The organism is Paraconexibacter sp., from assembly GCF_059438195.1.
In genome coordinates this window covers 1-45436 of sequence record NZ_JBLKKY010000039.1, presented here as the reverse complement: position 1 = coordinate 45436, position 45436 = coordinate 1, and the positions used below count along the sequence as shown (strand labels likewise).

General features: G+C 73.6%; 36 protein-coding genes and 1 pseudogene. 16 read left to right on the top strand and 21 right to left on the bottom strand.

Annotated elements, in window-relative coordinates; translation table 11 throughout:
- From ACME2J_RS13995 to ACME2J_RS13975, 5 genes and pseudogenes are all read right to left on the bottom strand, one after another.
- Positions 1 to 416, bottom strand: a pseudogene (locus tag ACME2J_RS13995) (hypothetical protein); the annotation flags it as partial.
- The gene (locus ACME2J_RS13990) at positions 409 to 1248 is read right to left on the bottom strand and encodes an AAA family ATPase (RefSeq protein WP_495545543.1); all 840 of its coding nucleotides are present in this window, start codon (positions 1246 to 1248) and stop codon (positions 409 to 411) included. The gene ACME2J_RS13990 and the pseudogene ACME2J_RS13995, both read right to left, overlap by 8 nt.
- Positions 1245 to 2087, bottom strand: a complete 843-nt coding sequence (locus tag ACME2J_RS13985) for an FAD binding domain-containing protein (RefSeq protein ID WP_495545542.1) — start codon at positions 2085 to 2087, stop codon at positions 1245 to 1247. Before ACME2J_RS13985 ends, ACME2J_RS13990 begins: the two co-directional genes overlap by 4 nt.
- Positions 2084 to 4456, bottom strand: a complete 2373-nt coding sequence (locus tag ACME2J_RS13980) for a xanthine dehydrogenase family protein molybdopterin-binding subunit (RefSeq protein WP_495545541.1) — start codon at positions 4454 to 4456, stop codon at positions 2084 to 2086. Before ACME2J_RS13980 ends, ACME2J_RS13985 begins: the two co-directional genes overlap by 4 nt.
- Positions 4453 to 4941 carry a (2Fe-2S)-binding protein gene (locus ACME2J_RS13975; RefSeq protein WP_495545540.1) on the bottom strand — a complete coding sequence of 163 codons (489 nt, stop codon included), beginning with the start codon at positions 4939 to 4941 and terminating at the stop codon, positions 4453 to 4455. Before ACME2J_RS13975 ends, ACME2J_RS13980 begins: the two co-directional genes overlap by 4 nt.
- 291 nt (positions 4942 to 5232) lie before the next feature.
- On the opposite strand from ACME2J_RS13975, the gene ACME2J_RS13970 reads away from it, so the two are divergent.
- Positions 5233 to 6276: a hypothetical protein gene (locus ACME2J_RS13970; RefSeq protein ID WP_495545539.1), complete on the top strand. Its 1044-nt coding sequence runs from the start codon at positions 5233 to 5235 to the stop codon at positions 6274 to 6276.
- Here ACME2J_RS13970 and ACME2J_RS13965 read toward each other — a convergent pair.
- From ACME2J_RS13965 to ACME2J_RS13950, 4 genes are all read right to left on the bottom strand, one after another.
- A complete protein-coding gene (locus ACME2J_RS13965; protein WP_495545538.1) occupies positions 6266 to 7378 on the bottom strand; it encodes a 1-acyl-sn-glycerol-3-phosphate acyltransferase in 1113 nt (370 codons plus the stop codon). The genes ACME2J_RS13970 and ACME2J_RS13965 overlap by 11 nt on opposite strands.
- On the bottom strand, positions 7378 to 7980 hold the full coding sequence (locus tag ACME2J_RS13960; RefSeq protein WP_495545537.1) for a hypothetical protein: 603 nt from the start codon (positions 7978 to 7980) through the stop codon (positions 7378 to 7380). The genes ACME2J_RS13965 and ACME2J_RS13960 overlap by 1 nt, the downstream gene beginning before the upstream one ends.
- Positions 7981 to 8066: 86 nt before the next feature.
- On the bottom strand, positions 8067 to 10589 hold the full coding sequence (locus ACME2J_RS13955; RefSeq protein WP_495545536.1) for an amidohydrolase family protein: 2523 nt from the start codon (positions 10587 to 10589) through the stop codon (positions 8067 to 8069).
- 67 nt (positions 10590 to 10656) lie between these two features.
- Complete coding sequence (locus ACME2J_RS13950) at positions 10657 to 12276, bottom strand: anti-sigma factor (protein ID WP_495545535.1); 1620 nt, start codon at positions 12274 to 12276, stop codon at positions 10657 to 10659.
- A 117-nt stretch (positions 12277 to 12393) separates the two neighbouring features.
- Here ACME2J_RS13950 and ACME2J_RS13945 point away from each other — a divergent pair, with 117 nt between their 5' ends.
- From ACME2J_RS13945 to ACME2J_RS13935, 3 genes are all read left to right on the top strand, one after another.
- The gene (locus tag ACME2J_RS13945) at positions 12394 to 13149 is read left to right on the top strand and encodes an intradiol ring-cleavage dioxygenase (protein ID WP_495545534.1); all 756 of its coding nucleotides are present in this window, start codon (positions 12394 to 12396) and stop codon (positions 13147 to 13149) included.
- A 28-nt stretch (positions 13150 to 13177) separates the two neighbouring features.
- Positions 13178 to 13834: an NAD(P)H-binding protein gene (locus ACME2J_RS13940; protein ID WP_495545533.1), complete on the top strand. Its 657-nt coding sequence runs from the start codon at positions 13178 to 13180 to the stop codon at positions 13832 to 13834.
- A 130-nt stretch (positions 13835 to 13964) separates the two neighbouring features.
- Positions 13965 to 16205: a 6-bladed beta-propeller gene (locus ACME2J_RS13935; RefSeq protein WP_495545532.1), complete on the top strand. Its 2241-nt coding sequence runs from the start codon at positions 13965 to 13967 to the stop codon at positions 16203 to 16205.
- Positions 16206 to 16295: 90 nt separating this feature from the next.
- Here the strand turns inward: ACME2J_RS13935 and ACME2J_RS13930 are convergent, their stop codons facing one another.
- Together ACME2J_RS13930 and ACME2J_RS13925 are read right to left on the bottom strand one after the other, a co-directional pair.
- Positions 16296 to 18905: a penicillin acylase family protein gene (locus ACME2J_RS13930; protein WP_495545531.1), complete on the bottom strand. Its 2610-nt coding sequence runs from the start codon at positions 18903 to 18905 to the stop codon at positions 16296 to 16298.
- Positions 18906 to 19101: 196 nt separating this feature from the next.
- Positions 19102 to 19692: a hypothetical protein gene (locus tag ACME2J_RS13925; RefSeq protein WP_495545530.1), complete on the bottom strand. Its 591-nt coding sequence runs from the start codon at positions 19690 to 19692 to the stop codon at positions 19102 to 19104.
- 104 nt (positions 19693 to 19796) lie between these two features.
- Here ACME2J_RS13925 and ACME2J_RS13920 point away from each other — a divergent pair, with 104 nt between their 5' ends.
- A complete protein-coding gene (locus tag ACME2J_RS13920) occupies positions 19797 to 20720 on the top strand; it encodes a glucosaminidase domain-containing protein (protein ID WP_495545529.1) in 924 nt (307 codons plus the stop codon).
- A gap of 8 nt (positions 20721 to 20728) precedes the next feature.
- On the opposite strand, the gene ACME2J_RS13915 is transcribed toward ACME2J_RS13920, so the two are convergent.
- The 10 genes from ACME2J_RS13915 to ACME2J_RS13870 form a co-directional block, all read right to left on the bottom strand.
- Entirely contained in the window at positions 20729 to 20908 is a 180-nt protein-coding gene (locus tag ACME2J_RS13915; RefSeq protein ID WP_495545528.1) for a hypothetical protein, read from the bottom strand.
- Between the two features lie 44 nt (positions 20909 to 20952).
- Positions 20953 to 22539, bottom strand: a complete 1587-nt coding sequence (locus ACME2J_RS13910; protein ID WP_495545527.1) for a nitrite/sulfite reductase — start codon at positions 22537 to 22539, stop codon at positions 20953 to 20955.
- A 145-nt stretch (positions 22540 to 22684) separates the two neighbouring features.
- Positions 22685 to 22993, bottom strand: a complete 309-nt coding sequence (locus ACME2J_RS13905; RefSeq protein ID WP_495545526.1) for a DUF6916 family protein — start codon at positions 22991 to 22993, stop codon at positions 22685 to 22687.
- Positions 22993 to 23904: a DUF6916 family protein gene (locus tag ACME2J_RS13900; RefSeq protein ID WP_495545525.1), complete on the bottom strand. Its 912-nt coding sequence runs from the start codon at positions 23902 to 23904 to the stop codon at positions 22993 to 22995. Before ACME2J_RS13900 ends, ACME2J_RS13905 begins: the two co-directional genes overlap by 1 nt.
- Positions 23901 to 24425, bottom strand: a complete 525-nt coding sequence (locus ACME2J_RS13895; protein WP_495545524.1) for a GNAT family N-acetyltransferase — start codon at positions 24423 to 24425, stop codon at positions 23901 to 23903. The genes ACME2J_RS13900 and ACME2J_RS13895 overlap by 4 nt, the downstream gene beginning before the upstream one ends.
- The gene (locus ACME2J_RS13890; RefSeq protein ID WP_495545523.1) at positions 24403 to 24924 is read right to left on the bottom strand and encodes a phage tail protein; all 522 of its coding nucleotides are present in this window, start codon (positions 24922 to 24924) and stop codon (positions 24403 to 24405) included. The genes ACME2J_RS13895 and ACME2J_RS13890 overlap by 23 nt, the downstream gene beginning before the upstream one ends.
- Positions 24925 to 24932: 8 nt before the next feature.
- On the bottom strand, positions 24933 to 25436 hold the full coding sequence (locus ACME2J_RS13885; protein ID WP_495545522.1) for a phage tail protein: 504 nt from the start codon (positions 25434 to 25436) through the stop codon (positions 24933 to 24935).
- A gap of 12 nt (positions 25437 to 25448) precedes the next feature.
- Complete coding sequence (locus tag ACME2J_RS13880; RefSeq protein ID WP_495545521.1) at positions 25449 to 25949, bottom strand: phage tail protein; 501 nt, start codon at positions 25947 to 25949, stop codon at positions 25449 to 25451.
- A 36-nt stretch (positions 25950 to 25985) separates the two neighbouring features.
- Positions 25986 to 31739: a cadherin-like domain-containing protein gene (locus tag ACME2J_RS13875; protein ID WP_495545520.1), complete on the bottom strand. Its 5754-nt coding sequence runs from the start codon at positions 31737 to 31739 to the stop codon at positions 25986 to 25988.
- A 128-nt stretch (positions 31740 to 31867) separates the two neighbouring features.
- Positions 31868 to 33151: a diguanylate cyclase gene (locus ACME2J_RS13870; RefSeq protein WP_495545519.1), complete on the bottom strand. Its 1284-nt coding sequence runs from the start codon at positions 33149 to 33151 to the stop codon at positions 31868 to 31870.
- Positions 33152 to 33270: 119 nt separating this feature from the next.
- Here ACME2J_RS13870 and ACME2J_RS13865 point away from each other — a divergent pair, with 119 nt between their 5' ends.
- The 11 genes from ACME2J_RS13865 to ACME2J_RS13815 all read left to right on the top strand — a co-directional run.
- Positions 33271 to 33594 carry a hypothetical protein gene (locus ACME2J_RS13865; RefSeq protein ID WP_495545518.1) on the top strand — a complete coding sequence of 108 codons (324 nt, stop codon included), beginning with the start codon at positions 33271 to 33273 and terminating at the stop codon, positions 33592 to 33594.
- Positions 33595 to 33749: 155 nt separating this feature from the next.
- Positions 33750 to 35120: an APC family permease gene (locus ACME2J_RS13860; RefSeq protein WP_495545517.1), complete on the top strand. Its 1371-nt coding sequence runs from the start codon at positions 33750 to 33752 to the stop codon at positions 35118 to 35120.
- A 120-nt stretch (positions 35121 to 35240) separates the two neighbouring features.
- Entirely contained in the window at positions 35241 to 36962 is a 1722-nt protein-coding gene (locus ACME2J_RS13855) for a sensor histidine kinase (protein ID WP_495545516.1), read from the top strand.
- The gene (locus tag ACME2J_RS13850; protein ID WP_495545515.1) at positions 36949 to 37425 is read left to right on the top strand and encodes a response regulator; all 477 of its coding nucleotides are present in this window, start codon (positions 36949 to 36951) and stop codon (positions 37423 to 37425) included. The genes ACME2J_RS13855 and ACME2J_RS13850 overlap by 14 nt, the downstream gene beginning before the upstream one ends.
- Positions 37406 to 39538 carry a putative bifunctional diguanylate cyclase/phosphodiesterase gene (locus tag ACME2J_RS13845; RefSeq protein ID WP_495545514.1) on the top strand — a complete coding sequence of 711 codons (2133 nt, stop codon included), beginning with the start codon at positions 37406 to 37408 and terminating at the stop codon, positions 39536 to 39538. The genes ACME2J_RS13850 and ACME2J_RS13845 overlap by 20 nt, the downstream gene beginning before the upstream one ends.
- 27 nt (positions 39539 to 39565) lie before the next feature.
- Positions 39566 to 40339, top strand: coding sequence for a non-homologous end joining protein Ku (gene ku, locus ACME2J_RS13840; protein WP_495545513.1), 774 nt, complete (start codon positions 39566 to 39568; stop codon positions 40337 to 40339).
- A 3-nt stretch (positions 40340 to 40342) separates the two neighbouring features.
- Complete coding sequence (ku, locus tag ACME2J_RS13835; RefSeq protein WP_495545512.1) at positions 40343 to 41275, top strand: non-homologous end joining protein Ku; 933 nt, start codon at positions 40343 to 40345, stop codon at positions 41273 to 41275.
- A gap of 87 nt (positions 41276 to 41362) precedes the next feature.
- Positions 41363 to 43177 (top strand): acetate--CoA ligase, encoded by a 1815-nt coding sequence (gene acsA, locus ACME2J_RS13830; RefSeq protein ID WP_495545511.1) that lies wholly within the window; start codon positions 41363 to 41365, stop codon positions 43175 to 43177.
- Positions 43174 to 44157, top strand: coding sequence for a pyruvate dehydrogenase (acetyl-transferring) E1 component subunit alpha (gene pdhA / locus ACME2J_RS13825; protein WP_495545510.1), 984 nt, complete (start codon positions 43174 to 43176; stop codon positions 44155 to 44157). The genes acsA and pdhA overlap by 4 nt, the downstream gene beginning before the upstream one ends.
- Positions 44154 to 45164, top strand: a complete 1011-nt coding sequence (locus tag ACME2J_RS13820; RefSeq protein ID WP_495545509.1) for an alpha-ketoacid dehydrogenase subunit beta — start codon at positions 44154 to 44156, stop codon at positions 45162 to 45164. Before pdhA ends, ACME2J_RS13820 begins: the two co-directional genes overlap by 4 nt.
- Positions 45157 to 45436: biotin/lipoyl-containing protein (locus ACME2J_RS13815; RefSeq protein ID WP_495545508.1), on the top strand; the 280-nt coding region annotated here is incomplete at its 3' end. The genes ACME2J_RS13820 and ACME2J_RS13815, both read left to right, overlap by 8 nt.

Genomic DNA, 45436 nt, shown 5'->3' with positions numbered 1-45436 from the left:
CGCTCGGCGTCGGTGTAGTCGGCGAAGTCCTTCTCGCGCAGCAGCTCGACGTCGCTGTAGGCCGCCGGGACCGGGACGTCCTCGACGTGGACCTCGTCGGCCGGAGGCGCGTCGGGCACCGCGACGCGCGGGAGCGCGAGCGCCGCCGTGCCGTCGAGGTCGAGGGCCGCGCCGGCCTCCTCGAGCGCCGGCTCGCCGAAGACCTCCGCGAACGCGGCGTCGAACGCGACGATGTCCGCCGGGCGACGGCACATCACCGCCCGCAGCGCCGCCCGCGCCTCGTCGCGCCGCGCGGCGTCGACGGCGGCGAGGGCGCGGACGCCCGTGACGACCTCGCCGCTCCCGACCGCGACGCCGCGCTCGCGGAGCGCACCGGCGAGAGCGACGACGCGTGCCGCGGTCCGGTCCTCAGGCACCTTCGAGCACCCCCAGCGCGCGGACGCGCTCGACGTCCTCGCGGACCTTGAGGACGGCGCCGAGCGCGTCGAGCGGAGCCGCGTCCTCGCCCAGCGCCCCGAGCGCGCGCGCCCACGCGATCGTCTCCCCCACGCCGGGCTGCTTGTAGAGCTCCTCCTCGCGCAGCAGGGCGACCGCGTCGCACACGCGGCGCGCGACGCCCTCGGCGACGCCGGGAGCCTGGACGCGGACGATCGCGAGCTCGCGCTCCGGCGTCGGGTAGTCGATCCAGTGGTAGAGGCAGCGGCGCTTGAGCGCGTCGTGCAGCTCGCGCGTGCGGTTCGACGTGAGGATCACCGTGGGCCGGCGGACCGCGGCGACCGTGCCCAGCTCGGGGATCGTCACCTGGAAGTCCGAGAGCAGCTCGAGGAGGAACGCCTCGAAGGCGTCGTCGGCGCGGTCGACCTCGTCGATGAGGAGGACGACCTCGCCCTCGGCGCGCAGCGCGTGCAGGAGGGGGCGCTCGATGAGGAAGCGATCGCTCCAGATGTCGACGTCGCCGGCCGCCCCGGTCTCGGCGGCGCGCAGGGCGAGGAGCTGCCGCGCGTGGTCCCAGTCGTAGAGGGCGTGATGGACGTCGATCCCCTCGTGGCACTGCAGACGCACGAGCTCCGCGCCGGTGGCGGACGCGAGGGCGCGGGCGACCTCGGTCTTCCCGACCCCCGCCTCGCCTTCGAGGAGGAGGGGAAGACCGAGGGCCCGCGCGAGATGGACGGCCGTCGCGAGGTCGCGGTCCGCGAGGTAGCCCTCGCCCGCGAGCGCGGCGGCGACCCCGTCGACGGTCGTGGTCAGCGCGCCGCCTCCTCGAGCGCCTGCCGGGTGAGGACCCGGGCGAGGTGCCGCTTGTAGTCGCTCGAGGCGTTGCGGTCGGCCGGCGGGTCGGTGCCGTCCGCGGCCTGCTCGGCGGCGGTCGCGATCGCGTCCGCGTCGAGCGGCTTCCCGCGGAGCGCGTCCTCGGTCGCCGTCGCCCGCAGCGGCGTCGAGCCCATGTTCGTGAGCGCGACGCGGACGTCCTCGCAGGAGCCGTCCGCGCCCTTCTTCACGAGCGCGCAGACGCCGACCATCGCCCAGTCCTCGGCGCGCCGCGTGAACTTGCGGTACCCGTGGCCGAAGCCGTCGAGCGCCGGGACGCGCACCTCGGTGACGACCTCGAGCGGGTCGAGCGAGGTCGTGAGGTAGTCCTGGAAGAGGTCCGCCGCCGCGATCTCGCGCGGGCCGTCCGGCCCGGTCGCCGTCACGGTCCCGTCCGCGCAGAGAAGCGCGGTCGGGAGGTCGGAGGCCGGGTCGCCGTGGGCGAGCGAGCCGCCGATCGTCCCCCGGTTGCGGACCTGCTGGTCGGCGATGAGCGACGCCACCTCCTGGAAGAGCCCGATCGAGTCGTCGTCCTGGAGGACCGCGTGCCGGGTCATCGCGCCGATGCGGATGCTCCCGTTCTCCCGCTGCACCCCGACGAGCCCGGGGACCTTGCGGAGGTCGACGAGGAGCGTCGGCGCCGCGAGCCGGAGCTTCATGAGCGGGATGAGGGAGTGGCCGCCGGCGAGGAGCTTCGCGTCCTCGCCGCCGTCGCGCAGCGCGCCGATCGCCTCGTCGAGGCTCTCGGGCACCGCGTAGTCGAAGCCGGCGGGGATCATGCCGCCCCTCCCTTCGCGTCGTTCATGGCTCGCCACACGGCCTCCGGGCCGAGCGGCATGTTGAGGAACGTGACGCCCTTCGGCTTGAGCGCGTCGACGACCGCGTTGAGGACCGCGGGGGTCGCGGCGATCGTGCCCGCCTCGCCGATGCCCTTCACGCCGAGCGAGTTCACCGGCGACGGGGTCTCGGTGCGGTCGGTCTCGAACGACGGCAGCTCGGCCGCCGTCGGCAGGGCGTAGTCGACGAACGTGCCGGTGACGAGCTGGCCGTCCTCGTCGTAGCCGACCTCCTCGTAGAGGACCTGGCCGATCGCCTGCGCGATCCCGCCGTGCACCTGACCGTCGATGAGGAGCGGGTTGATCGCCGGGCCGCAGTCGTCGACCGCGACGTAGCGCACGACCTTCACCTTCCCCGTCGCCTCCTCGACGTCGACGACGCACGCGTGCGCGCCGAACGGGAAGACGAAGTTCGCGGGGTCGTAGAACGAGGACTCCTCGAGCGCGGGCTCCATGCCCTCGGGCAGGAGCTCCGGGCGGACGTGCGCCATCCCCGCGACCTCGGCGAGGGCCATGCCCTTGTCGGGCGAGCCCTGGACGATGAACCTGCCGTCCTCGACGACGATGTCCTCGGGCGCCGCCTCGAGGGCGTGCGCGACGATCTCCCGGATCTTCTTCGCGACCTTGTCCGTCGCGCGGGCGACGGACTCCGTGCCCACCGCCGTCGAGCGGGAGCCGTAGGTCCCGAGGCCCATCGCACCGGTCCCCGTGTCGCCGTGGAGGATCTCGACCTGCTGCGGGTCGACGCCGAGCTTGTCGGCGACGACCTGGGCCATCGTCGTCTCGTGGCCCTGGCCGTGCGGGGACGTGCCGGTGTAGACCGTGACGGCGCCCGTCACGGTGACACGCACGATCGCGGACTCCCAGAGGCCCGTCTGGAGGCCGAATCCCGCCGGGCCGGTGATCCGCGACGGGGCGAGGCCGCAGATCTCCGTGTAGGTCGAGAAGCCGATCCCGCGGAGGTGGCCGGTCTTCGCCGCCTCCTCCCGCTCGCGCTCGAACGCCGCGAGGTCGAGGTGGCCCATGAGCTTGTCGAGCGCCCCTGCGTAGTCGCCGGAGTCGTAGACGATCCCCAGCGACGTCTCGAACGGGAACTTCTCCTTCGGGATGAAGTTCTTGCGCCGCAGCTCGAGGCGATCCATGCCGAGCTCGTCGGCGACCTGGTCCATCATCACCTCGATCATGTGCGTCGCCTCGGGCCGCCCGGCGCCGCGGATCGCGTCCGTCGGGCAGGTGTTCGTGAAGACGCCGGTGATGTCCGTCTGGACCGCGGGGACGTCGTAGACGCCGCTCATGACGAAGGCGCCGAGGGCCGCGATCGTCGGCGTGAGCAGCATGTGGTAGGCGCCCATGTCGGCGACGATCTGCGAGTGGATCGCGGTGAGCTTGCCGTCGCTCGTCGCCCCGACCTTGATCGTCGCCACCTGGTCGCGGCCGTGGTGGCAGGCGGCCATGTGCTCGGATCGCGTCTCGATCCACTTCACGGGCTGCCCGAGCCGGCGGGACGCCCAGGCGCAGAGGACCTCCTCGCCGGTCATCTGCAGCTTCGCGCCGAAGCCGCCGCCGACCTCGGGGGCGATGACGCGGATGCGCTCCTCGCTCATGCCGAGCATGAGGCCGAGGAAGAGCCGCACGAAGTGCGGGACCTGGGTCGAGGAGTGGACGGTGAGATGACCGGCGCGGTGGTCGGCGAAGACGCCGCGCGGCTCGATCGGCGCGCCGCTGATGCGATGGTTGACGATGCGCCGCTCGACGACGACGTCGGCGGCCGCGAAGCCCGCGTCCAGGTCGCCGCCGCCGAGGGACCAGTCGTGGCTCTTGTTGGTGCCGAACTGCTCGTGCACGAGCGGCGCGCCCTCCGCGAGCGCCGCCTCGCAGCCGACGATGGCCGGGAGCGGGTCGTACTCGACGAACACGTCCTCCGCCGCGTCCACGGCCGAGTAGCGGTCGCGGCTGAGGACGATCGCCACCGGGTCGCCGACGTGCTTGACGACCTCCTTCGCGAGCGGCCAGTGCTCGGGCATGTTGACCTCGATGCCCTCGGGCGCCCACGCGCACGGGAGCCCCGACTGGAGGTCCGTCATGTCGGCGGCCGTGAAGACGCCGACGACGTCGTCGCGCTCGGCGGCGGCCGAGGTGTCGATCGAGACGATCTTGGCGTGGGCCTCCGGCGACCGGACGATCGCCGCGTGGAGCGTGCCCACCGCACCGAGGTCGTCGACGTAGGTGGCCCGCCCGGTGATGAGCCGCGGGTCCTCCTTGCGCTTGAGCGCCTGCCCGACGTGGCGCCCGGGCTTCTCCACCGTGCTCACGCCGTCACCCCCTTCTGCGCGCCCGCGGCCTGCTGCACCGCGCGCACGATGTTGTGGTAGCCGGTGCATCGGCAGAGGTTGCCCTCGAGCCCCTCGCGGATCTCCTCCTCGGAGGGGTCCGGGTTGCGGTCGAGGAGATCGGCCGCGGCCATGATCATCCCCGGCGTGCAGTACCCGCACTGGAGGCCGTGGCACTCCCAGAAGGCCTCCTGCAGCGGATGGAGGTTCCCCTCCTGCCCGAGGCCCTCGACGGTCGTCACCTCGCCGCCGTCCGCCTGGACCGCGAGCACCGTGCAGCTCTTGCACGACGCGCCGTCGAGGTGGATGGTGCAGGCTCCGCAGTTCCCGGTGTCGCAGCCGACGTGCGTGCCGGTCAGGCCGAGCTCGTCGCGCAGCATGTGGACGAGCAGGGTCCGTGGCTCCACGTCGACGGTGCGGCGCTGGCCGTTGACCGTGACGTCCACGGGGACGGTCGTCTCTCCCACGTCTCTCTCCTCGATTTGCGGATCGCTCGTGCGAACGTAATCTGCGAGGGAGCGCGCAATCAAGCCGTCCAGGCGTCCAGGCGCGCGGGATCGCGCTCTCGCAACCTCGGTGCAACCTTGGAGTAACCCCGCAACCTCTCCGGCTCTGCGGGGTTGACGCTCTGGGAGACCCGAAGGATCCGTGCAGGGGCGGCACTCAACCGATGCGCCGTTGCTGCCGAAGACCTTCATAGGGGACCCCTCGCTCCACGAGAGCCCGTAAATACACGACCACGGAGGCTTCACCCAGCCGTGCGCCGACTTCTGCCCCTCACCGTCCTGTTCGCCCTTCTCGGCGGACTCGCCCTCGCCTCGCCGGCGACGGCCGCCAAGAAACGCGTCAACGTCGGGATCGCCAACCAGAACGTCGACATGTTCCAGTCGCCGCTGTGGCAGGCGCTCGACATGAAGCGCACGCGCCACATCGTCCGCTGGAACGCGGCCGAGAGCGAGGAAGAGCTCGAGCGCATCGACTTCTTCATCCAGAACGCGCGTGCGAGGAAGATCGATGTCCTCTTCCACATCTCGACGAACAGCTTCAACCGCGATGACGCCAAGCTTCCCTCCCGCAAGGAGTACCGCCGCGCGGTGAAGAAGCTCGTCGACCGCTACTACCCGAAGGGCGTCCGCGAGTGGGGCGTCTGGAACGAGGCCAACGACCGCACGCAGCCGACGCAGAACAACCCGCGTCGCGCCGCCGAGTACTTCATCGAGATGTGGCGGCTCCTCGACGACAAGGACCGCTGTGGCCGTCCTCTCACCGAGAAGTGCCGGATCGTCGCCCTCGACCTCCTCGACGGCAAGGACAAGCGCCTCCGCGGTCGCACGCGCAGCTACATCCGCCGCTTCTACGACCGCCTCGGCCCGACGTACACGAAGCGCGCGCGCTTCGTCGGCCTCCACAACTACTCCGACACGAACCGCCGCACCCGCGGTGGCACGTCGAACGTCGTGAAGGAGGTCCGCCGCCAGACCAAGAACCCGCGGATCTGGCTCACGGAGACCGGCGGCATCGTGAAGCTCGGGACCTCGGGCGACTTCAAGTGCGACCCGAACGATCCCGACGACGTCCGCGACTCCGAGAACGACGCGAACCGCGCCGTGAAGTGGATGTTCAAGCTCGCGAAGGAGTACCGGAACTCCGTCGACCGGGTCTACGTCTACAAGTGGACCGGGACGAGCTGCATCGACGAGGTCCGCTTCGACTCGGGCCTCACCCGCCTCGACGGCACTCCGCGACCGAGCTACGGCACCGTCGCCGACCAGCTCAAGCGGTCGAAGATCGTCAAGCCGTAGGCGCCATCGGCTCCGCGGGCGCCCCGGCGTCCGCGGAGCCGACCGCCTTCGGGGGGAGCGTCCCGGCCGGATCGCGGCGGCGCTCCTCCTCGATCCAGTCGTCGAGCGCCTGCCAGCGCTCGTAGAGCCAGCGCACGAGGTCCTCGCGGTCAGCGGGGACCTCGCTGCTGTCGTGGCGCCAGATCTTGATGCGGATGGTGCGCCCGACGAGGCCACCCGTCCAGATGTCGCGGACCGTCTCGAAGCCGTCGAAGCCGACGTGCCCGACGACGAGGACGTCGGCGCCGCGCGCCTCCTCCAGGAGCCCGATCGGCCCGCCGAGACGCGGCGGCAGGACGTGGCGCAGACGCGCCGCGAGCGGCCCGACGAGCGGGTCGGCGGCGAGCTTCTCCTGGGCGCGGGCGAGCTTCGGGGCCGTGTAGCGCGTGCCCTCCGGGAAGACGAGGACGCCCTCGCGCTCGCCTGCGAGGCCCTCGGCGAGGGCCCGGACGCTCGCGACCTGAGCCGGCGCGTCGTCGGAGGCGCGCCGGACGAAGCAGGTCGGCACCCAGCGGCCGCCGATGTCGAGCGTCGGCAGCGCCTCGAGCTCGCGCTTGAGGACGTAGCGGAGGTGGAGGTCGTGCGGACGGCTGACGTACGCGGCGGGAAGGGCGTTGTCGATGATGCTCGCGTGGCGGACGAGCGCCACGAACGGGCCCGGCGTCACGTGCTCATCGCCCTCGATGTCGATCGTGAGGCCGAAGATCCGCGTCACGCCGTCCATGTGGCCACCGGCCCACATCGACTGCAGGCGCCACACCATCGCGCGGCGGCGCGGCGAGTCCTTCGAGAACGGGCCGCCGGTGAGGAGCCACACGCCGAGGAGGGCGACGAGGCCGCGCATCTCGCCGAAGAGGAACCACCACGCCATGGCGACGAGCCGGACGCCGACCCAGGGCGCGCCCGTGCGGGCCGCCCGCACCGCGTCGACGACGACGGCGACGACCAGGAGGAGCGGGAGGGTCGCCGTCACGACGAGGAAGAGGAGCGCCTCGACGGCGATCGTCCGCGCGTTGCGCAGCGCGCGGCGCAGATGGGGGTGCTCGGAGCCCTGGAGGTGCATCAGGCCGCCGAGGGGAGCACGGGGCTCGTGAGCCCCGTCGAGAGTCCCCGCGGCTCGGCGAGCAGCTCGAGGAGCAGCGCGGTGTCGGCGATCGCCACCCCGGTGAGGTGCTCGTCGCGGCCCTCGAAGTCGGAGACGATGGCGCCCACCGTCTCGCGGTATGCGTCGGGGTCGGCGTCGGCGATGGCGCGCAGGGCGCGGCCGGCGCGCTGCATCGGCTCGGAGCCCGCGGTCATCCGATCGGCCGCCGTCGCGGCGGCAGCGTCGTCCCCGGCCACGAGAGCCGCGACCGCCTCGGCGTAGGCGGCGGCCGGCGAGCCGGCGGCCTCGGGATCGGCGGCGAGCGCCTCGCGGGTCGCGTGCGCGGCCTCCGTCGCGACCGGCGAGGAGGCCCCGGCGACGAGGACCGCCGCCTTCATGAGGCCGACGAGGCGGCCGTAGCTCTTCGGCGGGGCGAGCTGCCAGGACATGCCGTACGCCTCGACGGCACGCCGGTAGGCGGCGGTCGCGACGGCCCGCTCGCCCGCGAGCAGCGCCGCGTGCCCCGCCCGCTCCTCGGCGACGGCGGCGGCCATGAGATCCCGATGAAGCCCCTCCTCCATGAGCGCAGATTACGCCTTCCCGCCGGGCCGAACCGGATTCCTGCGGCGCCATGGCGCCGCAGGAATCCGGTTCGGCGTTCCCGGGGCTAGAGGACCCCCGCGCGGCGGAGGTAGGAGCGGGTGCGCGCCCGGGACGTCGTCACCGTGCTGGACGCGACGGCGACCCAGCGGACGCGGCCCTCGCGGACGCCGTAGAGGTAGGTGCGGCCGCCCTTCACGCCACGGGCGCGGATACCGGAGCCGAACGGGCGCGTCGTCTTCGCGAGCCGGGCCGCGCGGTCCCCGCGGTGGACGCCCGCGGCCGCGTGGTCGGCGCCCGTCGTCGCGATGAGGCCGACGCGGCCCTTCGAGGTGAAGACCGCGCTCAGCTGCGCCCGCCGGTTCTTCGCGCCCGCGACGCCGTACGTCCACGTGCGCTTCTTCCTCGAGCGCGGCTGTCCCGCTCGCTGGAGGAGCGCCTTCGGTGCGTCCCCGAGCCGGACGGCGCCGACGCCCCGCCGGCTCACCGTGGAGCGCTTCGGACGCGTGCCGTCGGCCTTCACGCCGCTCGCCCGCTCCCACATCTGCAGGTAGGCCTCGGCGCCACGGGCCATGTCCTCGACGATCTCGTCGCCGGCCTGCTTGCGGAGGTCCTCGATCCAGTCGGGGTACAGCCCGTAGTGGGCGACGCCGTCCACGTTGATGTCGTAGACCCGCCGGCCGCTCGTCTGCTTGCGGATCGTCTGCTTGCCGTCGAAGCTCTTGAACGGATAGACGACCGGGCTCTCCGCGGCGTCCTCTCGCGGCGGGCCCTGCGCGCCGAAGCCGTTCGTGTCCGCGCCGTAGCCGAAGCCGAAGAAGAAGTCGTCGTCGGCCTTGGCCTTCGTCTCCCGCCACGCCTTCACGAAGGTCGTCGAGGAGCCGGCGTACGGGGTCACGAAGCCGCCGAGGCGGTAGATGCGCGGGATGCTCCCCGGGTCGCTCCAGCTGTGGCTCGAGATGACGCCGGGATAGTCGTTCGCCTCGATGACGCTGAGCGCCTGGTCGCGCGCGACGACGCTCATGTGGTCGGGGTCGAAGATCATGTCCTTCTCGATCATGCGGCGCACGAGGTAGGCGCCGAGCGACGTGAGCCCGCGGGAGTTGCAGTGCGGGCCCTCGCCGTAGATCGGGAGCTGGCCGGGCGGCACGAGCGCGCCGAAGACGCTCCCGGCGAGCTGGTCCCGTGAGAAGCCCGGGATGGCGTACTGCTCGCGGTCGTGGTCGTGCGTGTGCCCGTCGTCGCAGCGCTGGAAGTCCCAGAAGTTCCCGGTCTCGATCTTGTTCGCGCTGTTGACGACGACGCCGGTCTCACCCGCGTCGCCGGCGACGCCGGAGAGCGCGTTGTCGAACTTGTTGACGAGCTCCATCTGGCGCACGCCCGCGTCGTGGACCTCCTCGAGCTGGCGGTCGATCTGCGCCCGGTCGCACTCGGGCTTGCCGTTCGTGACGCCGCAGTCGAAGAGCTTCGACACCTCGATGCCGAGGACGACGGCGAGCTTGCCGTCGTTGATGACCTCGCGTGCCTCGAACGGCGTCGTGACGATCCGCAGGAACCCCTTGCCAGGGCCGCCGTACTGGGCGTCGATGTAGCTCTCGAGCTCGCGGATGCGCTTCAGCTGCAGCCGCACCGACTGCATCTCGTTGCACGAGTTGCGCTTGAACGGATAGACGTCGCAGAGGACCGCGTTGTCGACGAGCAGGTTGACGTAGAGGCGCAGCCCGCCGCGCCAGGCGCGCTCCATCCACTTCCAGTAGGTCCCCTCGTGCGCGAGCGCGTCGTACGCCGGCCACGCCTTGAACGTCGGCCAGCCGACCTGGTCGACCGAGGGCTGCGCGCCGAGGACCGTGCCCGCGACGTTCGTGCCCGTCCCCTCGGCGACGTTCGCGTTGCAGTCGGGAAGGGCCTGCGTGACCCCGTAGGGGTGCCACGGCCGCCCGCAGTGGAGCTTGCCGCCGAGGAACTCGAAGGCCATGTGGTGGAGGTGGCCGTCGACGAAGCCGCGGACCTCCTCGAAGGGCGTGGCGCCCTTCGAGGGGGCGCCGTCGATGCCCGGGTCGATCTCCGGGAACGTCGCGCAGCCCTCGGCGGGCGCGAACGAGAAGCGCGCCGCCTCACCGCCCGGCTCACCGTCGACGAGCGTGAGGGCGCCGCTGGCGTCGGCGACGAGCGTGCGGCCGAGCGCGGGGAGCGAGAGCCGGAAGGCCCCGCCCTCGAGCGCCTCGACCCGCCAGTCCGAGGTCGGGCTGCCCGAGGTCTCGGTGCGGAGGGCACCCGACGCGGTGCCCGCGGCGAAGTCGCCGTCGCGTCCGTAGAGGAGGTAGCGGCCGAGCGCGGTGGCCTGCATCCGCAGCGGCTCCGCGGAGGCGACGTCGCGCCCGCTCGCCCGCCAGGAGCCGTCGGCCTGCTGGACGACGGCAGCGCCTGCGGCCGCGCTCTGCAACGCGACGCAGCGGTGGACGAGGTCGTAGGCCGGCTGCTGATCGGCGGCGGCCGGCGACGCCGTCGTCCCAGCCGCCATGGCGGCCAGCGCGGCGCCGATCGCGGTGACCCGGCGCGCCCGGTCGCCCCTCCCCCCTGCGAGTCCCATGCGGGGATCTCAGCACAGATCGCGCCTTCGTGCGAACGTCGGCGTTCAGTCGACGTCGCGAGCTCCGTCAGGGAGCGGGAGCTGCAGGCTCGAACGTCGGGACGTCGGCGTCGGCGGCAGGGGCCGGAGCATCGGCCTCGACCTCCGCCTCCGTCTCCGTCACGGCCGGCGCCGACTCCTCGACCCGCGGCGCGTCGGCGCCGCCCGAGCCCGACGAGCCCGTGGGGCGCGACCCCGATGAGCCCGAGTCCGAGTCGCCCGACGCACCGCCGCCGGACGGCGGGGCCGACGGCGCCGGGGACGCAGGCGGCGGAGAGCCGTCGTCCGGCGCTGCGTCGGGGTCCTCGTCCTCCTGACGGCTCTCGACGGCGATCCGGCGCTCGCGCTCGCGGCTGCGCTCGAGCGCCTCGCGGGCGGCCTCGGCTGCCCGCTCCTGCTGCGCCTCGCTCGCGGGGACGGGCAGCGCGGGCGGCTCGGGCGCGGGGATGCCGGTCGTGCCGCGCGCCGGGGCCGCCTCGCGGCCGCCGAAGACGCCGGCGAAGGCCATCGCGCCCGTCGCGCCGAGCGCGACGATCGCGGCCGGGACGACGACACGCGGGACGAGGGTGCTGCGTGCCGGCGGGGCGGCCGGCCCCGCCGTCTCGGGTTGCGCGGGCGCGGTCTCGGGCTCCGCCCGCTCGGGCTCCTCAATGCGGAGGACCGGGTGGACGGCGGTGACGACCTCCTCGGGCGCGGCCGCCTCGTCGTCCTCGTCCTCGTCGTCCTCGGGCCACTCCTCGCCCTCGGCATCGGGCCAGTCGTCGTCCTCGTCCTCGAGCGCCCAGTCCTCGTCGTCCTCCTCGACGAGCGGAGGGATCGGCGCGGCCGCACGCTCGGCGAGCGACTCGTCTTCGGCGGGCGGCTCGGGCTCGGGCTCCTCGACGAGCGACTGGGGCTCAAGCTCCTCGACGAGCGGCTCCGGCTCGACCTCCTCGACGAGCGACTGCGGCTCCGGCTCAAGCTCCTCGACGAGCGACTGCGGCTCCGGCTCGGGCTCCTCGACGAGCGGCTCCGGCTCGCGCTCGACGGGGGGCGCCTCGACCGGCGGCAGGACGCCCGCGGCGGGCGCCGGCGGCGGCGCGGGCCGGTGGTCCGGCTGCGGCTCCTGCGCGTCGGCCCCGTCCTCGTCGAGCCACGTGACCGGCGCCGCCGCGCGCAGGGCCGCCATGACGCGGTTCTCGACCTCCGCCGGGAGCTCGGCGCGATGGGGCTGCCGGTAGACGCGCTCCGCCTCCTGGAAGGCGGCGTCGAGACGGCGGCAGGCGGGGCAGTGGATGAGGTGGGAGCCGAGCCGCGGCACGTCGTGCGGGCTGATGACGCCGTCGAGGCGGTCGACGATGAGCATCGGGATGGCCGCGCAGTCGGCCTCGTCCCCCGCCGGCGGGACGAGCGCTCCGGCGGCGTGCCGGGTGCAGCCGAGCAGGAGGGTCTCCGGATTGAGGGCCCGCGGATCGTCGGCGGCGACGACGGCGCCGCGGAACCGCGCGAACGCCTCGGCGGTCGCCTCCATCGCCCGGTCGGGCGTCGTCACCGCGAGGCCGTAGTCGAGGACCGACCCCGCGCGGCGCCGGCAGAGGCCGAGCAGCGAGGCGGGTTCGCCGTCCCGGATCCCCTCGGGAGTGACGAGCGTGGTCGCGGAACCGGACATGGACCCGCCAAGCGTAGTGGCCGCGGATGCGGATGCGCCCGGTCCACCGTGCGCGACGCTCGCGAGAGGTCGGCGTGACGGCGCGAAGGAGCGCTCCTGCGGCGCTACCGTCGGGGGATGGCCCCTTCCTCCCGACCGCCCTCCGCGCATGTCTCGCGGCGCGAGGTCCTCGCGGGCGCGGGCGCCGTGAGCCTCTCCGCGTTCCTCGCCGCCTGCGGCGACGACGACCCGCCCTCCGCCCCGGACGCAGGCGCGCGCGGGACCGCGACGGCGGGCGGCGCGCCGCCCGCGCCCGTCGACGGGCGTGCCGCGTCCCTCCTCGAGAACGGCCCAGCGTGCGCGCTTGCGCCGGAGCAGGCCGAGGGGCCGTTCCACTTCGACGCCGACGCCGTCCGCAGCGACGTCCGCGAGGACCGCGAGGGCGTCGAGCTGCGGCTCGCGATCCGCGTCCGCGATGCCGCCGGCTGCACGGCGCTGCGCGACGCCGTCGTCGAGATCTGGCACTGCGACGCCAGCGGCGTGTACTCCGGGTTCGGCGCGGGAGACGGCGAGCGGTTCCTCCGCGGCGCGCAGGTGAGCGGCGGCGACGGCATCGTCTCGTTCACGACGATCGTGCCGGGCTGGTATCCCGGTCGGGCGCCGCACGTCCACGCGAAGGTCCACCTCGCGCGCGCATCGCTCCTCACGACCCAGCTCTACTTCGACGACGCGTCGCTCGACGCGGTCTACGCGCGACCGCCCTACGCCGCCCGCGGCCGCCCCGACGTCGGGAACGCGCGGGACGGGCTCTTCAGCGACGAGACCGTGCTGCGGCTCGCGCGGGACGGGGATGTCGTGCTCGGGGCGATCACGCTCGACGTTGCGCGGGCATAGGCCGCGGGCCGACGGGTAGCTTCGTCACATGGACGTCGTCGTCGCCGGTGCCCACGGTCAGATCGCCCGCCGCCTCACGCGCCTCCTCACCGCACGCGGGGACACGGTCCGCGGTCTCGTCCGCAACCCCGACCACGTCGCCGCCGTCGAGCGCGACGGCGCGGAGGGGCTCGTCTGCGACCTCGAGCGCGCCGCGCCGGAGGAGGTCGCCGCGGTCGTCGACGGCGCCGAGGCCGTCGTCTTCGCGGCCGGCGCCGGGGCCGGCAGCGGCCCCGAGCGCAAGGCGACCGTGGACCGCGACGGCGCGCTCCTCCTCCTGGATGCGGCGCGGGCCGCGCACGTCCCCCGCTACGTCATGGTGAGCGCGGTCGGCGCCGACGCACCGCCGGACGGGGACGACGTCTTCAGCGTCTACCTGCGCGCGAAGGCCGAAGCCGATCGGGTCCTCGCCGAGAGCGACCGGCGCTGGACGATCCTCCGCCCGGGCCGCCTCACCGACGAGCCGGGCACGGGCCGCGTGCGTCTCGACGCGACGCCGCACCGCGGTGAGGTGCCCCGCGACGACGTCGCCGCGGTCCTCGCCGGGATTCTCGCGCGCGACGACCTCGCCGGCGTCACCGCGTACGTCAACGGGGGCGACACGCCGGTCCCCGAGGCCGTCGCGGCCCTCGCCCCCGGCGGGTGAGTGTGGATCCACCTGGCTCTGGGCCGGGTGGATCCACACCCACGCCGTGCGGTGGCGCGCCGGCGCTCGGCGCGTGCAACGAGCGTTGCGACGGCGCAACGAAACGCCGCCCGTGCTGTTGTCACTGAGCGTGCCGTTCTTCCGCCGCGCCCGTCCCCTCGCCGCCCTCGCCGCTCTCTCGGCCGCCGGGCTCACCGTCCCCGCCACCGCCACCGCCGGCGCCTGCCCCGGCGCCGACCCGGCCTGCCCGTACGTCGCCGCGTCGCAGACCGGCGAGCGGTCCAACGGCGTCCTGCGCTTCCCGCAGACCGTCTCGGTCTCTCCCGACGGGACGGTCTACGTCGGCGATCAGCACTCCGGCGTCGTCCAGGCGTTCGCACCCGACGGGACGTTCCTCCGCGACATCGGCCGCCCGGGCAAGCGCCCCGGGGAGCTGACGTCGGTCGGCGCGGTCGCCGCCGCCCCCGACGGCACCGTCTACGTCGCCGACGGGTCGAACCGCATCGACCACTTCGGCGCGGCCGGTCGCCTCCTCGACTCCTGGGGACGCTCCGGGACGACCGTCGGCCGCTTCCGCTTCGGCGCCGGCGGCGGCAACGACGCGGGTGCCGGCGGGGCGCTCGCGGTGTCCGACTCGCACGTCTACGTCGCCGACAGCGGCAACGACCGCGTGCAGCGCTTCGCCCGGGACGGCTCGAAGGGCATGGAGCTCATCCAGCCCGGCACGCTCGCCTATCCGAAGGGCATTGCGGTCCGCAAGACGCGGCTCGTCGTCGCCGACAACCAGAACCACCGCGTCCGCGCCTACGACACCGGCGGCCGCCCGCTCGCGACGGTCGGCCGGGGAGAGGGCGACGGCCCGGGCGAGCTCGAGCACCCCTACGGCGTCGCGCTCGACGGCCCGGGGCGGCTCTTCGTCGCCGACAACCTCAACCACCGCGTCCAGCGCTTCGGCACGCAGCCCGAGTACGAGTACGTCTCGCGCTGGGGCGGCTTCGGGAGCGCCCCCGGGCGCATGGCCTACGTCCGCGGCATCGCCGTCGGCCCCGCCGGGAACGTCTACGTCGCCAACACCGGCAACGACCGCATCGACGTCTTCGACCGCGGCGGCGCGCTGCTGCGCTCGTTCGGCCGGTCCGGGCGGTCGCAGGGCCAGTTCAACACGCCGTCCGGCGTCGCCGCCGACGCCCAGGGCTTCCGCGCCGTCACCGACTCGATCAACGGCCGCATCGAGCTCCTCGCGCCATCGGGCGCGGTCATCACGAGCTGGGGCTCCCCCAACCCGGGGCCGACGATCCTCCCCCGCCCGGTCGCCGTCGCCTTCGACGCGGCCGGCGACGCGTACGTGCTCGACGAGCGCCGCGGACGGATCGTCGTGTTCGACCGCGAGAGCGGGACGCCGGAGCGCACGATCGCCTCGAGGGGAGCGGGTCCCGGGAAGCTGAGCGAGCCGAGCGACCTCGCGATCGACGGCCGCGGCGTCATCACGGTCGCCGACACCGGCAACCGGCGGATCGTGCGGTTCACGACGCGCGGGGACCACCTCGGCTCGACGGGCACCGGGAAGGCGACGGGCGTCGCCGTGAGCTTCGACGGCGCGCGCACCTACGTGAGCGACACCGACGACCGCATCACCGTCTACGACGCCGCGGGCGGCGAGATCGGCCTGTTCGGCGGCACGGGCCAGAAGCGCGGGAAGCTCAACCTCCCCGCGCAGATGACCGTCGACGTCAACGGGAACCTCTGGGTCGCCGACCGCGGGAACAACCGCGTCCAGCTCTTCGGGCCGCAGGGCGAGCGCCTCCTCGCCTTCGGCGAGCGCGGGACCGGACCCGGCCAGTTCATCAACCCGACCGGCGTCAGCGTCGACTGCCGCGGCCTCCTCACGGTCACCGACTCGCAGAACAACCGCGTCCAGCAGTTCGCGATCGCGCCGCAGATCCTCCCGCCGTACCCGTGCGGGACGCTCGCCCCCCTCGGGACGCCGCCCGCGCCGCAGGTCCCGACGCTGCCGCCGGCGCCCGGGCCCGAGATCGACGTCCGCGTGCTGCGGACCTCGAAGCTCCTGTCGACCCGCAACCTGCCGCTGCGCGTGCGCTGCGACACCGTCTGCGAGCTCGACGTCACCGGCACCGTCTCCGAGCGGGGCGACGACGAGGACAAGGTGAGCGTCGATCTGCGGTTCGACGAGACGACGCTGCAGGCGGGCGAGCGCCGGCTCCTGCGGCCCTCGGTCTCGCAGAAGGACGCGCGGCGGCTGCGCCGCGCGCTGAAGGACCGCAAGGGACTCTCGGTCGTCGTCCGCATCGCCGCGACGAACGGCGACGGCGAGACGACCGAGGAGACGATCAGCGAGGACGGCCTGCGCTAGACGGCCCGGGGTCGCGCCTCACGGCCCGCCCCGACCCGCGGTCTGCATCTCGACAGCCAGGTCTGGCTGTCGAGATGCGAGCTCTCGGCGCTACCGCTGCTTCGCGCGGACGCGGGCCGTCCGCTTGCCGACCGTGACGTCGACGCGATAGCCGCCCTTCCGCACGCGCGGTGAGACCGCCACGCGCGTGCCCTTGCGGACGATGCGGCGCACGACCTTCGTGCCGCGCCGCAGGCGGATGACGACGCGGGCGCGCTGGCCACGGGGGCGCTCGACGACGATCCGCGGCCGCTTCCTCCCGCGTGCCTCGCTCACCCGCACGACGGTCGGGCCGAGGTCGGCGATGTGCGTGCGGACGGCCGAGCGGTCGCGCTCGAGCTCCTTCGCGCAGAACGGGACGTCGATCCACTTCTTCTCGCTGAAGCGCTTCGTCTGGTCGCTCGTGCGCGGTGACGTGCGGTTCGGCGAGAGGCCGTAGGTGAGGAACGTGCGCACGTCGGGGCAGCGCGGCGTGAGGTGCACGGCCTGCATGAAGGAGGAGCCGTGCGTCACCTCGGTGTAGCCGCCCTTCGACGGCGTCCACGACGGCGTGATGACGTTGAAGATGCCGCTGCCGCCAGGGCCGCCGTGGATCGGGATCTTCTCGCCGCGCCGGGTGACGGTCTGACCGGCGCGCAGCGTCGCGTCGAGCGGGAGGCCCGCCTCCCCCATGTCCGACACGGCCTGCGCGAGCGCGTTCGCGACGAGCGGGTTCGCGGTGGCGAGCCGGGCGGGGGTGTTCACCGGGTCGGCGGGGTCGAAGGAGTCCGAGAACGGCCCGAGGATGCCGAAGGGCAGCGCGATCGGCAGGACGCCGGTCAGCCGCGTCACGAACCGCTGCCACAGCACGGCGCCGGGCGAGTCGAGGTCGTTGCGGAGGTCCCACCGGCGCAGCACCTCGCACGCCTGCGAGGAGCAGCCCTCCACGAGCTGGTCGCGCCACAGCTCGCCGCTGTAGACGCGGTTCTGGAGGCCCACCGTCATGAGGTTCTCGAGCGTGAAGCCCGGCTCGCCGAGCCCGTCGCTGCCGTCGAGCCGCTGCTGGAGCTGCTTGATCCCGATCCGCGTGCGCAGCGTCCGCGGCGCCCGCTCGTCGCCGATGATGCGGCTGTAGCCCTCGAGCGGCTGGTCGGGGTTCGTGAGCCAGTACGAGTCGTTCATGTTCGACACGTGGTCGTCGCGGCGCAGCGTCGGCAGCTTGCCCGGCCCGAGGATGCCCGGGACGATCGCGTCCGGGTCGCTTCCCGGGAGGCACGCGCCACGTGACCCGTCGAGCACCGGCAGCCGCTGGAGCTGGTCGACGACGACGCCGAGCGCCGTGTTGCATGCCGTGTACTTCTCGCGGTCGACGTGCGGGATGGATCCGACGTCCGCGTAGTAGGCGTTGCCGGCCGTGTCGGCGGCGATCGTGTTGACCCACGGGATCCCGAGGTACTTCTTCAGGATGCCGTCGACCTCGTCGACCGTCTGCGCCTTGTTCATCTCGAAGAAGTGGTTCAGCAGGCGACCGAAGTTGTCGACGTTCGCGTCGTGCATGGCGAACGCGGTCACCGGCGTCCACGGGAACAGCGGAAGGCCGAGCAGCGAGGTGAAGACCGGGCCGTGGTGCGAGGACCAGAGCGTCCGCGTGCGCGTCTTCCCGCCGCCGACGTCCACCCTCACGCGGTCGCCGGTCATCTTGCGCACGACGCCGTCCTCGACGTAGCTCGTCGGATCGCCGGGGACGAGCGTGAGCTGGTAGGGCACGAAGCGCCGCGCCGTGGAGACGGTGTGGCTCCAGGCCATGCCCTTCGTCGTTCCGATGAGGACGATCGGCACGCCGAGGAGCGAGCCGCCGGTGACGTCGATCTTCTCGTCTCTCACCGTGAGGTGCGCCTGATAGAAGCGCTCGGATCCCTGCCACGGGAAGTGCGGGTTGCCGTAGACGAGGCCGTGGCCCGACCGTGACGCCGCCTTGCCGATCGCGTAGGCGTTCGAGCCGAGGCCGCCGAGGCGCCGGTCGATCTCCCCGGGCGAGAGGGACCGCACGCGCGCCTCCGCGTCGACGGGGCCGGTGAGCGGCTGCGCGGCCGCGATCCCGTCGATCGCGACCCCGGTCGACGCGAGGATCGCGAGCGAGTGGAACCGCCGGTAGACGTCCATGAGCGTAATGGGACGGACCCACTCCTCGCCGCGGCACGCCGGATCGTCGATGCCGTCGGCGCCGCCGACCTCGCGCAGCCACGCGTTCCAGCCGGCGACGTATCCCTCGAGCGCCTCCTTGATCTCGGGGCGCGGCCCGATCGGCGGCTCCTGATCGACGAGCCGCTCGACGACGCCGCGGTCGATGATCCGCTGGTAGAAGAAGTCCGAGTTGAGGTTGCTCGCGCTCGAGCCGTTGCCGCGGATCACGTAGCGCCCGCTCTCGCCGAAGTGCTCGGAACGCTTCGCGTTCACCGTGACGTAGCTCTCGGCGACGACGCACGCGGCGTCCTCGGCGAGCGCCTTCGCGTACCCGTAGCCGGCCGACCTCAGGTCCTTCGCGTCGATGTGCGGGATGCCGGCGTCCGTCCTCGTCACCGTGACGTCGTAGCGCTCGGCGGCGCCGGCACCGGCCGCGGCCGAGAGAAGGGCGACGCTCGACGCGACGCTGGTGACGAAGACGGCACGGACCCTGGACATGGCGCGGCACCCTAGTTGAACGCGAGCGTTCGCGCGACGCGGGTCGAGGACTCCGCCCTCGCGACGCGGGCCGGCCGGCCGACGTCGCCGACCCGCGGTGTGCATCTCGACAGCCAGGTCTGGCTGTCGAGATGCACACACGACCCGAGGGCCGACGCGGGCCGGGAGCGACCGGGCCCCCGGCCCGCTGGGGCTCTCAGCCTGCTGCGGCGAGGCGGCGGTCGACCTCCTGGATCACGGTCTTGCGACCGCGGTGGCTGTGCTCGTAGAGGCGGACGGCGGCGAGCGTCGCGGGGTCGGCGACCGCGAGTCGGTCCGCGATGTCGGCCGCCGTCATCTCGTCGTAGCCGTCCCACGGGGCGTCGACCGTGAGGTTCGCGCCCGCGCCCGCGCCTTCGCCGTAGCCCTCGTCGGCGTCCTCGCGGACGAGCTCGGGGCGGACCTCTTCGATGTGCGCCGGCTCGAACTCGGGCTGCGACGGCGGTCCCATGTCGTCCGGCTCCGGCCGGGTGATCGGCGGCGAGACGTCCGGGGCGACGGCCGACGGGACCTCCGGGGCGGGCGTCGCGGCCCCGGCCGAGGGCGCGGTCTCGGCGCGCCGCGGCGCCGACGGCGGGACCGGCCGCTCGAAGGCGGAGACGGGGACGGGCTCCGCCGTCGATCCGTCACCGCCGGGGCGGACGCGATCGACGACGGCCGAGACGAGGTGGACGCCGACGCGCGCGCCCGTGCGGACGGTCTTCTTCGTCAGGCGCGCAGTCGTCGAGAGAGGAGAGGTGAGTCCCATGTCCCCCGTGTACCCGGTGCCCGAGGACTGTCACCGCGCAGGGCGCGCGCAGGACCGGTTGCAGGCGCATCGGCGTCCCGCGATCTCGGCGACGATCCCCGGCGATGCGCCCGCGCCTCGCTCTCGCCGCCGTCGCGGCCGCCCTCGTCCTCCCCGCCCCGTCGCTCTCCGCGCAGGTCGCCGCGCCCGCACCCGACCGGTCGGCCGAGCCGCCGCGTCCGCGCGCCGCGGACGTCTTCCCGACGACCGCGTCCTCGCTCGCGATGCGCGCGACCCCCGATGGGAAGGTCGTGCGGCGCCTGCCGAAGGGCACCGAGGTCCGCATCGTCTGCCAGCGCAACGGCCCGCTCGCGAGCGCTCGCGGAGGTCGCACGCGCGTGTGGGACCGCGTCCTCGTCGACGGCCGGCGCGGATGGGTCTCCGACGGCTACGTCGACACCGGCACCTCGGGCCTCGTCGCGCCGATGTGCGGCGTCGGGACGCCGCCGGCCGACCAGGTCGGCGAGGGGCGCTGCGCCCCCTCTTCGCCCTTCGACCTCCTCCCGCCGTTCGCGCGCGCCGAGGACCTCGTCACCGCGGCGCTGCCCGCGGCGCGGGAGTCGCGGGCGCGCTTCGCCGTGCCCGTGTCGGTGACGCTCGCCCAGGCGATCCTCGAGACCGGCGGCGGGCGGGTCGCCGCGCTCGCGAACAACTACTTCGGCATGAAGGCGCAGGAGGTCGGCCGCCGGACGTGGCGCTGGGAGGACATGGCGGGCGGCTGCGTCTTCAAGAAGACCTGGGAGGTCCGCCGCGGCCGCAGCGCGACGGAGATCGCCGCCTTCCGCGCCTACCGGTCGCTCGGCGATTCGATTCTCGACCACGGTCGCCGCCTCGCGACGAACCCCGTGTACGCGAAGGCCTTCGCGCACGTCGACGACCCGCCCCGCTTCGCCCGGGAGATCGCCCGGCGCTACGCGACGGACCCGCGCTATGCGACGAAGATCCTCGCGCTCATCGAGCGCTACGACCTCGCCGCCTTCGACGACTGACCGGCCCCTCAGCCGGCGCTCAGGGCACGCATCTCGGCGATGACCGCCGGATCGACCGACTCGAGTCGCTCCTCGAGCCGGCCGTCGCACGTGTCGAGCTCGACGACCACGCGTTCGTCGTCGAGGTGGACGATGCGCCAGCGCCCCCCGAAGAGCTCCCACCGCTCGATCCGGTCCAGGGTGAGCATGCGGGGAGCGTCTCACGCGCGCGACCGCGGCGCGGCCGCCGGGCTCAGGAGGCGGGCACGGGCTCCGCCGCGAGCGCGAGCCGCTCCTCCCACCACTCCGGCGGCGTCCGGGCGGCGAAGTCGCCGAAGCTCTCGCCCGCGTCGCGATGGCCGTCGAACAGCGTGAGGATCTCGAGGACCGTCGCGTGGAGGTCCCAGTGCGGCACCTTCTTCGCGACGACCTCCCCGAACCGCGCGTTCGGACCGAGCCGGCCGCCGATCCGGATGTCCATCGCCTCGACCATCTCGCCGTCGACGCGCTTGAGGACGCCTTCGATCCCGATGTCGCCGATCTGGTGCTGCGCGCAGCTCGACGAGCAGCCCGCGAAGTGCACGCGGATCGCGTCTCCCGTCGCCGAAGCAGGCGCATGGGCGTCGAGGAACGCGGTGAGCTCGGCCGCGCGGTCCTTGGTGAAGACCTTCGCGAGCCCGCAGAACTCCTTGCCCGTGCACGTCTGCACGCCGCGCGTGAAGGCCGACGGGTCGGCGCGGAGCTCGTCGCGGACGAGCGGCTCGGCGAGGAACGCCTCGACGCGGGGGTCGGGGACGTGCGGGACGACGATGTTCTGCTGGTGCGTGAGGCGGATCTCCCCCGTCCCGTACTCGCGGGCGAGATCGATGACCGCCTGGAACCGGTCGGCGCCGATCCGCCCGATCGGCACGCAGAGCCCGATCGCGGAGCGCTCGCCGCAGCGCTGCGGAGTGACCCCGATGTGGTCGTCGCCGCGCGGCGCGGGCGTGCTCGGCGCCCCGGGCCGCAGCGCGCGCCCCACCCGGGCCTCGAGCTGCTCCCGGAAGGCGTCGGGGCCGATGCGATCGAGGAGGAACTTCATGCGGGCCTTCCCGCGCTTGTGCCGGTTCTCCTCGGCGTCGCGGAAGAGCCCGGTGATGTGCTCGACGACCTCCGGGGCCTCGTCCGCGGTGACGAACACGTCGATCCAGCGCGCGAGCCGCGGGGCTGAGGAGAGGCCGCCGCCGACGCGGACGTTGAAGCCGGGCGTCCCGTCCTCCGCCACCGCACCGGAGAGGGCGACGTCGTTGATGAGACCGCGCGCGCAGTCCTCGAGGCATCCCGTGACGCTGATCTTGAACTTCCGCGGGAGGTTCGAGTACTCGCGGTTGCCGAGCAGCCGCTGGTGGATCGCCTCGGCGGTCGCGTGGCCGTCGACGACCTCGTCGTGGGCGACGCCGGCGAGCGTGCAGCCCACGACGTTGCGGGTGACGTCGCCGCAGGCGCCCGTCGTCGTCAGACCGACCTCCTCGAGCCGGCGGAGGATCTCCGGCATGACGTCGAGCGTGATCCAGTGGATCTGCACGCACTGGCGCGTCGTGCAGTCGAGCATGCCGCGGCCGTGCTCGCCGGCGATCCATGCGAGCACGTCGGCCTGCTCGGCGGTGAGGACGCCCTGGACGACCTTCACGCGCAGCATGTGGAAGCCGTCCTTCGTGTTGTGCTCGTAGAGCCCGTGCCACTTGAAGCGGAAGCGATCGCCCTCGTCGAGCACGGGCTCGGCCTCGGCCGCGGCGCGCAGCAGGTCGGCCCTCGCGTCGAGGGGGTCCTTCTCGGCCTTGATGCGTTCGTGCTTGGTCATCGCGCCTTCGGGTCGTGGGACGGTCCGGCGGCTCGCTCCGCGAGACCGCGAGCGCGATATATATCAATCTCTGTCGGGTTTATGCCTATTGGGTCGGCGAGGCGCCCCCTAGGGTGCGGCGTCTCTCGGCCGCGCCGCGCCGGCGCTAGGTGAAGACGGCCTCGTAGCGGGCCACCGCCGTGTCGCGGCCGATCGGGACGAGGAAGATCTCGAAGGCCCCGAGCTCGGCGTGGCGGAGCGGGTAGGTGGCCTGTGGCAGCAGCGGCTCCGCCGGACCCCGGAAGACGAGCGAGAACGGCGGGCGCCCGCGGTCGCCCGGCGGCGCCGGTGATGCGGTCGCCTCGTCGAGGACGAGCTCGACGGTCGTCTCGGCCCCGTCGGCGCGGCGCGCGTGAAGGGCGAACGTCGTCCCGACGTGCGGCGCGAAGGTCTCGCGGGTGGCGGTGGCGAGCACTACCGCAGGGTGACACGGCGGCGCGTCGTCGCGCGCTTCCCGTCGCGATCGCGGGTCGTCACGCGGAGGACGTACTCGCCGCGCGCGAGGGAGCGCTTCGCCCGCAGCGGGATGCGGACGCCGTGGCGGCCCTTGAGCCGCCGCGAGCCGCGTGCCCTCACGCTGTCGCCGCGGACGAGCGAAGCGCTCACCGCGACGATCCCCTGGCCGCGAGCGATGCGCACGTCGGCCGCCACCTCGTCGCCCCGTCGGGCGACGGTCGCCGCGAGGACCTTGCGCGGCCGGCGCCGCTTCCGGGGGCGCGCCTCCTCCTCGACCTCGCCCGAGGTCGCCGGCGCGCCGCCCGCCGACGGAGCGGCCGCGGCCGGCGGAGGCGGAGGCGGTGGCGGCGGAGGCGGAGGAGCTGCGGCCGGTGCAGCGTTCGTCGCCTGCATCGGCTCGGGGGCGACCTCGACGGCATCGGCGATCGGGAACGACCGGTCGACGACGACCTCGTAGCGCTGCCGGCCGTCGGTCGACGCGCCGACCGGGACGAGGAAGAGCGGCGCGATCCCGAGGTCCGGGTTCCCGAGGCCGTAGACGCCCTGCGTGAGGAGGGGCGCCGAGGGACCGCTGAACAGGAGGCCGAAGACGTCCTCGCGCCCGGCGAGCGCCGGCTCGGTCGCGGCGCGGACGAGGTCGCCGACCGCGTCGAGTCGCAGCGCGACCCCGTGTCCGTCCGGCGTCGTCGTCGTGAACGTCCGCCCCGCGAGCGGCGTGTAGGCCGAGCGCCGCAGGTGGCCCGGCGTCGCCGCGCCGGCCTCCGTGGCGAGGCGGCCGACGCCGCCGAGGGCGACGGCCACGGTCGCGGCGCCGCCGACCTGCACGAGGCGACGGCGGGTGATGTGGAGATCGGCGGTCGGCTCGGTCATGCCGGTGACTCTCGTGTCGGTGTGTCGGCGGCCCCGTCCGGGCGCCGCTCGTGGAGGTCGTAGGCCCCGGCGTCCGCGACGGGCCGGAACCCGAGGCGCGCGTAGAGCGACCGCGCGCGGTTGAGCTTCTCGACGTGGATCGTCACGGGGGCACCCGTGCGGTCGGACTCGTCGAGGATCGTGCGGAGGATCGCGCCGCCGACGCCCCGTCCCCGGTGCTCGGGGAGGAGCGCGACGTCGACGACGCGGATCTCCTCGCGCGTGCGGTCGACGTAGAGCCGGCCGGCGTCGACGCCGTCGACGACCACGACGGCGCGCTCGGTCTCGGGCCGCTGCGCCGACCAGTAGCGGTCCTGGGCCGCGAACTGCATGCGGACGAACGCGTCGAGGTCCTCCTCGCTCCATGGCACGGCGGCGAGCTCCTCCTCGCGCGTGCTGCGGTAGACGCGCACGAGCAGCTCGCGGTCGGCGACCGGGTCGACGGGTCGCAGGGCGACGTCAGCTGCGAGGAGGGAAGACACCTTGGAGCGCGATGTTGAAGTTGAGCGTGAGGTACGGCTGGAGGTTGTTGTGCGGCGCGTCGCCGCCGGCGGGCGCGAGCGCAGAGGTGCTGAGCGTCACGTCGGCCGTGCTCTGGTAGAGCGTGCCGCCGGCCGACGGCGCGAGGCTCGCCGCCGAGCTCGGGACGTTCGTGTCGCCCGTGTCGATCCCGTTGGCGCGCATCGTGTGGGCGTGGGACGGGATCTCGCTCTCCAGCAGCGTCACCGTGTCGGAGCCGCCCGCCTCCCCCTGGTCGCGAAGCGTGAGACCGGGCCCCTGCCCGTGATGCATGGGCGTCCGGCCCTTGAGGTCGGGCAGCGCGAAGTTCGACTTCCCGTCGCCGCCGTACATCGTGCCGAGGAGCGAGAACAGCGCCGTGTTCTGCGACAGCGGAAGGAGCTGGCCGTCGCAGAACGCCCAGCCCTGCGGGGCGAAGTTGAAGGGGAAGATGCGGATCTCGGCGACGAACGGATCGGCCACGGTGACTCCTAGGTGGGCGACGGGAAGATCCCGAAGAGCGAGACGATGAAGCTGATGCAGAGGTACGGCTGGAGGTTGGCGTGCGGCTGCGAGCCGCCGGTCGGGCCGATCGCCGCGGGCGAGAGGTCGACGCCCGGCGCGTCGTTGATGTACGGCGTGACGTTGTAGGAGCTCGCGAGGAGGTTCCCGGCCGGGGTGGTGAGCGACCCGGCGCTCGAGGTCGCGAGGAGGGGATGCGAGTGGGCCGGGACCTGCTGCGTCGTGAGCGTGATCTCCTCCGCCCCGCCGGTCTCGGCGAGGATGAAGCCGTTGCCTTGGTGGATCGGGATCCGACCGCGGAGATCGGGGAGGGCGAACGTCGACTGCCCGTCGCCGCCGTAGGTCGTGCCGATGAGCTGGAAGAGCGTCTCGTTCTCGCTGATCGGGAGGAGGCTGCCGTCGCAGAACGCCCACCCCGCGGGGGGGAAGTTCCCGCCGAACATCCTCAGCTCTCCGACGTAGGGCTGTGCCATCGGGTCGTCCTCTCAGTTCGGGCTCGGGAAGATGCCCTGCAGGGCGATGCAGAAGGACACGGTGAGGAAGGGCTGCATGTTGAGGTGCGCCTGGCTGCCGCCCGTGTTCGTCACGGAGCTCGCGGTCATCGCCGTCGTCGGGCTGGTCGCCGAGTAGACGTTGTTCGCGCCGCCGAGCACGCGGCCCGTCGGCACCGCGGAGCCGCCGCTCGCGCTGCTCGAGCCCCGCGCGGCGTGCGTGTGCTGCGGCAGCTCGCCCATGGAGATCGAGTGCGCCTGCTCGCCGCCGCGCTCGCCGAGCGTGTGACCCGATCCGTCGTGGATCGGCGTGCGGCCGCGCAGGTCGGGGAGCGCGAAGTTCACGCGTCCGTCGCCCCCGTACGTCGTGCCCAGGAGCGAGAAGAGCGCCTGGTTCTGGTTGATCGGGAGGAGCTGCCCGTTGCAGAGCGCCCAGCCGCGCGGCGCGAACGAGAAGGACATGAGTCGGATCTCCGCGAGGAACGGCTCAGCCATCGCAGCGGCCTCCGCTCGTCGTCGTCCGGGTGGTCGTCACGGACATGTCGTCCCTCCGCCGGTGAAGCCGCCGCCGGGCGGCGAGTTGACGCTCGCGAGGACGGTGTTGCCGCCCCCGTTGTTCGTGTCCACGAAGGTCTGCACGGCCGCCGTGTCGGTCGCGGTGCCGCCGTAGCCCGGCAGCCGGATCGTCGTGCTCTGTCGCTGGCGCAGCCGCACGTCGATGTCGCCGTTGTTGAGACCGCTCGTCGAGAGGGTGTTCCCGGTGACGACCGCGCACGCCTGGTACGTGTCACCCGGCACCGTGCCGATGTTGAGGCTCACGCCGTGCTTCGAGAGCCCGGCCGTGCCGGCGGAGCTGCCCGGGTCGGTGATCGTGTTGCCGGTGATCGTCGTGTTGAGCGCACCGGCGGACGCGACCGCGCCGCCGCCCGCGAGCACGTCGACCCCGTGGTTGTTGTAGCCGCGGATCGTGTTGCCGGTCACCGACCACGTCGCCGTGCCCTGACCGGCGTTCTGCAGCCGCAGGCCGGAGCCCTCGAGCGAGCCCGAGTCCGCGACGCCGGACACGCCGATCTGGTTCGTCGAGAACGTCCCGGTGAGCGACGACGTCCCGGGGGTCTTCACCGCGAGGACGGCGTGGCCGACGGCGTCGCGGAACGTGTTGCCGGTGATGGACATCGTCGTGTCGCCGCCGACCCCGTCGTCGAAGAGCGAGAGTCCGCCGCCGCCGGTCGCGATCGCCGGGTGGGCGTTTGAGAAGGCGTTCCCCGTCATCACGAGGTCGCCGGCCCCCGCCCCGGCGTGGCTGAACTGGAGGAGGTCGCCGCGCGCGCTCGTGAACGTGCTCGTCTGCACCGTCGCCTTGAACGCCCCGGCCGTCGACGTCGACTCCAGGAGCACGCCGTCGTTGCCGCCCGCGGTGCTGTTCGCGCCGATCGCGACGGTGTCGAGCGTGAGGCGGTCGAGCGACCCGCTCGAGTTGACGACCGCGAGGTTGTCCGAGTGCCCGCCGCTGATCGCGGTCCGCGTCACCGCCGCGGAGCCCGTGAGGTTCGTGAGCCGCACGCTCGCGTCGTTGAACGGGCTCGCGGCGTTCGTCCCGTTCGTGCCGCCGATGACGCTGTCGGTGAGCGTGAGGCCGCTCACGCCGTCGCCGCGGATCGCGTAGTTCGCGTGGTCGTGGACGTGCATCCGCGTGAGGGACGGCGCGCGAGTCGAGCGCAGGACGATGCCGGTGCCCGTCGGGGCGGTGCTGCTGTCGTCGCCGCCCGGCGCGTTGCGGATCTCACCGCCGGTGCACCCGGGCGACGCGGCCGTGCACGTGCCGCCGGCGCCCGTCACGGTGAGGCCGGCGCTCGAGCCCGTGTTGTCGAGCACGATGCCGTTCGGCGCGCCGAACGACGAGATGCTCTGGAAGGTCACCCCGGCCGCCCCGATGGCGGTGCTCGCGATGCGCAGAGCGCGGCCGGTCAGCGTGCTGATCGTGTTGCCCGCGCCGGTGACGACGAGCGTGCCGCTCGCGTTCGCGTCGAGACCCCGGCCGCTCGTCGTGTCGATGTCGAGGCCGCCGCCCGAGAACGAGAGCGTGTGCCCGCTGCTCGACGTCATGACGACGGCGTCCTGGGTGCTGCTCATGATCTGCTTCGTCGCGCCCGAGAAGGTCGTCGTCCCCCCCGTGTTGCCGGACAGCGTGATCCCGCCGCCGGAAGTGGAGGAGTCGGTGATCGCCCCGGAGATCGTCACCGCGCCGCCGGTGCGGTTCGTCACGTCGGCGACCGCCGCCGCGGCGACGCCGATCGCGCCGCCGTACGTGACGTCGCCGCTGCCGCTGTCGACGTCGACGGCGATCCCGGCCGCGCCGGCGATCGTGCCGGCCGGCGCGGAGAACGTGCCGCTCCCGAGACCGGCGAGATCGATGCCGTCGCCGGTGCTCGCCGACGAGCTCACGCTGTCGAGCTCGAGCGTCGAGCCGGGGGCGCCGCTCACGGCGACGGCCGGGCCGCCGGTCGCGGCGATCGTGTCGGTCCCCGCGGCGTCGAGCGTGACGGCGCCCGTCGTCGTGAGACGCAGGGCGGGCGTCGCGCCGCTCGTCGTGAGGACGACGTCGTCGCCGGTGCCGTCACCGAGCGCGATCGTGCCCGTGGTGGAGACGAGGGAGACGCCGCCCGAGGTCGACCCTGTCGTCGTGAGAGCGTCGAACGCGCTCGTTCCGAGCGCCGTGCTCGCAACGTCGAGCGCCGGCCCGCCCGAGGTCGCGGACGTGATCGCGCTCGCAGGTGCGAACGTCACCGTCCCCGCGTTGCTCAGTCGGATGCCCGCAGCGGTGCCCGACATCGTCACGGCGAGATCGGAGATCGCGATCGTGCCGGTCGTCCCGGCGAGCTCGAGGCCCGGCTGCGTGCCGGCCGCCGAGCCGTCGGTGATGACGACGTCGTCGATCGTCGCGCCGGCGACCGCGGGGCCGCTCGTGCCCGCGCCGGGGCCGCCGCCGATCCCGCCGCCGCCGTCGCCTGGCGCGATCTCGACGCCGGTGACGCGGGTCTGGCTCTGGAGGACGACCACGTCCTCCGGATTCGTCGTCGTGAGCACGGGGCGTCCGGAGACGCTCGCGGGATGGAGCACCTCCGGGCCGAGCGGACCGGCGCCGTCGGGGTCGAGGGTGAGGCCCGTGCGCTCGCCGACGAGCGCGCCCTGCGGATCGAGGAGGTAGCCCGTCGAGAGGTTCGTCGAGGTCCCGTCACCGCGGAAGACGTACGTCGCGTCGCCGGTGCCCGACGCTCCCTCGGCCTCGAGGAGCGTGTCGAACGGCGCGTCGGAGGTGCCGTCGCCGCCGTCGGCGTCGCTGTTGCGGACGTACCAGACCTCGCCGTTGATCGGGAAGCTGATCGTCGCGGTGTCGTTGGCCACCGTCGACGCGTTGCACGGCGAGGCGTCGCAGATCCGGTACGTGAACGTGTCGGTACCGGTGTCGCCGTCGTCCGGCCGGTAGGTGAACACGCCGTTCGCGGCGATCGTGATCGACCCGCCGAGAGTCGTCGCGGCGTCGGTCGCCGTCTCGACGACGAGGTCGGTCGGATCGGAGTCCGGGTCGGTCGCGCCGTCGAGCAGCGAGCCGGTCACCGTGCGGCCCGCCTCGCCGGCCGGACGCACGGTCCCGACGAAGAGGCTCGTGTTCCCGACCACGGGATAGCTCTTCGCCTGGGCCGTCGGCGCGTCGGAGACCCCGTTGATCGTGAGCGAGACCGTCGCCGTCGACGTCGCGCCCGCGCCGTCGGCCATCGTGTAGGTGAAGGAGTCGCTGTCCGACTCGCCCGTCGAGAGGCTCTGGAACACCGCGCCTGGGTCGTAGGTGTACGCGCCGTCGGCCCCGATCGTCACCGACGCGCCCTTCGTCGACGTGCCGGTGAGCGTCACCGAGCCGTTGAGCCGCGTGACGGCCTTCGTATCGCCCGTGTCCGCATCCGTGTCGTTGCCGAGGACGCCGGGCGCCGGGACGACGAGCGGCGTGTCCTCATCGGTCGTGCCGCTGTCCGCGACCGCGGTCGGGGCGTCGTTGACGGCGGTGATCGCGATGTCGCGGGAGGCGATGTTGCTCGCCGCGCCGCCGTCGTCGGTCGCGCCGAAGGTGATCGTCCGGGTGCTCGTCGACGGGGACTCGCTGACGTTCTCGTAGGTCACCGAGCGCAGGGCGAGCTCGTACGCGGCGACCGTCGCGGTGCCGGTGAGCGTGAGGATGCCGGTGAAGGCGTCATAGGACCCGGTGATCGCGGCCGTGTCGGTGAACGCGAGCCGGTCCTGAGCGCTCGTGTAGTTCGACGCGACGCGCACCGATGCTCCGCCGATGAGCGTCGAGTCCGGATCGGTGACCGTGAGGCCGGGGTCGACGGCGACGGGGCCGTCGTTCTCCGTGTACGCGAGCGCCGCCGCGGTCGCCGTGATGACCGGCCCGTCGGGCGCCGCGGTGATCGCGATGTCGCGCGTCGCCGGGGTGCTCGAGGCGTCGCCATCGCTCGCGACGAACGTGATCGTGCGGCTCGTACCCGGGTCGCCGCTCGTGTGGCGGAAGGCGACCGAGCGCAGGGCCGTCTCGTAGTTCGCGACCGAGCTCGCGCCGGTGAGGGTGAGCACGCCCGTCCCCGTGTCGTAGCTGCCGGTGATGCCGTTCTGATCGGTGAAGAGGAGCTCGTCGGCGGCGCGCAGCCCCGCGGAGATCGAGACCGTCGCGCCGGTGAGCGTCGTGTCGTCAGCGTCCGACACGGTGAGCGCGGGGTCGACCGGCGTCGCGGGATCACCCTCGCTGTAGGCGAGGGGGGTGGCCGTGGTCGTGACGACGGGCGCCGCGTTGACCTGGATGACGGTGATCGTGAACGCCTTCTCGACGCTCCCGCCCGCGCCGTCGTCGGCGCGCACCCGCACGCTGAGGGAGCTCTTCGTGTCGAAGTCGAGGACGACCGCGGTCCGCAGCTCGCCGCCGACGATCGTGAACGAGGCGTTGTCGTCGTCGCCCGCTCCCGCGACGAGCGAGAACGTCGCCGTCGCGCCGGCGTCCTCGTCGACCGCGCTCAGGGTCCCGACGGGCTCGCCGGCCGGACGGCCCTCCGCGACCGTCGCGTTGGAGAGGGTGATGTCGGTCGGCGCGTCGTTCGCGTCGGTCACGGAGATGGCGATCGCCTGCTCGACGGACTCGCCGCCGCCGTCGGTCGCGCGGACGCGGACCGTGTAGCTGCTCTTCGTCTCGAAGTCGAACGGCGCGACCGTGCGCAGCTCGCCGCCGACGATCGCGAACGAGGCGTTGTCATCGGCGCCGGTGCCCGGCACGAGCGCGAACGTCGCGGTGTCCCCCGCGTCGGGGTCGGTCGCGGAGAGCGTGCCGACCGCCGTTCCTCCCGGGAGGTTCTCGGCGACCGTCGTGCTGCTCGCGACGATCGCGGTCGGCGCCTCGTTGACGTTCGTCACCGAGATCGTGAAGGCGCGCTCGAGCACGCCGCCGACGCCGTCGGAGACCGCGAGACGCACGGTGTAGGAGGACTTCGTCTCGAAGTCGAACGGCGAGGCGGTGCGCAGCGTCCCCGCCGAGAGCGTGAACGAGCCGTTGTCGGCGTCGCCGGGACCGGACGCGAAGGAGTAGCTGAGGGTGTCGCCCGGGTCGGGGTCGGTCCCGACGAGGTTGCCGACGGTCGAGCCCGCCGGGAGGTTCTCGGCGACGCTCGCGTTGGTGAGCTGGAGGTCGGTCGGCGCGTTGTTCGGAGGCGCCTGGGGCGGCGTCGGGGCCGGCGGCGTCGGCGTGGTGCCGGTCGGCGGGCGCTGGGGCGGGGCGGTCGGCGGACCCTGCCCTCCGGGGGGCTTCGGCTTGTTCGGCTTGCCGCGCAGCGGGAGGGAGAGGACCTCGACGCCCACCGTCTGCCGGCCGCGGCGCCGCGCGCCGCGCGCCGTGACCCGCAGCTTGAGGTTCTTCCCGGTCGACTTGCGGTTGAGGAGGAGCTTGAGGCTCGTCGTGCCCCGGGGCACCCGGATCTTCGCCGAGCCGAGCTGCTTCGACCCGCGGACGATCGCGAAGCGCAGCGCGAGGCGCCGCTTCGCCGTCACCTTCACGCGCAGCGTGCGGCTCTTGAGGCTCGCGGTGCGAACCGTGAGGCCGACCGTCCCGAGCTTGACGTAGCGCGGCTTCGCGGCCGAGCGGGCGTCGGGCGCAGCGGCCGTGGCGAGATTTCCACCGGCGAGGGAGCCGACGGCGAGGGCGAGGACCAGGGACGAGCCGCATGCCGCGGCCCGCGGGAGTGTGCGCATTGCTGACCGTCCTTCTGGACCGCCGGACGGCGGACGCGCAGCAAGGTACTCCTTCTTGCGACGCGCGGTGAAATTCTTTTCCGCCTCGATGGGGTCGTCGCACCGCATCCCGGGGCGACGCGGGATCTTCACGAGTCCTCCCGGGCCACGCGGTCGCCGCCCGCGATCTTCGCGCGGTAGAGCGCGCGGTCGGCGGCGAGCGTCGTCCCGCGCGGGTCACGCCGGTGCTCGGCGACGCCGATGCTCGCGGTGACGCCCTCATCGGCGACCGAGCGCGCGACGGCCTCTCGGACCCTCTCGGCGACGGCTGCGGCCGTCTCGACGTCGGTGCCGGGGAGGAGCACGCCGAACTCGTCGCCCCCCAGTCGAGCCGCGAAGTCACCGGCGCGGACGGCGTCGCGGATCGACGCCCCCACCCGGGCGAGGAGCGCGTCGCCGCGCTGGTGCCCCGCGCGGTCGTTCACCTCCTTGAACCCGTCGAGGTCGATGACGAGCGCCGCGAGCGGGAACCCACCGGAGAGCTCCGCGAACCGCTCGTCCCACGCGCGCCGGTTCGGCATCCCGGTGACGGGATCCGTGAGGGCGAGGAGCCGGTAGTCCCGCGCGCGACGTGCCTGCAGCCGCACGAGGTCGCCGAGCTCGGCCGCGGTGGACGCGAGCTCGCGCGCAACGGGATCGCCGTCGTCGGGATGGGAGGCGCTCGCCGTCGCCGACGTCTCCGCGATCTGCGGCCGCGTGGGGGCGTCCCGCACGAGTCGGAGCGCCGTCTCGACCGCTCCCTCGGCGTCGGCGACGTACCCCTCGTAGGCGAGGAGATCGTCCGGGACCCCGCGGCCGCCGATCATCACGGAGACCGATGGATCCGCCGTCGCGATCGCCGCGACGGCACGCTGGAGGACACCGACGTCCTCGGGCATCGTGAGCGAGAGACCCGCCAGGTGGGGCCGGTGGCGGCGCACGGCGTCGGCGATCCCGTCGGGCGGCGTGTCCGCGCCCAGGTAGACCGTGTCGAACCCCGCGCCGTCGAGGACGTCCGCGATGACCCGCAGGCCCATCGAGTGCCGCTCACCGGAGATCCCGGCGAGGAGGATGCGGACGCCGTTGGGCACGGCGCCCTCGATGACGAGCGGGTAGACCCCCGCGAGCGCCCGCTTGCTCACTCCGGTCGCCGCGTGCTCGACGCCGACCGAGAGCTCGCCGGCCTGCCACAGCACGCCGATGCGCTCGAGGGCCGGCTGCACGATGCGCGCGTACACGGTCGCGGGCGCGACGCCCGATCCGAGAGCCTCGCGCAGCACGAGCTCGGCGACGGGCGCATCGGCGGCGACGAGGGCGTCGAAGTACCGCTCGCAGAGGTCCCGGGCGCGGTCGTCGTCGCGGCGGCGCCCGCGGCGTTCGGAGGACTTCTGCATGCCGCGATCCTCGCCCGGAGCCCGGCGCCCGGCATCCGTAGGCGCCCGCGCCCCGCTGCGGCTTTCCCCGGCCTCCCCCGCCCGCGCGTCGCGTCGCTCCTCACGGGTACCGGACGGCCATGTGCAACCCCTTCGCGCTGCCGGGCATCCTCCTCGAGGACCTCCGCGCGCTCTCGCGCGCGGTCAAGAGGCTCCCCGAGATCGAGCGGCTCCTCGTCCACCGCCTCGCGGCGATGCACGAGACGGTGGAGGCGATCCCCGATCGCATCGACGCGATCCTCCAGGAGAGCTACGCGCGCGAGCTCCGCGCGATCGACAGCCTGCCGGAGCGCTTCGACGAGATGCACCGCGAGATCGCCGAGATCCGCGAGATCGTCGACAACCTCCGCGGGCCGTCGGAGCGCCTCGCGCGCCTCGACGACAAGCTGCCGGGTGACGGCTGAGCCATCGCGCGGGCCCGCCCGCGCCACGCAGCGCGGCTCCGCCAGCGTGGCCTCCTCGTCGCGTCGGAGGCGCATCTGCGCGCGACTTCCCCCGCGACGCGGGGAGAAAACGGCGGGTCTCCCGGCGGCCCGACCTGAGAGGGTCCACCGCGGTCATGACGGCGGACGTGAACGACGCGATGGTCACCACGGGGCGCCTGCGACACCGCCAGGCGTCCTTCACGCTCTTCGTCGCGTTCGCCTTCACGGTCATGGCCGACCCGCTCTCCTCGGTCGCCTACGCGATCGAGGCCGCGCTCCACGCCCTCGACGGCGACCTCCGGGTCCTCGTCCCGACGATGGTCCTCGTCGTGGCGACGATCGCGCTCGTCGCGGTCACGTACCACGACCTCATCGGACGCTTCCCGGGAGGCGGCGGCAGCGCGGAGGCGCTCGCCTCGGCGTTCGGCGAGTCCTGGGCGTTCCTCCCCGCCGGCGCCCTCCTCGTCGACTTCACGCTCACGATCGCCGTGAGCTGCGCCGCCGGCGCGTCGGCCATCATCGCCTACGCCCCCGACCTCGCCGAGCTGCGGACCGTCATCGCGCTCGTGCTCGCCGGCGCCGTGGCGGCCGGCGCCGTCCTCGGCCACCGCGGACGCGTCGTCTTCGCCACGGCGACGCTCTTCTTCCTCGTGACCGCGGCGGTCGTCGTCGTTCGCGGCGCGGTCGAGGGCCCGGTCGCGGCCCACCCGTCGCTCATCGGCGAAGGCGTCGACGCTCCCCTCGCGGCCGTCCTCCTCGCGATGCCGCTCGGAATGGCGCTCGCGACCGGCATCGAGGCGCCGTCGAACGCGATCGCCCAGCTCGGCAGCCTCGACGACGATGCGCGCCGGCGCTTCGGCCGCCTCACCCTCTGGCTCATGGTCGGGCTCGTCGGCGCCCTCACCGCGGCCATCACGCTGCTCGCCGTCCTGCTCTCCGTGGGCCTCCCGGGTCCCGACTCGACGCTCCTCGCCGACGTCGCCCGCGAGGTGACCGGGGGTGACGCGTCCTTCGCCGCCTTCCAGGCGCTCAGCGCGCTCCTCCTCCTCGCGGCGGCCGCCTCCTCCTACCTCGCCGGCTCAGGGCTCCTCGCGGCGCTCGCCGGCCACGGCGACGAGGGCCTGCTGCCGCGTCGCTTCGCGATGCGCAACGGATTCGAGGCCCCGGTATGGGGCGTGAGCGCCCTCGCGGTCGCCGCGGGCGTCCTCATCGTCCTCAGCGGCGGCGAGGACCAGGCGATCGTCCAGTTCTACGCCGTCGCGGTGTTCGCGGGGTTCCTCGGCGCGACGACCGCGTGCGCCCGGCTCTCGCTGCGCGACGGCCGGCGCCGCATGTTCCTCGTCAACGTCGTCGGCTCGGTCGTCATCGCGTTCGTCCTGGTCCTCAACCTCCGTCGCCTGGACGGGCTCATCTCGCTCGCGGCCTCGGGGACGGCGTCGCTCCTGCTCTGGCGGACCTGGATCGCACGCGGGCGCCCGAGCGGCGTCGCGCAGGCGCTTCGCTGACGCCGGACAGGCGACCGGTGGAACATTCGTCCGTTTCCGTCGAATTCGACTCAAGCGTCGGACTTCCCCGTCTACTTTGAGGCCGGGCACGTCCGTGCCCTCCACGGAAGGAGTCCGGAGATGAGAACCTCGCCGCGGTCGGTGCTCGCCGTGGCCGCAGCGGTCCTCGCGGCCGCGATGGCGGTCTTCGCGGTCCAGATCGAGCGGTCGCAGTCCACGTCACGGGAGGACGTCGAGGAGCGGGTCCGGGAGCGCGCGCAGGTGAGCGCAGCGCTCACCGAGTCGATCTTCGCGACGACCTCGTCCTCCGCGCAGGCGGAGAACGTCCGCCGCTTCGGCGGGGACGACGCATCCCAGGAGCGCCTCGAGGCCCAGGCGAGGCAGGGCAGCCTCGCCTACGCCGTGCTCCTCGGACCCGACGACGAGATCATCGCGGCCTCGTCGGCGACTCCCGACGGCGCGCTCGACGCCCTGCGCGCAGGGCCGGCGCACGTGCGTCGCGTGCGAGACGGCAGCCCCTTCGCGCTCTCCGACGAGCTGACCTCGGGCGCCGGCGGGCGCGGGATGCTCGAGTACGCCCAGCCGGTCCCGACGGACTCGGGCATGCGCGTGCTCGTCAGCGGCTTCCCGCCCGAGCTCATCCACGCCTTCCTCGGCGGCTATCTCGCCCGCGTCCCGAACACCGCCGGCGGGAACGCCTACGTCGTCGACGGCAACGGCGTCGTCGTCGGCAGCGCCGCCCGCGAGACCGCGCCGACCCTCCAGGAGGCGGACGCCGGGCTCGCAGCGGCGCTCGACGGCGACGACGAGAGCGCTTTCGGAGACGACCGGTACTTCACGTCGAGCGCGGTCGGCAACTCCGCCTGGCGCGTCGTCGTCACGGCGCCCGAGTCGACGCTGTTCTCCGCGGTCCGCGGGACGAGGAAGTGGCTCCCGTGGCTCCTCCTCGCCGGTTTCGGGCTCGCCGCGGGCGGGGTCCTCTTCCTCATCCGTCGCGTCCTCGTCGGCGCCGAGCGGCTCTCGGTCGCCAACGACCAGCTCGAGACGACCAACGACGCACTCGAGCGGCGCGCGAGGGAGCTCGAGCGCTCGAACGCCGAGCTCGAGCAGTTCGCGTCGATCGCGTCGCACGACCTCCGCGAGCCGCTGCGCAAGGTCCAGATGTTCGCGGCCCAGCTCGAGGCCAAGGAGGGGGACCGGCTCTCCACCGACGGCCGCGACTATCTGCAGCGGATGTCGCGCGCCGGTGAGCGCATGCAGCTGCTCATCGACGACCTCCTCAAGTTCTCCCGCGTCGCGACCCACGCGCAGCCGTTCACGAACGTCGACCTCGGCGAGACGGCGCGGGCCTGCGCCGACGACCTCGAGGCCGTCATCGCGGAGTCCGGGGGCGCCGTCCACATCGGCGCGCTGCCGACCGTCGCGGCCGACGAGGCACAGATGCGACAGCTGCTCCAGAACCTCATCTCCAACGCGCTGAAGTTCCGCCGCGAGGGCGTCCCACCCGAGGTGTGGGTGGACGGGCGCCTGCGGGGGAGCTTCGCGGAGATCACGGTCCGCGACAACGGGATCGGGTTCGACCCGCGCTACGCGTCGCGGATCTTCCGCATCTTCGAGCGGCTCCACAGCCGGGACGCATACCCCGGCACCGGCGTCGGGCTCGCGCTCTGCCGGAAGATCGCCGAGCGGCACGGGGGGTCGATCACCGCGGACAGCACGCCCGGCGAGGGGTCCACGTTCACGGTCTCGATCCCCGTGCGCCACGACATCGGCGGGAGGGAGCCGGATCGCCGGCCGCCGGTCCCCGACACCGAGGAGGAGGCGCCGTATGCCGCCGCATGAGCGCCATCCGGTCACGATCCTGATGGCCGACGACGACGAGGAGGACCGGCTCCTCACGAAGGAGGCGATGGCCGACGCCCGGCTCGCGAACGACATGCGCTTCGTCGTCGACGGCGAGGACCTCATGGACTACCTCCATCGCCGTGGCGCCTACGCCGACGGCGGGGACCCGGCGCCCGAGCCCGGCATCATCCTCCTCGACCTCAACATGCCCCGGAAGGACGGTCGCGAGGCGCTGCAGGAGATCAAGGGCGACGCACGGCTGCGGCACATCCCCGTCGTCGTCATGACGACGTCGAAGGCCGAGGAGGACATCCTGCGCAGTCACGACCTCGGCGCGAACTCCTTCGTCACGAAGCCCGTGACGTTCGCCGGGCTCGTGGAGGTGCTCCAGGCGTTCTCCCGCTACTGGTTCGAGATCGTCGAGCTGCCGGTGAGAGTCCATGACGCCAGCAGACCCTGACGGCCTCCGGGTGCTCCTCGTCGAGGACGACGAGGACGACTTCGTCATCACGCGGGACCTCCTCGCCGCCCAGGACCGGACGACGGTCGCGCTCGACTGGGCCCCGACCTACGAACGCGCCGTCGAGGCGATCGCGTCCGAGGACCACGACGTCTACCTCGTCGACTACCGCCTCGGCGCCTGGACGGGGCTCGACCTCGTCCGCACGTCGCTCCCCGACTGCGCGCGGGCGCCGGTCATCCTCCTCACCGGCCAGGGCGACTACGCCGTCGACCTCGAGGCGACGCAGCTCGGCGTCACCGACTACCTCCTCAAGGACCGGCTCGACACCGCCTCGCTCGAGCGGTCGATCCGCTATGCGCACCGCCAGCACCTCGCCCTGCGGCGGCTGCGCGAGAGCGAGGAGCGCTTCGCGCTCGCGGTCCGGGGCGCCAACGACGGGATCTGGGACTGGGACCTCCGCGCCGACCGCGTCTACTACGCCCCCCGGTGGAAGGCGATGCTCGGGCACGGGTCGGCGGAGGTCTCCTCCGAGCCCGACGAGTGGCTCCTGCGGATCCACCCCGAGGACCGGGACCGCGTGCGGCGGGCGCTCCGCGCGCATCTCGACGGCAGCACCCCGCACTTCGAGAGCGAGCACCGGATGCGCCACGCCGACGGCGGGCACCGGTGGATGTTCTCCCGCGGCGTCGCGATCCGCGACGAGGACGGGACGGCGACCCGGATGGCCGGCTCGATGTCCGACATCACGTCGCGAAAGCTCGCCGAGGAGCGGCTCGTGCACGACGCCCTCCACGACGCGCTCACCGGTCTGCCGAACCGCGCGCTCTTCCGGGACCGGCTCGCGCTGTCGCTGCGTCGCGCCGAGCGGCAGCCCGATCACCGCTGCTCGGTGCTCTTCCTCGACGTCGACCGCTTCAAGGTCGTCAACGACGGCTTCACGCACCTCGTCGGCGACCAGCTCCTCGTCGCTCTCGGCGAGCGCCTCGCGACGCACATCCGGCCGGGCGACACGGTCGCCCGCCTCGGCGGCGACGAGTTCACGGTCCTCCTCGACGGCATCGGCGCGCCCGAGGACGCGGTCCGCACCGCGGAGCGCATCCAGGAGGTCCTCACCGAGCCGTTCGCCCTCGACGGCCGCGAGCTGCGCGTCACCGCGAGCATCGGCATCTCGGTGAGCGCCGCGACGAGCCGGCCCGCGGAGATGATGCGCGACGCCGACATCGCGATGTACGAGGCGAAGCGCTCCGGCGCAGGACGCGTCGCCGTCTTCTCCCCCGGGATGCACCACCGCGCGATGACGCAGCTGCAACTCGAGACGCAGCTCCGCGAGGCGATCGCCTCGGCCTCGCTGCGCGTCCACTACCAGCCGATCGTCCGCCTCGAGACGGGCGCCCTCGCGGGCTTCGAGGCGCTCGCGCGCTGGCCGCGCGAACCCGGGTTCCGCCCCGACGAGTTCATCCCCGTCGCCGAGGACACCGGGATGATCGGCGAGCTCGGTCGGCTCGTCCTCGACCGCGCATGCGGCCGGCTCGCGGAGTGGCGCGACCGCGGGCTCGTCGACGACGAGGTGACGATGAGCGTGAACGTCTCGTGCCGTCAGCTCGCCGACCGGGACCTCGTCGGGCACGTCCGCGAAGCACTCGACCGGCACGGGCTCCCGGCCCGCGCGCTGCGCATCGAGGTGACGGAGAGCACGATCATGCACGACCCGGCGCGGATGCGGGCGATCCTCGCCGAGCTCGCCGCGCTCGGCGTCCGGGCGCACGTCGACGACTTCGGGACCGGCTACTCGTCGCTCACCTTCCTGCACCGCTTCCCCGGCGAGACGCTGAAGATCGACCGGTCGTTCATCGGCCCGATGCTCGAGGACACGCGGACCGGCGGGATCATCCGCGCGATCCTCGCGCTCGCCCGCGATCTCGATCTCCACACGATCGCCGAGGGGGTCGAGACGCAGGAGCAGGCGGACGCCCTGCGCCTCGAGAGATGCGAGCTCGGCCAGGGCTACCTCTGGTCTCCCGCTCTGCCGCACCACGAGCTGGAGCGTCTTCTCGCCGGCGGCGGGCCTCTCAGCCCGGCGGCCCGGGCATCGAGCGCATCGACGCGGTGAGAGCGCGCTCTCCGGGTAGCGCGCGGCATGCCGCGCTCGATCTGGAACGGGACGATCGCCTTCGGGATGGTGAGCGTCCCGATCAAGCTGTACTCGGCGACGTCCTCGAAGACCGTCCGCTTCCATCAGGTCCACGAACGTGACGGGAGCCGCATCGCGCACCACCGGGTCTGCCCAGTCGAGGACGAGGAGGTCCCGCGCGAGGAGGTCGTGAAGGGCTACGAGGTCGCCGAGGACGAGTACGTCGTCCTCGAGCGCGACGAGGTGAAGGCGGCGGCGGGCGACCGGGGCAAGGTGGTCCGGATCGAGGAGTTCGTCGACTCGGGCTCCATCGACCCGGTGTTCTTCGAGAAGACCTACTACGTCGGCTGTCGCGAGGACGAGGAGGCCTATGCGCTGCTCCACGCCGCGCTGCGGCGCAGCGGGCGGGCAGGGATCGGCCGCTTCAGCTTCCACGACCGCGAGTACCTCGCGGCGGTGCGCGCGTTCGACGACTCGGTCCTCGCGCTGCACACGATGCGCTTCCACGACGAGGTCGTCGACGTGGAGGCCCTCGAGATCCCCGACCCCGGCCGCGCGCCGTCGAAGCGCGAGGTCGACATGGCCCGCCGGCTCGTCGACTCGCTGCGCGTGGACTTCCGCCCGGAGGCCTACGAGGACAGCTACCGCGAGGCGGTCCTCGAGCTCATCGACCGCAAGGCGGAGGGCGAGGAGATCGACACCGAGGTCGCCGCCGAGGAGCCCGAGGCCTCCGACGACCTCGTCGCGGCCCTCGAGGCGAGTCTCGAGAAGGCGGCCTGAGCCATGCCGCGCCCGATCTGGAGAGGGTCGCTGAGCTTCGGCCTCGTCAACGTGCCCGTCGAGCTCGTGAGCGCGGCACGCGACCTCGACTACCACTTCCACGAGCTCCACGAGGCCGACGGCGCGCGGCTCGAGCGGCGCCGCGTGTGCCGCGAGGAGGGCGTCGAGGTCGACTGGGACGAGATCGCCCACAGCTACGAGCGCGACGACGGCGAGACCGTGATCGTCACCGACGAGGAGCTCGCGACCGTCCAGCCGGAGAAGACGCGGACGATCGACGTCGAGGCGTTCACGCCGCTCGAGGAGATCGACCCCGTCCTCTTCGACCATCCCTACCTCCTCCTCCCGGCCGGCGAGGACGAGGGGACGCGGCGCGCCTACCGGCTCCTCGTCGAGACGATGGGCGAGTCCGGGCTCGTCGCGCTCGGCCGCCTCGTCCTGCGGTCCAAGGAGCACCTCGCCGCCGTCCGCGTGCGCGGCGAGGCCCTCGCGCTCACGACGATGCTCTTCCACGACGAGGTGCGTCCGACCGACGACGTCCCCGCCGGCAGCGCGCGGCCGGCGAAGGCGGCGGTCGAGGACGCGATCGCCGTCATCGACGAGCTCACCGTGGACTGGGACCCCGAGCGCTACGAGGACTGCTACCGCGAGCGCCTGCGGCGCGTCATCGACGAGAAGCGCGAGGGCCGCACCGTCTCCGCGCCCGCGCAGGAGCGCGAGCCCGAGCCGGCACCCGACCTCATGGAGGCGCTGCGGAGCTCGCTCGACGAGGCGAAGCGCCGGGGCACCCGAACCGGCGGGCGCAGCGCCGACGGCGACGGCGACCTCGCGTCGCTCACGAAGGACGAGCTCGCCGAACGCGCCCGGGAGGCGGACGTGCGAGGCCGGTCGTCGATGACGAAGGACGAGCTCGTCGAGGCCCTCAGCGGCCGCTGAGGCCCGCGACGATCCGCGGCCTTCTACGGAGAGCGCTCCGCGGGGCCGCGGGATGGCGCGGGCTCCCAGCCCCCATACGGTCGCCCCATGGCGACGCCGAGCACCGCTCCCGTGCGGATCGAGAAGCATCCGCGCCCCGACGAGGTCCCTCCGAACCTCGGGGACTACGACGAGGCGCGCAGGACGTTCTCCTGGGCGCGCGCCCGGGCCGACCTCGACGGCCTGCCGGGCGGGCGCGGGCTCAACATCGCCCACGAGGCCGTCGACCGTCACGCGACGGGCCCGGCCGCCGACGTCGTCGCCCTGCGCTGCCTCGGCCGCGACGGGACGCGGCGGGACATCACCTACCGCGAGCTCGCGGACCTCACGGGCCGCGTCGCCTCCGTCCTCGCCGGCCTCGGCATCAGGGAGGGCGAGCGCGTCGCCTCCCTGCTCGGCCGGATCCCCGAGCTCCACGCGACCGTCCTCGGCACGCTGAAGCGCGGCGCGGTCTTCACCCCGCTCTTCTCGGCCTTCGGGCCCGAGCCCATCCGCCAGCGCCTCGAGCTCGGCGACGTGCGGGCGCTCGTGACGACGCCGCGGCTCTACCGGCGCAAGGTCGCGGCGCTGCGCGAGGACCTGCCCGGACTGCGGCACGTGCTCCTCGTCGGCGGGCCGGACGAGATCGCGGCGGTCGAGGGTCCCGGCATCATCGACCTCCGCGCGGCTCTCGCCGAGGCCGACCCGGCCTGGGAGATCCCGCCGACCGACCCCGAGCAGCTCGCGCTCCTGCACTTCACGAGCGGGACCACCGGGACGCCGAAGGGCGCGATGCACGTCCACGAGGCGGTCGTCGCGCACCACGCGACCGGCGCCCTGGCGCTCGACCTCCATCCCGGCGACGTGTACTGGTGCACCGCGGACCCCGGCTGGGTCACCGGCACCTCGTACGGCATCATCGCCCCGCTCTCGCACGCCGTCACCGTCCTCGTCGACGAGGGCGAGCTCGACGTCGACCGCTGGTACCGCACGCTCCAGGACGAGCGCGTGGCCGTCTGGTACACGGCGCCGACCGCGATCCGCATGCTCATGCGCGCGGGCGCGGACGTCCCGCGCGAGTACGACCTCTCCGCCCTGCGCTTCACGGCGAGCGTCGGCGAGCCGCTCGACCCGGAGGCCGTCGCCTGGGGGGTCGAGGCGCTCGGGCAGCCGATCCACGACAACTGGTGGCAGACCGAGACCGGCGGCATCATGATCGCGAACGACCGCGCCAGCGAGGTCCGGCCCGGCTCGATGGGCCGGCCGCTGCCGGGCATCGAGGCGGCCGTCCTGCGGCGCGAGGAGGACGGCGAGCTCGTCCGGGACGCCGAGGGCCGGGTCGTCGAGGCCGACCCCGGCGAGAGCGGCGAGCTCGCGCTCCGCGCCGGCTGGCCCTCGATGATGCGGGGCTATCTCGGCCAGGAGGAGCGCTACGCGCGCTGCTTCACCGACGGCTGGTACCTCTCGGGGGACCTGGCCCGCCGGGACGAGGACGGCTGGTTCTGGTTCGTCGGCCGCGGCGACGACGTCATCAAGTCCGCGGGACACCTCATCGGGCCGTTCGAGGTCGAGAGCGCGCTCCTCGCCCACCCCGCCGTCGCGGAGGCGGGCGTCATCGGCGTGCCCGACGACGTGGTCGGCGCGGTCGTGAAGGCCTTCGTCGTCCCCTCCCCCGGCCACGCCCCCGACGCCGCTCTCGCCCGGGAGCTGCTCGGCCATGCCCGCGCCCGGCTCGGCCCGGCCGTCGCTCCGCGGGAGATCGCGTTCGTCGAGTCGGTGCCGAAGAACCGCTCCGGGAAGATCGTGCGCCGGCTGCTCCGCGCGCGCGAGCTCGGGCTCCCCGAGGGCGACACCTCCACGCTCGAGCCGGAGACGACGCGATGAGCGCACCGTCGCCCGGGCGCGAGGACGCGCTGCGCCTCCTCCGCGGCCTCGTGCGGATCCGCCGGTTCGAGGAGGCGTGCGTCGAGCTCTACAGCGCGACGAAGATCCGCGGCTTCCTCCACCTCTACATCGGCGAGGAGGCCGTCGCCGCCGGCGCGATGGACGCGCTGCACCCCGAGGACGCGATCGTCGGCACCTACCGGGAGCACGGCCACGCGCTCGTGCGCGGCGTCCCCATGGAGGCGCTCATGGCCGAGATGCTCGGGCGCGTCGAGGGCTGCTGCCGCGGCCGGGGCGGCTCGATGCACATCTTCGACGCCTCGCGGCGCTTCTACGGCGGGAACGCGATCGTCGGAGGCGGGCTCCCGCTCGCGGTGGGCCTCGCGCTCGCGGACGCCCTCGCCCCGCGCCCCGACCGCGTCACCGCCTGCTTCTTCGGCGAGGGCGCGATGGCCGAGGGCGAGTTCCACGAGTCGCTCAACCTCGCGGCGCTGTGGCGCCTGCCCGTGCTCTTCCTGTGCGAGAACAACCGCTACGCGATGGGCACCGCCCTCGAGCGCTCCGAGTCCGAGACGAACCTCTCGCTCAAGGCATCCGCGTACGAGATCCCCGCCTGGCACGTCGACGGGATGGACGTCCTCGCGGTCCGCGAGGCGGTCGACCGCGCCGCGACCATGGTGCGCTCGGGCGAGGGACCGGTGTTCCTCGAGCTCGCGACGTACCGGTTCCGCGCGCACTCGATGTACGACCCCGACCTCTACCGGGACAAGGACGAGATCGCGGCCTGGCGCGAGCGCGATCCGCTCGTCACCTTCCCGGCGCGCCTGCGCGAGGAGGGCCTCCTCGCCGAGGGCGAGCTCGACGACATCGAGGCGGAGGTCGCGGAGGAGGTCGCCGACGCGATCGCGTTCGCGGAGGCCGGCACGCCCGAGCCGCTCGAGGACATCGGCCGGTTCGTCACCGCGGAGGAGGCGGCATGAGCGGGACGGAGGCAGCCGCGGCCACGACGCGGCTCACCTACCGGGAGGCGCTGCGCGAGGGACTGCGCGACGCGCTGCGCGAGGACCCGCGCGTCTTCCTCATGGGCGAGGACGTCGGGATGTACGGCGGCTCGTTCGGCGTGAGCCGCGGCCTCCTCGAGGACTTCGGCCCGGAGCGGATCCGCGACACGCCGCTCTCGGAGTCGGCGTTCGTCGGCGCCGGCATCGGCGCCGCGCTCGGCGGGCTGCGACCGGTCGTCGAGGTGATGACGGTCAACTTCAGCCTGCTCGCGCTCGACCAGATCGTCAACAACGCCGCGACGATCCCCCACATGTCGGGCGGGCAGTTCGAGATCCCGGTCGTCATCCGGATGACGACGGGCGGGGGCCGCCAGCTCGCCGCCCAGCACTCGCACTCCTTCGAGGGCTGGTACGCGCACGTCCCCGGGCTCAAGGTCGTCGCGCCGGGCACCGTGGAGGACGCCCGCGGCATCCTCGCCCCCGCGCTCGCCGACCCCAACCCGGTCGTCGTCTTCGAGCACGGCTCGCTCTACGGCGTGAGCGCCGAGATCCCCGATCCGGCGCCCGCCGTGTCCCTCACCGGGGCCGCGATCCGGCGGCCCGGGCGCGACGTCTCGGTCGTCACCTACGGCGGATCGCTCCCGAAGGCGCTCGAGGCCGCCGAGGTCCTCGCCGCCGAGGGCGTCGACGCCGAGGTCGTCGACCTCCGGTGCCTGCGGCCGCTCGACACCGAGACGATCCTCGCCTCCGTCGCGCGGACGCACCGGCTCGTCGTCGTCGACGAGGCCTGGCGCACGGGGTCGTTCGCCGGCGAGATCGTCTCCCTCGCCGCGGAGGAGGCCTTCTTCGAGCTCGACGCCGCGCCGGAGCGGGTGTGCAGCCTCGAGGTCCCGATCCCCTACGCGAAGCACCTCGAGGACCACGCGCTCCCGAGCGTCGAGGGCATCGTCGCGGCTGCGCGCAGGACGGTGGCCCGCGATGGGTGAGTTCGTCATGCCCTCCCTCGGGGCCGACATGGCGGAGGGCACGCTCCTCGAGTGGTGCGTCGCCCCCGGCGAGGCCGTCAGCAAGGGGGACATCGTCGCCGTCGTCGACACCGACAAGGCGGAGATCGAGATCGAGGTCTTCGAGGACGGCGTCGTGGGCGACCTCCTCGTCGACATCGGGGCGAGGGTCCCCGTGGGCACGCCGCTCGCCACGATCCTCCCGCCGGGCGCGACGCCCGGGACGGCCCCGCCGCGAGCGGAGCCCGCGCGCG

What these genes read in the sequence shown, in the direction of transcription:
- ACME2J_RS13985 (WP_495545542.1), bottom strand. Translation starts at nt 2,087, where the DNA reads ATGATCCCCGCCGGCTTCGACTACGCGGTGCCCGAGAGCCTCGACGAG.
- ACME2J_RS13965 (WP_495545538.1), bottom strand. Translation starts at nt 7,378, where the DNA reads ATGCACCTCCAGGGCTCCGAGCACCCCCATCTGCGCCGCGCGCTGCGC.
- ACME2J_RS13960 (WP_495545537.1), bottom strand. Translation starts at nt 7,980, where the DNA reads ATGGAGGAGGGGCTTCATCGGGATCTCATGGCCGCCGCCGTCGCCGAG.
- ACME2J_RS13955 (WP_495545536.1), bottom strand. Translation starts at nt 10,589, where the DNA reads ATGGGACTCGCAGGGGGGAGGGGCGACCGGGCGCGCCGGGTCACCGCG.
- ACME2J_RS13950 (WP_495545535.1), bottom strand. Translation starts at nt 12,276, where the DNA reads ATGTCCGGTTCCGCGACCACGCTCGTCACTCCCGAGGGGATCCGGGAC.
- ACME2J_RS13945 (WP_495545534.1), top strand. Translation starts at nt 12,394, where the DNA reads ATGGCCCCTTCCTCCCGACCGCCCTCCGCGCATGTCTCGCGGCGCGAG.
- ACME2J_RS13940 (WP_495545533.1), top strand. Translation starts at nt 13,178, where the DNA reads ATGGACGTCGTCGTCGCCGGTGCCCACGGTCAGATCGCCCGCCGCCTC.
- ACME2J_RS13930 (WP_495545531.1), bottom strand. Translation starts at nt 18,905, where the DNA reads ATGTCCAGGGTCCGTGCCGTCTTCGTCACCAGCGTCGCGTCGAGCGTC.
- ACME2J_RS13925 (WP_495545530.1), bottom strand. Translation starts at nt 19,692, where the DNA reads ATGGGACTCACCTCTCCTCTCTCGACGACTGCGCGCCTGACGAAGAAG.
- ACME2J_RS13920 (WP_495545529.1), top strand. Translation starts at nt 19,797, where the DNA reads ATGCGCCCGCGCCTCGCTCTCGCCGCCGTCGCGGCCGCCCTCGTCCTC.
- ACME2J_RS13915 (WP_495545528.1), bottom strand. Translation starts at nt 20,908, where the DNA reads ATGCTCACCCTGGACCGGATCGAGCGGTGGGAGCTCTTCGGGGGGCGC.
- ACME2J_RS13910 (WP_495545527.1), bottom strand. Translation starts at nt 22,539, where the DNA reads ATGACCAAGCACGAACGCATCAAGGCCGAGAAGGACCCCCTCGACGCG.
- ACME2J_RS13900 (WP_495545525.1), bottom strand. Translation starts at nt 23,904, where the DNA reads ATGACCGAGCCGACCGCCGATCTCCACATCACCCGCCGTCGCCTCGTG.
- ACME2J_RS13885 (WP_495545522.1), bottom strand. Translation starts at nt 25,436, where the DNA reads ATGGCACAGCCCTACGTCGGAGAGCTGAGGATGTTCGGCGGGAACTTC.
- ACME2J_RS13880 (WP_495545521.1), bottom strand. Translation starts at nt 25,949, where the DNA reads ATGGCTGAGCCGTTCCTCGCGGAGATCCGACTCATGTCCTTCTCGTTC.
- ACME2J_RS13875 (WP_495545520.1), bottom strand. Translation starts at nt 31,739, where the DNA reads ATGCGCACACTCCCGCGGGCCGCGGCATGCGGCTCGTCCCTGGTCCTC.
- ACME2J_RS13870 (WP_495545519.1), bottom strand. Translation starts at nt 33,151, where the DNA reads ATGCAGAAGTCCTCCGAACGCCGCGGGCGCCGCCGCGACGACGACCGC.
- ACME2J_RS13865 (WP_495545518.1), top strand. Translation starts at nt 33,271, where the DNA reads ATGTGCAACCCCTTCGCGCTGCCGGGCATCCTCCTCGAGGACCTCCGC.
- ACME2J_RS13860 (WP_495545517.1), top strand. Translation starts at nt 33,750, where the DNA reads ATGACGGCGGACGTGAACGACGCGATGGTCACCACGGGGCGCCTGCGA.
- ACME2J_RS13855 (WP_495545516.1), top strand. Translation starts at nt 35,241, where the DNA reads ATGAGAACCTCGCCGCGGTCGGTGCTCGCCGTGGCCGCAGCGGTCCTC.
- ACME2J_RS13850 (WP_495545515.1), top strand. Translation starts at nt 36,949, where the DNA reads ATGCCGCCGCATGAGCGCCATCCGGTCACGATCCTGATGGCCGACGAC.
- ACME2J_RS13845 (WP_495545514.1), top strand. Translation starts at nt 37,406, where the DNA reads ATGACGCCAGCAGACCCTGACGGCCTCCGGGTGCTCCTCGTCGAGGAC.
- ku (WP_495545513.1), top strand. Translation starts at nt 39,566, where the DNA reads ATGCCGCGCTCGATCTGGAACGGGACGATCGCCTTCGGGATGGTGAGC.
- ku (WP_495545512.1), top strand. Translation starts at nt 40,343, where the DNA reads ATGCCGCGCCCGATCTGGAGAGGGTCGCTGAGCTTCGGCCTCGTCAAC.
- acsA (WP_495545511.1), top strand. Translation starts at nt 41,363, where the DNA reads ATGGCGACGCCGAGCACCGCTCCCGTGCGGATCGAGAAGCATCCGCGC.
- pdhA (WP_495545510.1), top strand. Translation starts at nt 43,174, where the DNA reads ATGAGCGCACCGTCGCCCGGGCGCGAGGACGCGCTGCGCCTCCTCCGC.
- ACME2J_RS13820 (WP_495545509.1), top strand. Translation starts at nt 44,154, where the DNA reads ATGAGCGGGACGGAGGCAGCCGCGGCCACGACGCGGCTCACCTACCGG.